Here is a 56,522-nt window from a genome sequence, read left to right as displayed (position 1 = left end):
AGTCGGGATTCATGGCGAAGGTGAACTGGTAGTACCGCGAGGGTACGTCGCACACCAGGCCCGGATAGGTGTTGTCGCGCCAGGTGCCGCCGTAGTCGGTGCCCTTCTCGTAGAGGGTGAAGTCCTCGAATCCGGCCCGCCGCAGCGCCACGGCGGCGGCGATACCGGATATCCCGGCCCCGACGATGGCAATGCGCGGAGTGGCAGAAGCCTGGTCGACAAGGTGTTTCGGCACGTAGACACTCCTCGCTGGACACCGAGTCACTCGCTGGACGCAGTGTATAGCGAATGCTACGGTGTGCGCCAGATCACGCTCGAAACTCCGAAGGAATCACCATGCGAGCACTGCAGTGGACCGGCCCCGAAACCGTGGCCGTCCGCGATATCCCCGTCCCCGAGATCGGCCCGAGCGATCTGCTGCTGCGCGTCGGCGCGGCGGGTGTCTGCCATTCGGACCTGACCCTGGTGAACTTCCCGGTCCGAATCCGCGAGGAGCCGCTCACCCTCGGCCACGAGATCGCGGGCACCATCGAGGCCGTCGGAACGGATGTCGCGGGTCGTGAGCTCGGGGAGCGCGGCGTGGTGTACCTGTTCTGGACCTGTGGCGTATGCCGGGAATGCGTGAGCGGCAACGAGAATGTGTGCCTGGCCGCCGGACGGACCGCCATGCCGCCGTGTCCGGGGCTCACCGTCGAGGGCGGGATGGCGGAATACGTTCGGGTACCGGCGACCTCGTTCGTTCCCATCGGAGATCTCGACTTCGTGCAGGCCGCACCGGTGGCCGACGCCGCACTCACCGCGTATCACGCCATCCGGGGCGCACGGGAGCAACTGCGGCCCGGCGGAACGGCGGTCGCCATCGGCATCGGCGGGCTCGGGCATGTGGCGGTGCAGATCCTGCGGGCGGTCAGCGGGGTACGGGTCGTCGCCGTCGACGTGGCGAAGGAGAAACTGGAACTGGCCGCCGACTGCGGCGCCGATATCGGCATCCTCGCCGAAGACGATGCCGCCCAGCAGATTCTCGACCTCACCGGCGGACGCGGCGCGGACGCGGTCTTCGACTTCGTCGGCGCCGACGCGACCGCCACGCTCGCGGTGCGGACCGTCGCGCCCAATGGTGCGTATCGGATGGTCGGCATCGGCGACGGCGCACCGGAGATCACCACCGGACCGGCTGGCGGCCCCGGCTGGCCCTGGGGCGCCTCGGTGCGCAAGTCCCTCGGCGGCACCCGCCGCGACCTCTACGACTGCGTCGCACTCGCGCAGGCGGGCAAGCTCCGCATGGAGGTCGAGCGCTTCGACCTCACCGACGGTTCGGAGGCGCTGCGGCGCTTGGACGCCGGGCAGATTCGAGGCCGTGCGGTCCTGGTGCCGTAGCGACCCGCGGTCGGCTCCCGACTCGTGACGCCGCACGTGTGCCGGGCGGGGGATCGGCTCCCGACTCGCGGGAACGGGTGCATGCCGGGTGAGCCGACGGGTAGTCCGGTCGCGTGAGTTCGCGCAACCTCTGTGTCGGGTCGGGAGCACGGGTCGGCAATCGCGGCCCGTGCCGTAGACCAGCTCATGTTGCCTCGGCGGTTGCTGCACTGGTACGTACCAGCCAGTGCTACCGTTCCGTGTGACGCCGACAACTCTTGTCTCGCCCCGAGACCGGAAGCAGCGATCGGGGCATGACCGGCAGTTGTGCCCTCAGGTCGCGGTGAAGGCGAACGACACAGGCATCGGGCGGACATTCGCCCGGTGCCGAACTGCATTGTTGCCGAGAAGCCAGACATAGGAGAGACCATGGCGCTATCGGGCCCTGATCGGAACACGACCGGGCAGGGGGCGGGCCGCGGCAGCGGACTGTTCCGCACCAAATCGGTCGAACAATCCATCCGTGACACCGATGAACCCGATGCCAAACTCCGCAAGGACCTGACCGCCTGGGACCTCACCATCTTCGGCGTGGCCGTGGTGGTGGGCGCGGGTATCTTCACCCTCACCGCGCGCACCGCGGGCAACCTCGCCGGACCCTCTGTCTCGCTGGCCTTCGTGCTCGCCGCCGTCGCCTGTGGCCTGGCCGCGCTCTGTTACGCCGAGTTCGCCTCCACCGTGCCGGTGGCGGGTAGCGCCTACACCTTCTCCTACGCCACCTTCGGCGAACTCGCCGCCTGGATCATCGGCTGGGACCTCATCCTGGAATTCGCGCTGGCCGCCGCGGTGGTCGCCAAGGGCTGGTCGCAATACCTCGGCGTGGTGCTGGGCGGCCACACCCCCGTGGTCGATCTCGGGCCGGTCACCTTCGACTGGGGCGCGGTACTGCTCATCGCCATCCTGGGCATTCTGCTGGCGCGCGGCACCAAGCTGTCCTCGCGAGTGTCGGCGGTGGCCGTCGCCATCAAACTTGCCGTCATCGCGCTGGTGATCGTGGTGGGCGCGACCTACTTCGACAAGGCCAACCTCACCCCCTACATTCCGCCGTCGCAGGACGGTGAGGCCGCCAACGAGGGCCTGCGCCAGTCGCTGTTCTCCTTCGTCACCGGCGCGGGCCACAGCACCTTCGGTTGGTACGGCCTGCTCGCCGCCGCCTCCATCGTGTTCTTCGCCTTCATCGGCTTCGACGTGGTCGCCACCGCCGCCGAGGAGACCAAGGACCCGCAGCGCAATGTCCCGCGCGGCATCCTGGGCTCGCTGGTCATCGTGACCGTGCTGTACGTGGGCGTCTCGCTGGTGCTCACCGGCATGGTGCCCTACACCGAACTGGAGGGGAACTCCACGCTGGCCACCGCCTTCGCGGTGCACGGCGTCGACTGGGCCAAGAACCTCATCTCCATCGGCGCGCTGGCCGGTCTGACCACGGTCGTCATGGTCATGTACCTGGGGCAGACCCGCGTGCTGTTCGCCATGGCGCGCGACGGGCTGCTGCCGCGTCAGCTGGCGCACACCGGAACGCAGGGCACGCCGGTGCGGCTGACCGCCATCGTCGGCGTGGTGTGCGCGGTGCTGGCCGGCTTCGTCGACTTCGGCACGCTCGAGGAAATGGTGAACATCGGCACGCTGTTCGCGTTCGTACTGGTGTCGCTGGGTGTGATCGTGCTGCGCCGCAGTCGACCGGACCTGCCGCGCGGCTTCAAGGTGCCGCTGGTGCCGCTGCTGCCGATCCTGTCGGTGCTGGCCTGCGCCTGGCTCATGTTCAACCTGTCGGTGGAGACCTGGCTGCGGTTCGTGGTCTGGATGGCGATCGGGTTCGTCGTGTACTTCCTCTACGGTCGTCGCCACTCCCTGCTTGGGAAGACTGCTACCGAGAAGTAGCTAACTTTCGGTTCCGGCTCCGAGGTCGCGGTGGTGGTGTGTCGTCATGACGCCACCACCGCGAGTGATGTTCAATGGCTCTGATAATCGAGATAAGCGTCACATGCCACACCAGCATCACCTCAGCATCCGAGAGGAACCGATTGTGAGCATGCTTCTCGCCGCCGTACACGACACGTATACGACGGTCATCGCGCAGGTCGGCAACCCGACGCCGGAAACGCCGCCGGTCGCCGACAAACTCATGAAGCTGGTCCGCTATTTCAACTGGTTCGTGCTGCTGTCGGGCGTCACCGCCATCACCTACGGCGGTGGCCGATTCGCCTGGGAGAAGTGGAGCGGTGGCGGACTCGAATCTCCGAAGATGGTGGCCGGGGCCATGATCGGCGGCGCCACCGCCACCAGTGCGGGCACCATCATGAACTCGGTCATCGGGACCTAGCGCCCGGGCGAGTACAACCCCTCAGGGCGGGCGGGTCGACATCGACCCGCCCGCCTCGTGTTATTCGGGTGCACCGCCATTACCTCGGCCGAGGCTGGTGGCGTGTGCTGGTGGTATGTGGGCTGGTGCGTCGGCCGTGGGACCGCAGACCATCTACTGCCCCAGCATGCCCCGCATCTGGTCGATCTCGGTCCGCTGGGCCGCGATGATCGCTTGGGCCAGCTGCTTGGCGTCGGCATTGACGCCCTGGGCGAGCTCGGTCTCCGCCATGGCGATCGCGCCTTGGTGGTGCTCGATCATCATGGTCATCCACTTCTCGTCGAACGCCGCGCCGCTGGCCAGCTCCAGGGCCGTCATCTGCTCCGGCGACATCATGCCCTGCATACCGCCGTGTCCCGCGTGTCCGCCGTCCTCGCTGGGGGCGGACTTGCCGAAGCTCACCAGCAGGGTGGAGATCTGCCGCATCTCCGGTGCCTGCGCCTGCTCCACGGCCTGCGCGAGTGCGATGAGCTCCTGATTCTGCGTGCGGCCCGGCACCAGCTTCGCCATCTCCACGGCTTGGGCGTGGTGCGGGTACATCATCTGGAGGAACTCCACATCGGCGGCATTGAAATCGCTGCGCGTGGCGGCCGCGGCCGAGGTGGTGGCACCGCCGTCCACCGCCTGGACCGTCGCGGCGTCGTTCCCGCCGCACCCGGCGGCGACGAGGGCGACCGACGAGAGGCCGGTGAGGATGGCGAGCTTCACCCGGGTCGATTCGAACATGTCTGTACTCCTTGGTAATTGGCGTGTGAATGTGATGAAGGCAGGCGTGATCGCGCCGCCGCGCCCGTGCGACGCGGAGACGGCGCTGCCCATCAGATTCGGAGAATCGCCAATTCGGCCAGAGTGAGGACCGTCCACGGCGGCGGACGGGAGCGTTTTGCACGCCACCAGCGCGGGCGTGGACCGGCGAGTCCGGGGCGTGTCCAGCCCACCCAGTACAGGGCCGCCAGCGCCAGCGCCAGCGCGAGCGCCGTCAGTACGAAGACGCAGCCGTGCGATCCGGTATTGTTCGGCGTGCAGTCACCATCCGAGCAGGTCGGTGCATGCGCGGAAGGGTCGGCGCTGTGGACGGTGAGTCGCGGGGCTTCCGGCCCGGTTGCCCCGTGGTGGCCGCTGCCGCTGGGTGCGAAGGCTCCCGAGTGCATGATGACTACCCCGGCCAGCAGGACGAACAGGGCCAGCGCGCGGGCGTACCCGGCGGTGCGCGGCGTTTGCTGTTCGTCCACGCGGCCAGTGTAGCGGCGCGATCTCGGATCTACCGCATACCCCCTGTTGGTATTTTGGGTGGGCGATTCGAGGCCGCGTAGCCGTGCCGATTCCGGCCGGGGCGGAGGCCGGTGGCCGGAACGCGCGGTGCGCTCCGACTCGGGTTCGTCGGCCATAGGCGGTAGCGTGGCGCGCGTGTCACAGCGCGAACTGGTCATTCTCGGAACCGCGAGCCAGGTGCCGACCAAGCAGCGCAACCACAACGGCTACCTGCTGAGGTGGGACGGCGAGGGGTTGCTGTTCGATCCGGGGGAGGGGACGCAGCGGCAGATGATCTACGCGGGGCTGTCGGCGACCGACATCACCCGTATCGGCATCACACACTTCCACGGGGATCACAGCTTGGGGCTGGCGGGGGTGGTGCAGCGCATCAGCCTGGACCGGGTGCCGCACGCCGTCGATGTGTACTACCCGGCCTCCGGCGAACGGTTCTATCAACGACTGTGCGATTCCACCGCCTACCGCCACCATGCCGAACTCCGCCCGCGTCCCATTGCCGCCGCGGGCGAATTACCCGCCCCCGACGCCGGTTTCACACTGCGCACGGAACCGCTGTCGCATCCGGTCGAAGCCTTCGGCTACCGCATCGACGAGCCCGACGGGCGGCGCATCGTCCCCGATCTGCTGCGCGAATACGGCCTGGCCGGACCCATCGTCGGCGAGTTGCAGCATGCCGGGAGCATCGAGATCGACGGCCGCACAATCGGTCTCGACCAGGTGAGCGAACCGCGTCCGGGCCAGAGCTTCGCCTTCGTCATGGACACCCGCCTGTGCGACGGCGTGTACGCCCTCGCCGAAGGGGCGGACATGCTGGTCATCGAGGCCACCTTCCTCGACGCGGAGATCGACCTCGCCGAGGAGTACGGCCACCTCACCGCCGGTCAAGCGGGCAAGGTGGCCGCCGCCGCGGGCGTGCGCACCCTGGTGCTCACCCACTTCTCCCAGCGCTACGGCGCCCTCGACGACCACCTCGACCAGGCGCGCGCCCACTTCGACGGCGAGATCGTGGTGGCGGAAGATCTGGCGCGGATTCCGGTGCCGCCGAGACGATAACGCGCTCGCGACCGGGGCCTCGCCGGTCAGGTTTCCATCCAGCCCCGTGCCCGCGCTCATCTGGGGACGCGTGGTCGAAACTTCGCCGTGTCGGCGGTAAGGCGTGCGGCATGATGAATCGCATGGACGCACACGACGAGCTGATCGAGCTGGCGGACCGCTTCTGGGATGCGTTCCTGGAATCCGCACCGAGTGAGGCAACCCTGTTGGGGGACAGGCGCTTCGACGATCGCATCGAGGATCTCTCCGCGGCGGCCGATGCCCGGCTGCTCGGCACCTGGCAGGCCCTGCTGGGTGAGGTGGACGCCCTGGATCCGGGACGGCTGTCCGATACCGACCGCATCACCCGCAGCCTGCTGCGCACCGAACTCACCTCCGCCATCGACCAGCTGGGTTGGCGGCCCGCGGAGATGGCCTCCGATCAGATGACGGGCGTGCACGCGGCCATGCTCACCATGGCTCCGCAGCTCAACGCGCCGCGACCGGAGAACGCGGCGGGGCTGCTCGAGCGCTACCGGCAGTTCGGTGATCTGATGGCGCAGGCGGTGCAGCGCTTCCGCGACGGTGTGGCCGCCGGACGCACCCCCGCCCGCATCACCATCGAACGCTCGCTCAATCAGCTCGACGGCTACTTGGCCTCCGATCTCGCCGCCGACCCCTTCGTCACCTTCCCGGGCCCGCCCGACTGGGACGGCGAATCCGCGTGGCGCGCAGAGCTCGCCGAGGTGGCACGCGATGTCATCCGCCCCGCGTTCGCCGCCTACCGCGCGGCGCTCGCCACCGAGCTGCTGCCGGTGGCGCGCCCCGACGACCGCCCCGGCCTGTCCTGGCTCGGCGACGACGGAGCCGATATCTACGCCCGCCTGCTGCGCCACCACACCACCCTGCCCGACCTGGGCGCGGACGAGATCCACGAACTCGGCCTGGCCGAATTGGCCACGCTGCGCACCGAATACGGCGAGGTCGGCGCGCGGCTGTTCGGCACCGACGACCTCGGCGAGATCTTCACCAGGCTGCGGGAGGATCCGGAGCTGCGCTACCGCGACGGCGACGAGATCATGGCCGACGCCCGGCGCTGCCTGGCCGCGGCCGGTGCGGTGATGGGGGACTGGTTCGGCAGGCTGCCCCGGCAGTCCTGCGATATCCTCCCCGTCCCCGAATTCCTGGCCGCGGATGCGCCCGCCGCGTACTACTTCCCGCCCGCCGCCGACGGCTCCCGCAATGGCGCGTACTACGTCAACCAGTACGACGCCAAGGGGCGCAACCGCTACGAGACCGCCTCGGTCGCCTATCACGAGGCCATTCCTGGCCACCATCTCCAGCTCACCATCGCCAATGAGCTCGAGGGGCTGCCGCGCTTCCAGCGCCAGTCCTTCTCCAATACCGCCTTCGTGGAGGGCTGGGCGCTCTACACCGAACGCCTGGCCGACGAGATGGGGCTCTATCCGGACGATCTCGGCCGGATCGGCATGCTGGCCGGTGACTCCTGGCGGTCCTGCCGCCTGGTGGTCGACACCGGACTGCACGCCAAGGGCTGGACGCGGCAGCAGGCCATCGACTTCATGGTGGCGAACGCGCCGGTGGGGGTGGAGGAGATCCGTATCGAGGTGGACCGCTATATCGCCATGCCGGGGCAGGCGGTCGCGTACAAGGTCGGACAGCTGGAGATCATGCGCCAGCGCGAGCAGGTGCGGCAGCGGCTCGGGGCCGCGTTCGACATCAAGGCGTTCCACGATGTGGTGCTCGGTTCGGGCTCGGTGAGCCTGCCGGTGCTGCGGGAGTTGGCCGCGACGCTGTAGCCGGAAAACCCGGTGAGGGAATAGCGGCCCCTCGAATATGTTCGACCCAGTTGATAAGTCGAGCTAATGAGAAGAGGATGCCGATGACAGCCACCGAGGTGCGTCCCGACATCGGCTTCCGGTCCGAACGGGGGCCGCTGCTCGCCTCCCTCATGCTGGCGACCTCGCTGGTGGCGCTGGATTCCACCATCATCGCCACCGCCGTGCTCACCATCACCGATCAACTCGGCGGGTTCGCGCAGTTCCCGTGGCTGTTCTCCATCTACCTGCTGGCGCAGGCGGTGACCGTGCCGATCTACGGCAAGCTCGCGGATATGCTCGGCCGCAAACCGGTCATGCTGTTCGGCATCGCGGTCTTCGCGCTCGGGTCGCTGCTGTGCGGGTTGGCCACCAGCATGGTGGCGCTCATCGCCTTCCGGGCCGTGCAGGGCATCGGCGCGGGCGCGGTGGCGCCCATGTCCATGACCATCGCCGGGGATGTGTACACCGTCGCCGAACGCGCCAAGGTGCAGGGCTATCTGGCCAGTGTGTGGGCCGCCTCGTCGGTGCTCGGGCCGGTACTGGGCGGTGTCTTCGCCGAGTACGTGAGCTGGCGCTGGATCTTCCTGATCAATCTGCCGCTCGCCGCACTGGCGGCGTGGATGCTGGCACGCCACTTCACCGAGAGGGCGACCCGGCAGACGCATCGCATCGACTATCTGGGCGCGGCCCTGCTCACGGTGGGTGCGGGCGCGCTCATACTCGCCCTGCTCGAGGGCGGGCACGCCTGGGCCTGGAGTGCGCCGACGAGTCTGGCGCTCTTCGGCGGCGGGGCGCTGGCGCTCGTGCTGTTCGGCCTGGTCGAGCGTCGGGCCGCCAATCCGATTCTGCCGCTATGGGTTTTCACCCGGCGCGTGGTGGTGGCGAGCAGTACGGTGTCGCTGCTGATCGGCGCGGTGATACTCGGATTGACCTCGTATGTGCCGACTTTCGCACAGGGTGTGCTCGGTACGGGCGCACTGGCGGCGGGGCTCACCGTCGGTGCGCTCACCATGGGCTGGCCGCTGGCGGCCTCGCAGGCCGGAAAGGTGTACCTGCGCATCGGCTTCCGGCGCACCGCCCTCATCGGCAGCACGCTCGGCTCGGTCGGGGCGGCGACCCTGCTGCTCGTCGACGCCGATTCCGGTCTGCTCCGGGTGGCGGTCGGGTGCTTCATCGTCGGCACCGGCATGGGCCTGGTGGCGACGCCGACCCTGATCGCCGCGCAGTCCGCCGTCGACTGGACCGAGCGCGGGGTGGTGACCGCGACCAATATGTTCGCCCGTTCGCTCGGGAGTGCCGTCGGCGTGGCGGTGTTCGGCGCGCTGGTGAACTCCCGGGTCGGCGGCAGCGATCATCCCGCGCCGGAGGCGCTGTCCCCGGCCATCCACCTGGTATTCCTCGCCGTCGCCGGGATGGCGGTGGTCATGGTCGCCGCCTCGGCCATGATGCCGAGAGTGCGCGAAGCCTCAGCAACCCAGTGATTCGCAGTTTCACTGCGGTAGTTGCGAGTGGTTTGCGAGGTATTGCCGGGTGGCGCAGGCGATCTCGTAACGAGATAGCACAATGAACCGGCCGAATGGGACAGCGTGGCAATGATCTAGCACACTGTAGGTGTGGTTGAGGTCGAGGACGTGTTGAGCCGGTTGCGGCGGTATCCGGATGTGGAGGCGGAGAACCTCTACGCGGTGGACGCCGCCGATCGGTTGATGCTGGATGTGGCGGCGGAATCCCTCGCGGCAGCGGGGGACGGGCGGGTCGCCGTGATCGACGACGGCTATGGTGCGCTCACCCTCGGGGCCATCGCCGCGCACGACCTACGTGGCGTGCGGGTGCATCAGGATCTGCTCACCGGGGAGCAGGCTCTGGCCCACAATGCCCGCGTGGTCGGACTCGCCGACCGCTACGCGGCCCACGAACTCGGTCGCCGCCTGCTCGCGGATGTGCGGGTGGTATTGCTGCGCCTGCCGCGCGCCCTGTCCGGGCTGGCCGAGATCGCCGATGCCATCGCCCGCTACGCCGATCCGGAGGTGGAGGTGTTCGCGGGCGGCCGCGACAAGTACCTCACGCCCGCCATGAACGACGTGCTGGGCGAGTACTTCGGCTCGGTGCGGGCCAGCCGTGGGCGGCAGAAGTCCCGGATCCTCACCGCCACCGAACCCAAACCCGTTGGTGAGCCGCCGTTCCCGGTGTGCAATAGGCTCGACGACCGCGATCTCGAGGTGGTCGCGCACGGGGCGGCGTTCTCCGGCCCGCGCCTCGATATCGGGACTCGATACCTGCTGGAGTTCCTGAAGCGCATGAAGCCCGATGCCCGCGAGGCCATCGACCTCGGTTGCGGCACCGGCATTCTCGCGGTGGCGCTGGCCAAAGCCCGTCCGGGACTGCGGGTCACGGCCACCGACCAGTCCGCCGCGGCGGTCGCCTCCAGTCGCGCCACCGCAGCGCTCAACGCGGTCGCCGACCGGGTCACCGTGCTGCGTGACGACGCCATGTCCAACGCGCCCGACAACAGCGCCGATCTGGTGCTCTGCAATCCGCCCTTCCACGTGGGTGCGGCCGTGCACACCGGCTCGGCCATCAAGATGTTCCAGCAGACCGGGCGGGTGCTGCGGCCGGGCGGTGAGCTGTGGACGGTCTACAACTCGCATCTCAACTATCGCGGGGTGATGGAGCGCATGGTCGGCAAGACCGAGGTGATCGGGCGTAACCGGAAGTTCACCGTCACGCGGTCGGTGCGCGGCCTGCACGACAGCGGCCGGTAAATCGACCGAACAGTCCCCGGAGCACAATGGGACGCATGGCCCGAATCGATCTTCGAATCTTCACCGAACCGCAGCAGGGCGCGTCCTACGACACCCTCCTCACCGTGGCCAAGGCCACCGAGGACCTGGGCTACGACGCCTTCTTCCGCTCCGACCACTACCTGAAGATGGGCGACGCCGACGGGTTGCCCGGCCCCACCGACGCCTGGACCACCCTCGCCGGACTGGCCCGCGAGACCTCCCGCATCCGGCTCGGCACCCTCATGACCTCGGCCACCTTCCGCCACCCGGGCGTGCTCGCCATCCAGGTCGCCCAGGTGGACGCCATGTCCGGCGGCCGCGTCGAATTCGGTTTCGGCGCAGGCTGGTTCGCCGAGGAGCACACCGCCTACGGCATCCCGTTCCCGGCCGACAAGTTCCCGCGCTTCGAGGAACAGTTGGCCGTGCTCACCGGCCTGTGGGGCACCCCGGCGGGGGAGACCTTCAGCTTCACCGGCGAGCATTACACGCTGGTCGACTCGCCTGCCCTGCCCAAGCCGGTTCAGCCCAAGATCCCCGTCATCATCGGCGGCCACGGCGCCAAGCGCACCCCGCGCCTCACCGCCCGCTACGCCGACGAATTCAACATGCCCTTCTCCTCGATCGCCGACACCGCCGCCCAATTCGAGCGGGTGCGCGCCGCCGCCAAGGACGCCGGACGCGACCCGGACGAGCTGGTCTACTCGAACGCCCTCATCGCCTGCGTAGGCCGCGACGACGCCGAGGTGTCCCGCCGCGCCGCCGCCATCGGCCGCGAGGTGGACGAGTTGAAGGCCAACGGCCTGGCGGGCAGCCCCGACGAGGTGGTCGACAAACTCGGCCGCTACGCCGACGAAGCGGGCACCAGCCGGGTATACCTCCAGATCCTGGATCTGGAGGACCTGGACCATCTGGAACTGATCGCGGACAAGGTCACGAGCCAGCTGTAGTCGGCTCTCTCACGGTTGGTTGGTGGCGTGCGGCTGCGCTGACGGTAGACGCGACCGCCAACGGGCAGCCCCGCTGCACGCGGCGTGACACCATCACGCCCGCCGGTGCCTGCGATCGTTTGCTGACGCGCGCGGCAATCGCTGCCGGGATTCGGTGGGGTCTGGACCGTCGGGAGCGGATCGCGGATATGGTCATGAGCCATGTCGGTCGTTGCGGGCTCTTCCGTGAGTCGGTCAACAGACCGACCACGCGGTAAAGTCCGATTTGTCTGAAACGCGGTGGGTGTCGGGAACTGACAGCCGCCGTCGGACGTTGGAGACTGTAGAACGAGGCCACGAGTGTCGTGAGCCACGACTCCAGAAAGGGACGCGCCTTGCGCACCACAAGCAATCCGGTCTTCCGGAACCTGACGCCGCAACAGCAGCAGGGCGGCGGCTACGCCGGATTTGGTTCGGCGGCCGCTGGAGCCGGACAGTTCGCACAGCAGCAGCCGTACGGGTACGGCCAGCCTCCGGGTGGCTACCCGCCGCAGGGCTACCAGCAGATGCCGGTGCCGACCACTCGGCCCATGACCATCGACGACGTGGTCACCAAGACCGGTATCACGCTGGGTGTGGTCACCCTCGGCGCGATCCTGTCGTACGGCCTCACCTCGTACAACCACAACCTCGCGCCGCTGTTCGTGATCGTCGGCGGCCTGGTGGGTCTGGGCCTGGTGCTGGTCGCCAGCTTCGGGCGCAAGCAGGACAACCCGGCCATCGTGCTGAGCTACGCGGCGTTCGAGGGTCTGTTCCTCGGTGCGCTGTCGTACATGTTCACCGGCGTCGAATTCGGCGGCGTGGGCGGTGCGGGCATGATCGCGCAGGCCGTGCTCGGCACCTTCGGCGTGTTCTTCGGCATGCTGGTCGTGTACAAGACCGGGGCCATCCGGGTCACCCCGCGCTTCACCCGCATGATCGTCGGCGCCATGATCGGCATCCTGGTGCTGGTGCTGGGTAACTTCATCGCCGCGTTCTTCACCCCCGGCGGCTTCGGCCTGCGGGACGGCGGCCCCATCGCCATCATCTTCAGCCTGGTGGTCATCGCCATCGCCGCGTTCAGCTTCCTGCTGGACTTCGACGCCGCCGACCAGCTCATCCGCGCCAACGCCCCGGCGAAGGCGGCCTGGGGTGTCGCTCTCGGCCTGACCGTCACCCTGGTGTGGCTGTACATCGAGATCCTGCGTCTGCTGTCGTACTTCCAGAACGACTAGCGGAGACACGAGAACAGGGCGGGCACCGGAAATCCGGTGCCCGCCCTGTCGTTTGTCCGGACTCTCCCCGCACGGGCGGGAGCACGCGGATCTCCTCGCCGAGCTAGGCGTTCGCCAGTCCGTCCGGGTGTGCGGCGGTCGCCCGCGCGCCGTGTACGCCCGCGCGGCGGCCGGAGAAGACGCAGTCCGCGATCGACAGGCCGCTGACATAGCCGTTCGAGCAGACTCCGACGGCGGTGCGGCCCGCCGCGAACAGGCCCGGGATGGGTTCGCCGGTCTCGGTGAGCACGGCACCGGTGGTCTCGTCCACACGGACGCCGCCGAGGGTGAGCATGGGCGTCGGGTAGGTGAGCGCGGAGCGGACCGAGATGTCCAGGAGCGTGAACGGGCCGCGCTGGAGCGGGCGGCGGATATCGGCGGGCTTGCCCATCGGATCGGGACGGTCGGCGGCGATGGCGGCATTGTGCGCGTCCACGGTGCGCCGCAGCCCGGCCGGGTCGATACCGGCACGGGCGGCGATCTCCTCGAGTGAGCCCCCGGTGATGCGGCCGAACCGCAGCAGCCGTTCGGACTGCATACGCTGGAACCACACCGACTGCGTGGCGAGCTGCCCGCGGGCCTCGGCGAGCAGGTCGGCGTCGAGCACCAGCCACGCCCGCTGACCGGGCCGGGTGACGATGGCGCCGCCGAGCGCCGCGCCATAGCGGGACTCGTCGATCATGCGCTCACCATGGACGTCCACCGCGAGCGCGCTGAAGAAGGCGCTGGACGGCGCGATGAACCGCCAGGTCGAGATGGTGCCCATCTTGTCGGTGGCGGCACCGAGTTCCTGCGCCATGCGGATACCGCTGCCGTCGTCGCCCGCCGTGCCCAGCGGGAGGCCCGAGGCCCACGGATACTCGGGTGCGTGCCGCCGCACCATCTCGCCGTCGGCGATGAAACCACCGGTGGTCATGATGACGGCGGAATCGGCGCGCAGCCGCGTCACGGTGCCGTAGCGCTGTTCGATGCGGTCGAGACGGCGCTGCACCATGCGTCGCAAACCCGGGTGGTACACACCGGGTTTCGCCGAGATCCGCGCCAGCGCCGCGAACTGTCGCCGCACCGCGCCGGGTGCGTGCGCGAGCGTTACGGCCTCGACACCGACGACCCGCCCGTCTTCGACGACGAGTCGCGTTGCCCGGGTGGCGGTCCGGACCCGCACACCGTGCGCCGCGGCGGAGGCGGCCAGCGGCGCGAACACCTTCTTGCCTGAGACGCCCGGCCCGTGGGCGCGATGCCCGCGCTGCGCCGGGGTCGCCAATTCCCGGAAACCACCGGCGATTTCGCTACCCGAGTAGTACAGGTAATGGTTGTCGGTCGGATACGAGGTCTTGTACGGGCACAGCGATGCCTCGAAGGGCACACCGTGCTCGGTCAGCCAGTCGATCATCGCCGGTGACTCCTCGCAGAACCGGCGCAGCGTCGCCTCGCCCACCGCGTCGCCGACCTCGGCACGCAGGTACGCGTACATGGCATCGACATCATCCGCGACCCCGGCCGCCCGCTGCACCCACGTCCCACCCCCGGCGTAGATGATGCCCCCGGACAGCGCGGTCGCACCCCCACCCCCGAACCGATCGATCGCCACCACCCCCGCCCCGGCCTCCCGCGCCGCGAGCGCCGCCGCGACCCCCGCCCCGCCGTACCCGACGACCAGCACATCCGCCGCCTCGTCCCAGGTCCGCACCATTGCTGTCACCCTCCCACGCCGGTCCCCCGGCCGCTCGGAACACGTGGGGCAGACTATAACGCGTTCTAGTTTGGGGTGCGCTTCGGGCGCGAGAGCCGAGACTACGGCGGATACTCGTCCTCTCCCTGGAACAGCGGAAGGCCCGCCCGACGGTCGGTCGGGCGGGCCTTCCGGCGTTCGATCGGGTACGGCTCAGCTGAGGCGTTCGATGATCATCGCCATGCCCTGGCCGCCGCCCACGCACATGGTCTCCAGGCCGAACTGCTTGTCCTGGGTCTGGAGGTTGTTGATCAGGGTGGCGGTGATGCGGGCGCCGGTCATGCCGAAGGGGTGGCCGAGGGCGATGGCGCCGCCGGAGATGTTCAGCTTGTCCAGGTCCATGTTCAGTTCGCGGGCCGAACCGAGCACCTGCACCGCGAACGCCTCGTTGATCTCGTACAGGTCCAGATCGTCGATGGTCATGTTGGCGGTCTTCAGGGTCTTGCGCACCGCCTCGATCGGGCCGAGGCCCATGATCTCCGGCGACAGGCCCGAGACGCCGGTCGCCACGATGCGGGCCAGCGGGGTCAGGCCGAGCTCGCGGGCTTTGGTGTCGCTCATGACCACCAGCGCCGCCGCACCGTCGTTGAGCGGACAGGCGTTACCGGCGGTAATGGTGCCGTCGGGGCGGAAGACCGGCTTCAGCTGCGAGATCTTCTCGTAGGTGGTGCCGGGGCGGGGACCGTCGTCGGTCGAGACCACGGTGCCGTCGGGCAGCGTCACCGGAGTGATCTCACGCTCGAAGAAGCCGGACTTGATGGCCTCCTCGGCACGGTTCTGCGACCGCACACCCCAGTGGTCCTGCTCCTCGCGGGAGATGCCGGTGAACTGGGCGACGTTCTCGGCGGTTTGACCCATGGCGATGTAGACGTCGGGCAGGATGTCGTTCTCACGCGGATCGGTCCACACCTCGGCCCCGCCCTCGGCACGCTTGGCGGTGCGCGCCTCGGCGTCGGCGAACAGCGGGTTGTGGGTGTCGGGCCAGCCGTCGGCGGTGCCCTTCGGGAAGCGCGACACCGTCTCCACACCGGCGGAGATGAACACATCGCCCTCACCGGCCTTGATGGCGTGGAAGGCCATCCGGGTGGTCTGCAGCGAGGAGGAGCAGTAGCGGTTGAGGGTGACGCCGGGCAGGGTGTCGTAACCCAGCTGCACGGCGACCGAGCGGGCCATATTGAAGCCGCCCTCACCGGCGGGCTGACCGCAGCCCAGGATCAGATCGTCGATATCGGTCGGCGCGAGGGCGGGCACCTTGTCCAGGGCCGCGCGCACCATCTGCGCCGTGAGGTCGTCGGGGCGCATGCTCACCAGCGAACCCTTGCCTGCGCGGCCGATAGGCGAACGGGCGAACGAAACGATGACGGCCTCTGGCATGAGGACTCCTTACTCGCAGGGGTGGAACCGCATTCGAATCTACGACGGCCGTGTGAGCGGGGAAACATCCGGTATGCCGGTATCCCGTTCAGTGACGGTGGGATTTCTCACTGCTCGGCGGGCTCGGCGGGCGGCGGGGGCGGTGCGGGAACGACGAAACTGCCGTGCTGCGGCACATTCGGCATATCCGTGTAGATCGTCACGTCGACCCGTCCCGGCCCGGTGTCCTGGAACTGCGCGTACTGGATGCTGCCGTAGATCCCGGCCACCACGGTGACGCGGTACTCGCCCGCCGCGCCCGTGTTCACATTCCGCCAGGCGACCGTGGTGACCGTCTCGCACAGCGGTGCGGCCGAATACGTGCCCGGCCCCAGACCGCCGATGGGCAGCGCCTGCACATTGATGATCGCCCGGCCCGGATACTCCGGCGCGGTCTCCGCCCAGCTGCGGATCGCGCCCCCGCAGTATCCGTTCCGCATCAGGCTCGGCACCTGCGGGAATTCGACGGCCGCAGCGGCTGCGGGCGTGGCCGCGAACACCGTTGCGGCACAGGCGAGACTTCCGAACACCGCGGCACTGCGAACGCTCGTCGGCGACGTCATAGCTGCCCAGGGTAGTGTGGCGCGCCCCGCCATCGGCCGATGTGCGCGCAGGCCCCGATCTCCTTTCTGCAACGATGGAGGGCATGCGCATTGCTGACCATGTCGTCGATCTGATCGGAAACACCCCGCTGGTCCGGCTGAACTCCGTGGTGGGTCCGAACTCGGGACTGGTGGCCGCGAAGGTCGAGTACCTCAATCCCGGCGGCAGTTCCAAGGACCGCATCGCCGTCAAGATGATCGACGCCGCCGAGCAGGCCGGGCTGCTACGGCCGGGCGGCACGATCGTCGAACCCACCTCCGGTAATACCGGCGTGGGTCTGGCGCTGGTCGCGCAGCAGCGCGGCTACAAGTGCGTGTTCGTCTGCCCGGACAAGGTGAGCGAGGACAAGCGCAACGTCCTGCGTGCCTACGGCGCCGAGGTCGTGGTGTGCCCGACCGCCGTCGCGCCCGAGGACCCGCAGAGCTACTACAACGTCTCCGACCGCCTGGTGCGCGAGATCCCGGGCGCGTGGAAGCCGGACCAGTACTCGAATCCGGGCGGCCCGGACTCGCACTACGAGACCACCGGCCCGGAGATCTGGCGCGACACCGAGGGCAAGGTCACCCACTTCGTGGCGGGCGTCGGCACCGGCGGCACCATCACCGGCACCGGCCGGTACCTCAAGGAGGTCTCCGGCGGCAAGGTGCAGATCATCGGCGCGGATCCGGAGGGTTCGGTGTACTCCGGCGGCACCGGCCGCCCCTACCTGGTCGAGGGGGTGGGCGAGGACTTCTGGCCCAGCGCCTACGACCCGGCCGTCCCGGACGAGATCATCGCCGTCTCCGACGCCGACTCCTTCGATATGACCCGTCGCCTGGCCCGCGAGGAGGGGCTGCTGGTCGGCGGCTCCTGCGGTATGGCCGTGGTGGCGGCGCTGCGGGTCGCCGAGCGCGATCCGGACGCGGTGGTCGTGGTGCTGCTGCCCGACGGCGGCCGCGGCTACCTGTCCAAGATCTTCAACGACGACTGGATGAGCTCGTACGGCTTCCTGCGCTCGCGGCTGGACGGTTCCGCCGCCACCGAACCGCTCGTCGGCGACGTGCTGCGCGGTAAGTCCGGTGCGCTGCCCGATCTGGTGCACACCCACCCGCAGGAGACGTTGCGCGACGCCATCGAGATCCTGCGCGAATACGGTGTCTCGCAGATGCCGGTGGTCGGCGCGGAACCGCCCGTCATGGCGGGGGAGGTTGCGGGCAGTGTGTCCGAACGCGATCTGCTGTCCGCGGTGTTCGAGGGTCGTGCCCACCTCACCGATTCGGTCAAACAGCATATGAGCCCCGCGTTCCCGCTGATCGGTTCGGGTGAACCGGTGTCCGCCGCCACCAAGGCGCTGGAGGAGACCGACGCCCTCATGGTGGTCGAGGACGGCAAGCCGGTCGGCGTGATCACCCGCCACGATCTGCTCGGCTTCCTGAGCACGGGAGCCCTCGGGCACTGAGCCCGCGGCACGTTCGCCGAAGCCCGTCCGACCGGGAGGTCGGGCGGGCTTCTTCGTGTCGCAAAGGAATAGCTGTGCGGCGAAACGAATCTCGTCGCCACAATGCCCGCGCACAATGAAGCGATCGAGCTAAATGATCGAAACCCCGAGGTGGAGGTCACATTTCAGGATATCGGCCGGGGCTGTGACGGGGGTGCGACTCGAATCACCGTGGCGTGTCACAGGCGATAACTACTGTGTTACTGCTTGTTCATACTCGGCGAGAACGATCAGCACGCATGAGCCGGTGGCAGGTGGTTTCGTGGGCGGCCCTTCTGGGCATGGTGCTCGGTCTCGCCGAGCTGCTGGAACGCGTCCGGTTCCCCGCGCCGCAGATGATCGTCGCGATCGTCATCGGAGCCGGGTTGGCGTTGCTGGGTCGGCTGCCCGCGCCGCTGCCGCGGGAGGTGTCACTCGGGGTGCAGGCCATGCTGGGTGTGCTCATGGGCAGCTATCTCGAAGTCTCACTGCTGGTTTCGATCGGATGGGATCTACTGCCGGTGTTGGCGGTGACCGCCGCGACGGTGCTGGTGAGCATCCTCATCGCGCTGGTGTTCGCGCGAGTTGCCAAGGTGGAGTTGCCGACCGCGACGCTGGGCCTGCTGGCGGGCGGGTCGGCGGCGGTGGTGTCGGTGGCCGACGAGCTGGAGGCCGACCCGCGCCGGGTGGCGTTCATGCAGTATCTGCGGGTCGCCCTGGTTGCGTTGACCGCGCCCGCGCTGGCGGCGTTCCTGGACGACGGCGAGCGCGGCAGCTACGGGGCGGCGGTGCTGGGCGGCGCGGTCACCGATCCCGATCTGCCGTCCTGGATGATCGTCGGCCGCGGCGATCAGGTCGCCGGACTGTCCATCGCGATCATGTTGTGCCTCATCGGTCTTCGGCTCGGACGTTGGCTGCGGCTGCCGAGCCCGGCGCTCATCGGCCCTATGCTCGTCACCGCCGTGCTCACCGCGCTCGGCATCAGCCACGGCTACGCGCCCACCAACCTGTTGAAGGAACTGCTGTTCGTCCTCATCGGCTTCGAGGTCGGCACCCGCTTCACCCGCGCCGTGGTAGTCGAGATGGCGCGCATGATTCCCGGCATGACGGCCGCCATCGTGGCGCTGTCCGGACTGGTCGCGGCGTTGGCGTTCGGATTGGCGTGGGTGGTCGACCTGGAGCTGTCCGACCTCTACCTGGCCACCACCCCGGGCGGCATCAACGCCGTCCTGGCCACCGGAGAGGGGATGGACGCGAATATGCCCCTCATCACCAGCGTGCAGAGCGTACGCCTGCTGCTCATGGTGCTGCTGCTCCCGCTGATCATGCGCGTGCTGCGCCGCCGCGCCGATCCGGAACCCGAGCGGGCGGTGGTGCTGCCCGAGCCGGTCCGGATGGCCGCGTGAACGCGGACCGTGGCCCACGCCCGGCTGTCGCGCGCGACCCAGCGATTCCGCGCTGCTTGCGGCCCGCTTGCCGGTGAGACCGTGCCGGGCACCGGTGTGGCGTGCTCGCGCACACGGTGAGTTACCGCGTGCTCGCGGGGCGAACCGCGGCTGCCGACCCCTGCCATCGGCGCGGTATCGGCGCGGTGCGGCCCGGCCCGCCTGCGGCTCGGCGGAGGCGACTACGACCGGCTCGGAATCGAGACGTTGCCCCCGCGCGACCGTGGCCCGGCGTCGTCCGAACCGTTAGCCAAACGATCGCGACACGCCGAGAATCCGGCGATTCGGGCTCATGTCCAGCGCGATGCGATAACTTTCTAAGTGAGCTGCATCACTTTCAGTTTGGAACAGGATGACCAGGTCAGGGCTGGAATTCGAGCAGGTGAGCGAGACTTACACTCGCGTGGTTCACCTGTAGTTCAACTGTGGTTCAGGCAGTGTTCATGTAGCGCAATCAGGCTGTGACCTTGTCAGAAACAGACCACAAGTCTGATCGACGCGAGGAGTTCCAACGCCTATGCGGAAAACGAATATGACGCCGGCGCCGGGAGGCGCCACGGCCGCAGCGGCCGCCCGCGTCCCGCACTGAACGCCTCGCGCACGCTGCACAGGAATTGATTCCTCTTCGCCCGCAACGGGTTTGAACGCAGCTCCCACAACAGACCGATAGCGCGTCCGACGAGCGCCGCCCCGGCGCTCGCCTGGTGTGGCGCGCTGTCTTCCAGGCCAAGCGACGGCCGAGACCGAATAGGAATCCAACTTCGCCATGCCCACCAACACCCTGACCGCTCTGCGCTGCCCGCATAAACGTAGCAAGGTGGTTGCCGCCGCCCGCACCGCGAGTGCCGCCGTGCTCGCCGTGGGCGTCTTCGGCGCCATCGCCACCGCAGGCGGCAACGCCAGCTCCTCCGAGATCCAGAAGGTCTCGCTCGCCGAGACCCTCGCGGCCACCGCGGAGCCCGCCGCTCCGGCCGAAAAGGCCGCCGAAGCGCCCGCTCCCGCGCCGATGCCCGCCCCTGAACTTCCGGCCCCGGCTCCCGAGCCCGCGCCGGCCCCCGCCCCGGTGTACGAGAACAATCTCGACGGCTGGATCCGCGAAGCGCTGGACATCATGCGCGCGCACGGCATCCCGGGCAGCTACGAGGGCATCTACCGCAACATCATCCGGGAGTCGAGCGGCAATCCGCAGGCCATCAACCTGTACGACTCCAATGCGGCCATGGGCATCCCGTCCAAGGGCCTGCTGCAGGTGATCGACCCCACCTTCGCCGCCTACCACGTCCCCGGCACCCCGTACGACGTGTGGGATCCGGTCGCGAACATCGTGGCGGCCTGCAACTACGCCGCCGCCCGCTACGGATCGATGGACAACGTCTTCGGCGCGTACTGACAACTCGCCGTCGCGGCCTCCGAACACCCTAATTGGCAACTTTTTCGCAAACTGCCATTTAGGGTGTTCGTTCAGGGGTATAACCCCCCTTGGAGCGAAGTTCTGGCAACCCGGCTGGAACAGATAGCGAAGGGATGGGGTTTGATGAACTCCTCGAGTCTGGCTATCGATATCCAGGGTGGGCTTTCCGACGCCTGGAGTTCCGTCGCCACGTTCGTGCCCAAACTCGCCGGCTTCCTGGTCATCCTGGTCGTCGGCTGGCTGGTGGCCAAGGTGGTCGCCAAACTGGTGTCACGAATACTGCACCGGATCGGTTTCGACCGGATGGTGGAGCGCGGCGGCATCAATCGGATGCTCGAGAACAGCAACTACGACGCGGTCGACATCCTCGCCAAACTGGCGTACTACGCGATCCTGCTGATCACGCTGCAACTCGGCTTCGGCGCCTTCGGGCCGAACCCGGTCAGCGATATGCTCAACGGCATCGTGGCCTGGCTGCCGCGGGCCTTCGTCGCCATCGTCATCGTGTGCATCGCCGGCGCGATCGCGAGCGCGGTCAAGGATCTGGTCTCCAATATGCTCAGCGGGCTCGAGTACGGGCGCATGCTGGGCCGGGTCGCGGCCGTCTTCATCTGGGGCATCGGCATCATCGCCGCCCTGAACCAGATCGGGGTCGGCACCTCGGTGACCATGCCGATTCTCATTACCGTGCTCGCCACCATCGGCGGCGTGCTGGTGGTCGGCTTCGGCGGTGGTCTGGTGCGGCCCATGCAGCAGCGCTGGGATCGCTGGCTGAACACCATCGAGGGCGAGATGCCCGAACTCAAGGGGCACGCCCAGGCGTACCAGCGCGGCCGGGAGGACGCCGCCCGGCAGCGGGAGGCCGCGCGCCAGCGGTCCACGTCCGGTCAGCAGATGCCGCCCGGTAAGTGGGCCGACCAGCCGGTCGGTGCGTCGGGCTACGGTGCGCAGCCGGGATACGGTGGGGCGCAACCGAGTTCGGGTGGATCCGAACAGCGCGGCTACGGCGGGCAGTCCGGCCAGGGCGGCGGGCAGTCCGGGTACGGCGGTGAGCGGATGGATTACAGCGGCGGACAGTACGGCGGCGGTGATGCGTCCGGCTGGCACCGCCAGGATCCGCCGATGGGCGGCCGGGGGCGCTACTCCGGCCCGGCCGGTGGCGATACCGGCTGGGACGATCCTTCCGTCGACCGCTGACGACACTGCCCGAACAGGCTCTGCCAGTCGGCTGGCAAGGTCGGCGCGCACAGCTCGATATACATCGGCCGCGCACCTTTCGTGCGCGGCCGATGTGCTGTGCGGAAGGAATCGAACGATCCGGACGAGGGTGCGGGCAGCGGCAGCCCACCGGGTGGGTGTGGGAAGGGGCGATCGATTCGGCCGTGCGGGGCGTTCGCCGGTGTGGGAAAGGCGGTAGCGGCGGGTTCAGGCGCTGTGGGCCAGCTGGCAGACGGCCGCCAGTCGCAGGTGCAGCCAGTCGGCCGCGATCCAGTCGTGCGGCGCGGCGGGGGCTCCGCCCAGTTCGCGGAAGTTGTCCAGCAGACCGCGCGCATAGCCCGCCAGCAGGACGCTCACCGGCACGTTGCCGGAATTCTCCACACCCAGGTCGATGATGTCGCGGACGGCGGCGGCGTGCTGGTCGACCAGCGCCGAGACCGCCGGGTAGGCGGAAGCTGCCAGGGTCGCCGGAGCTCCGTGCGTCCGGTGCAGGCTTTTCAGAGTCTTGCGCGCCGACACTTCGAGCAACGCGGAGCCGAGCAAAAACACCCGCTCATGCTAGCAATCGGCGGGCATTCGCCACTGTGAGTTTCCGCGCACCGACCGATTCCGCACGAAGGTGCCGGAGGCGCGTTTCGACGACAGTTCTCGCGATGGGCGGCTGTGTCGGGGTGTCCGGTCGCGTCAGCGGAAGGCTTTGGACCCCGTGAGCGCCTCGCCGAGCACCAGTTGATGCACCTCCGCCGTGCCCTCGTAGGTGAGCACCGACTCCAGGTTGTTGGCGTGCCGCAGCACCGGATACTCCAGGGTGATGCCGTTCGCGCCGAGGATGGTGCGGCATTCGCGGGCGATGGCGATGGCGACCCGGGTGCTGTTGAGCTTGCCCGCGCTGATCTGCTCGGGGCGGATCTCGTGGCGGTCCTTGAGACGGCCCAGGTGCAGGGCGAGCAGTTGGCCGGTGCCGAGCTCGACGGCCATATCCGCCAGCTTGGCCTGGGTGAGCTGGTAGGCGGCCAGCGGTTTGTCGAAGACCTCCCGGGTGCGCGCGTAATCGATTGCGGCGGAAAGACAGTCGCGGGCCGCGCCGAGCGCGCCGAAGACGATGCCGAACCGCGCCTCGCTCAGGCAGCCGAGCGGCCCGGCCAGGCCGCGCGCTTCCGGCAGCAGTGCGTCGGCGGGCAGGCGGACGCCGTCCAGGGACAGTTCCGCGGTGATCGAGGCACGCAGCGACAGCTTGCGATGCATCTCGCGGGCGCTGAAACCCGGTGTGTCCGTGGGGACTACGAATCCGCGGACGACCTGCCGGTCTCCCTCCTGCGTCTGCGCCCAGACGATCGCCACGTCGGCCACCGAGCCATTGGTGATCCACATCTTGGCGCCGTCGAGAATCCAGTCGTCCCCGTCGCGCCGGGCCCGGGTCCGCATACCGCCCGGGTTGGACCCGAAATCCGGTTCGGTCAATCCGAAGCAGCCGATGAGCTGACCGGACGCCATCCCCGGCAGCCACCGCTGCTTCTGCTCCTCCGACCCGTACTTGTGGATGGCGGTCATGGCCAGCGACCCCTGCACCGAAACCATGCTCCGCACACCGGAATCCACGGCCTCCAGCTCCATGCACGCCAGCCCGTACGCCGTCGCGGAGGTGCCCGCGCACCCGTACCCGTCCAGGTGCATGCCGAGCAGCCCCAGCTTCCCGAGCTCGGGCGCGATCTCCCGAACCGGGAATGTGCCCGCCTCGAACCAGTCCGCCACATTCGGCCGCAGCCGCTCCGCCGCGAAAGCCCGCACGGTATCCCGAATGTCGGTCTCCTCGGCGGACAGCAGAGACTCGATCGCGAACAGCTCGTCTACGGTGACCATTGCGCCAGCCTATGAGGGTGAGCCCGGTGCCACAACGCCCCCGATCACAACCCCCGATAGATGTCGCGTCGCCAGCCGACCGCCACCGCGAGCACCTGTCTGCGCGGGCGGGCTGCGGTGTCGAACGGTGATCAGGCGCGTGGGCCGAAGAGTTCGAGGAGGTGGGTTTGGCCGAACATCTCGGCGGCTTCGCGGGCGGTGGGGGCGCCGGCGTCGGGGCTGGCTCCGGCGGCGAGGAGGTCGCGGATGAGGTCGGCGTCGCCCTTGAAGACCGCGCCCGCGAGCGGGGTTTGGCCGGCGTCGTTGGTCTTGTCGGGGTCGGCGCCGCGGTCCAGCAGGACCTTCGTGGCGTCGCGGTGGCCGTGGTAGGCGGCGAGCATGAGCAGGCCGTCGCCGCGGGCGTTGGTGAGGTCGAGGGGGACGCCCGCGTCCAGGTAGGCGGCGAGGGTGGCGGCATCGCCCTGGCGAGCCAGATCGAAGATCTTGGTGGCCAGCTCGATGACGTCGGCGTCGGGCTGCGGGGTGTCGGCGTTCGCATCGCTCATGAGCCCAGTACTACCACCACCGGCCGATCGCGGCGGCGGATCGTCCCCGAGACGACCCGCGGCCGTCGCGCGGCGTGCACCCACCGCGAATTCGGGGCGATCGGCACGCGCAATAGACTCGGCTCATGAGCGATCAGCTGGGTTTCTCCACACGGGCCGTGCACGCCGGGTTCGACCCCGACCCTCAGACCGGTGCGGTGAACGTGCCCATCTACGCGAGTTCCACCTTCGCGCAGGACGGAGTGGGCGGAATGCGCGGCGGCTACGAGTACGCGCGCACCGGCAACCCGACCCGGACAGCTCTCGAAGCCAATCTGGCGGCGCTGGAGTCCGGCAGCTACGGGCGGGCGTTCGCCTCCGGCATGGCCGCCACCGACTGCGCGCTGCGCGCCACCCTGCGGCCCGGCGATCACCTGGTGATCCCGAACGACGCCTACGGCGGCACCTTCCGGCTGATCGACAAGGTGTTCACCGAATGGGGCATCGAGTACTCGGTCGCCGCGGTGAGCGACGCCGATGAGGTGGCGCGGGCCATGCGCCCCAACACCAAGCTGGTGTGGATCGAGACCCCGACCAATCCGCTGCTGAACATCGGCGATATCGCGGCCATCGCCGAGGTCGCGCACCAGGGCGGCGCGAAGCTGGTGGTGGACAACACCTTCGCCTCGCCCTATCTGCAGCAGCCGCTGCTGCTGGGCGCGGATATCGTGATCCACTCGACCACCAAATACCTGGGCGGGCACTCCGATGTGGTCGGCGGTGCGCTCATCACCGACGACCAGGAGTTGGACGCCAAGTTCGCGTTCCTGCAGAACGGCGCGGGCGCGGTTCCCGGCCCCACCGACGCCTTCCTGACGCTGCGCGGCATCAAGACGCTGGCCCTGCGCATGGACCGGCATTGCGACAATGCCGAGACGCTGGCCGAATTCCTCGCCAACCATCCGAAGATCGCCCAGGTCATCTATCCGGGGCTGCCGGAGCACCCGGGGCACACCGTGGCGCAGAAGCAGATGCGGCGCTTCGGCGGCATGATCTCGGTGCGCCTGCACGGGGGCAAGGACGCGGCACTCGACTTCTGCGCCCGCACCAAGATCTTCACCCTGGCCGAATCGCTGGGCGGCGTGGAATCGCTCATCGAACATCCGGGCGCGATGACGCACGCGTCGACGGCGGGCTCGGCCCTCGAGGTTCCGGCGGACCTGGTCCGGCTGTCGGTGGGCATCGAGGATGTGAGCGATCTGCTCTCCGATATCGAGCAGGCGCTGGCCTGACCGGATCCATGTACACGAAACGGCCGCATCGGAGGAGATCCGATGCGGCCGTTCGCGTTCGACGAGCGGGGCACCTCCCGGGCCGGCCACGCCATGCGGCATGGCGACCCACCCCGGGGTCATCGCGGTATTCGGTTCGCCGAGCCGTGCTGTCCGCGCCCACTATCGAGTGCGGCCCCCGGTCTGTGAGGACCGGGGGCCGCGATGCCCGATGCGGTCTTTCCTCAGCTGTGGTAGGGCTCGGCGCTGACCAGCGTCACCTTCATGGTGTTGCCGTTGGGCAGCGTGTACTCGCGCGTCTCGCCCACCTTGGCGTCGATCAGAGCGCCGCCCAGCGGCGAATTCGGCGAGTAGGTTTCCAGGTCGGCGCGGCCCAAACCCTCTTCGCGGGTCGCGATCAGGAACGTCTCGGTATCGGTCTCGTCACCGTCGTAGTAGACCTTGACGACGGAACCCGGCAGGGCGACACCCGACTTGCTCGGCGGCACACCCACCTTGGCGTTGTTGAGCAGTTCCTGCAGCTGGCGGATGCGCGCCTCCTGCTGGCCCTGCTCTTCACGCGCGGCGTGGTAGCCGCCGTTCTCCTTGAGGTCGCCTTCTTCACGGCGTTCGTTGATTTCGGCCGCGATGACCGGACGGTTGGCGATGAGCGCGTCGAGTTCGCCCTTGAGCCTCTCGTGCGACTCCGGGGTCAGCCAGGTCACGTTCGTCTCAGTCATCTCGATCACTCCCTAGTAGTTGTTCCCGGCATGCCGGGATTCCCTGATACCCGTCGCCGAAACCGCCTCGAGCGGGCACAGCGACAGTGAGCGGCTAGAGCGATCTCTGGGGGAGGTACCCGACAGCGCTGGCCGCCAATGCAGCAAACACGGCTCCGAGGTCCGGAACCGTGTGTCGGATCATTTTAGCACGATTCGGAAATGCGCAGGTAGAAGCGCCAAAGCGGGTCGCTTACCGGACTTTTCAGCCAGCGTGCAGGTAGGCGGGTACCTTGTCGCTACAACCGTAGACGCTGGCCGCGCCCGTACGGGCCGAGGTGCGGATGACGGTATCGATCCGGACGGTTTTGTCCGTTGAGCCCGCGATCAGCACCTCGCGACGGCCGACCTCGACCTGGTCGGGGTCCAATGCCCGAACGTAGCACACGACCGGTTTGTTCGGCTCCGCACGCGTGACCTTGAAGTCGAGGGTCACGGTGGAGTCGTCGATGACGTCGTAGCCGATGCGCTCGGCCTCGATGTCCTGTGGTCCGTACTGGCGATAGCCCAGGTAGGCGACTACGAGACCGGCGACGACGACCAGAACGCCGAGCAGGATCAGGACCGATCGGGGGGCCTTGCGCGGTGCTGTTCCATACCGGTCGGCCGGTCTCTGGATCACCACTGCGCGCTCCCGGGGGGTAGGTCGGAACAAATAACAATCGGATGGAACTATAGGGAATGAAGATCTGACACCCCCTGCCTGGACTACCCGGCGGAGAGCATTGAGGTGAAGACTGTGATCGGTGAGGTGAACGAGAAGTGAGCGGACTTCGCCTCATGGCGGTGCATGCCCATCCCGACGACGAATCCAGCAAGGGCGCGGCGACCACGGCCCGCTACGCCGCGGAAGGGCACGAGGTCCTCGTCGTCACCCTCACCGGCGGTGAGCGCGGCGACATCCTGAACCCCGCCATGAACATCCCCGGCATTCTCGACCGGATTTCCGACGTGCGCCGCGAGGAGATGGCGGAGGCGGCCAAGGCGCTCGGCGTCCGGCAGACCTGGCTGGGATTCGTGGACTCCGGGCTGCCCGAGGGCGACCCGCTGCCGCCGCTGCCCGAGGGCTGCTTCGCGCTGGTGCCCCTCGACGAGGCCACCGAGGCGCTGGTGAAGGTGGTGCGCGAATTCAAGCCGCACGTCATCACCACCTATGACGAGATGGGCGGCTACCCGCACCCGGACCACATCATGTGCCACAAGGTGTCGGCGGCCGCGTTCGACGCCGCGGGCGATCCCGAGCGCTTCCCCGACGCGGGCGAGCCGTGGACGCCGCTGAAGCTGTACTACAACCACGGCTTCAGCCTGGCCCGGCTGGAACTGTTCGCCGAGGAGTACGAGCGCATCGGCGAACCGTTCCCCATGCAGGACTGGATGGACCGCATGCGCAAGTACGCCGCCGAGCGCGGCGATATCATGGCTCGTGTCACCACCCAGGTCGAATGCGCCAAGTACTTCCCGCAGCGCGACGACGCCCTGCGCGCACACGCCACGCAGATCGACCCGAACGGCGCGTTCTTCGCGATTCCACTGGAGATGCAGCAGCGGCTGTGGCCCACCGAGGAGTTCGAACTCGCCCAGACCCGGGTGCGCACCGCCATCCCGGAGACCGACCTGTTCGCCGGAATCGAAGACGCCGACGAGGAAGCCCCCCGATGATCACAGCCCTGCTCGCCCAGACCCCCGGCACCCCGACCGGTCCGGAGTTCGGCAAGGCGTCCCCGCTGGGGCTGGTCATCGTCCTGGTGCTGCTGGCAGGCACGGTGCTGCTCATCTGGAGCATGAACAAGCACATCAAGAACCTGCCCGCCACCTTCTCCCCGGAGCACCCGGAACCGGATCAGGCGGCGGACGAGGGCACCGACCCCGGAGCCGTGCGGGCCGAGGCGGAGCCGGTCGAGCAGGGCGGGAAGAACGAATCATCGGGCGCTTCCTGAGCCTCGCCCGAACCGATCGGAGCCCGCGCCGGACATCCGGCGCGGGCTCCGATCGTGAGCGAGGGAAGTTTGGTCGCCCTGAGAGCCTGGTACCTGTGCACTCGGGCGCGGTGGACCACTGTAGCGGCGGCGACTCGGCCGCCGCATCCGAATTTTCGGCGTCCGGCACATCCGCGCCGTTCCCGGCGAATTCGGTCTCCCGGTTCGGGGCCGAGTGATGCCGCCGTGCAACGGCCATCAACTCTGACGCCACTTCGCATCGGGCAGGAAGTGCACGTCGAAACGCTGTTGTTCCGGCAGCAGGCTCGCGAAATCGGCCCGACCGTGTTGGATTCGGCCGAGTTGGCGGAAGTACTCGAACCGGTCGACGCCGGGGCCGAGGACGATGAGCACGTCGGCCGTCGAGTCGGGTACCGCGCCGAAGGCGTGCGGCATGCCCGGCGGCACGATGATCAGGCTGCCCGCCGTCACGGTCGTGGATCGACCGTCGAGGTAGAACTCCATGGTGCCGTCGAGGATGTAGAACAGCTCCGCGGACCGGGTATGACGGTGCGGTGCGGCGCCGTCCGCGCCCAGACCGAGGGTGAGGCGGTTGACGCTCAGCGCACCCGCGGTGTCACCGGCTTCGGCGAGCAGATGGAAGGCTCCGCCGTGCGGCAGCGCCACGGTTTCGGCGGTCGCGTTCGGGACGATCAGGGCGGTGGTGGACGACATGGCTTGCTCCTTCGTTCGGTGCCGATACCAGTGCACCTCGGGAAGAAAGCGCGAACCAGAAGCGGTTACCGCACACAGTGATCACGAATCCAGATCGGTCGGAGGCGCGGTGGAACTGCGGCAGCTCGAATACTTCGTGGCCGTGGCCGAGGAGGGCGGCTTCGGGCGGGCGGCGCAGCGGCTGAGCATCGTGCAGTCGGCGGTGAGCCAGCAGATCGCGCGGCTGGAACGCGAATTCGGGGTGCGCCTGTTCGACCGGTCGACCCGGCACGTGCGGCTCACCGGGCCGGGGGAGCGGCTGCTGCTGGAGGCGCGCGCGGTACTGGCCGCCGCGCACCGCATGCGCGGGGCCGCGATCGAGATCGTGGCGGGGACCGACGGTGTGCTGCGGTTGGGTACCGTCCACGCACCCGGCGATCGGGTCTACCGCGCCCTGAACGAATTGGCCTCGATCGCGCCCCGTCTGCGGGTTCGCCCCCGACGGCTGCCTCCGGCCGAGCGACTGGCCGCGGTGCGGTCGGGGGAGTTGGATGCCGTGCTGGTGCGCGCCCTGCGCGGGGCACCCGCTCTCGAGGTGCTGGAGGTCTGGGACGATCCGCTGTACGTGGCGCTTCCCGCCGCCCACCCGCTCGCCGCGCGTCCCGAGCTGCGACTCGATCAGTTGGGGCGCATTCCGCTGCGACTGGCCGACCGCACCGCCAATCCCGCGTTCCACGACCTGATCACCGAGTCGTGCCGAGCGGCCGGTATCGCCCCGCCCGCCGGACCGCCGTTCACCACCTTGCAGCAGACACTCGCCGAAATCGCTTCCGGCACACCGTCGTGGACGGTTTTCTACGCGGTCTCCACCCTGCCGCGCATGCCCGGAGTGGCGATCGTTCCCCTGGCCGAAGTATCGGTGGCCACGGCGCTCGCGGTGCCGCCCGGTCCGCCCGGCCCCGTCGTCCGGCATCTGCTCGAGGCATTGCGGCGCACCCCGGTCGATGCGAGCTGAACCGGATCTCGGGAAGCACGCTCGCCAGCGGTCCTAGCAGTGCGCGTGACGAGCGGGTTGTCTCGCCGTCGCCCGGATCGGTCGCGGCGTCCATCGCTGACCGAGGCGGGCGCATCGCTGTCACGGCCTGAGGTGAGGGGCGTCGGCCGCTTCGGCGCGTGCCGAAGCGGCCGGTGGAACCGGCTCACCACTGGCCGGGCACGTACTCCCCGCCCGGCAGCCCCGCGATGACATTGAGGCGGTTCCAGGCGTTGATGGTGGCGATGAGGGTGATCAGTGCGGCGATCTGGTCGTCGTCGTAGTGCTTGCGGACCTCGGACCAGGTCTGCTCGGAGATGCCGCGGCCGTTGTCGGCCAGCCGGGTGCCTTCCTCGGTGAGTGCGAGGGCGGCGCGTTCGGCCTCGGTGAAGACCGTCGACTCGCGCCAGGCGGCGATCATGGCCAGGCGCAGCGGCGTCTCGCCCGCATGCGCGGCGTCCTTGGTGTGCATGTCCAGGCACATCCCGCAGCCGTTGATCTGGGAGGCGCGGATCTTCACCAGTTCCTGGGTGGGCTTGGGCAGGGTGGAATCGTCGGTCACGCGGGCCGCGGTCACCAGGCGCTTGGTGAACTTGGCGGCGACTTCGTTCTCGTACAGGGCGAACCGGGTCATCGTCTTCTCTTTCCTGTTCGGGTTCGTGGTGCTTCGACAGGTTGACGACGCGGTCGGCTGGGGTGTGACATCGCTCGGCGATACAGTTCGGGAAAGTGGATCGGGAGGAGCCGGGATGACGAAGCCGCCACTGCTGTTGCTGCACGGTGTGACCATGTCGGGGCGGGCGTGGAAGGAATTGTCGCCCAGCCTCTCCGAACGCCACGAGGTGCTCGCGCCGACCCTGCGGGGGCATCGGGGTGGCGTGCCGCTGGAGCGGCGGCCGGTGCGGGTTCGCGATCTGGTCGACGATATGGAGCGGCTGCTCGATGAGAAAGGTTGGGAGACAGCGCATCTGGCCGGGAACTCGCTCGGCGGGTGGATCGCGGTGGAACTCGCCCGGCGTGGTCGGGCGCGCACCGTCTGTGCGCTGTCGCCCGCCGGATTCTGGACGGCCGGTGTAGCGGAGCAGACGCACGGCACCACGACACTGCGGTGGCTCGCCCGATTGGCCTCGGTCACGCACCGTCTCGCGCCGGTGGGCCTCGCCGTTCCACCGGTGCGCAAACTGTTGCTACGCGAGGTGGCACAGCACGGCGAGCGACTGTCCCGCGCGGACGCCACCGCCATCGTGGACGATCTGGTCGGCTGTGCGGCGACCATGGACATCCTCGCTTCCACCGAGGAAATCGCGCTGCTGGACCCGGTGCCGTGCCCGATGACGATCGCCTGGTCGGAACATGACCGCATTCTGCCGCTCGACGTCAATGGCGCTATTGCGCGGGAACGGGTGCCCGGTGCGCGGTTCGAGGTGCTCACCGGCGTCGGTCACGTCCCGATGATCGACGATCCGGCCCGGGTGGTCCGCGTCATCGAGAACGCCACCGGCGTGCGTGAGGTGTCCGGAGAGCCGGTCGAGTAGCGCGGTCAGGATCGGCGGCTCCCCGTGTAGACCCAGCCTCCTGCGGGCAGCCGTACTTCGCCGTCGATCTCGTACGGGCGCAGGGCGGTGACGAGGGCATCCCGGATCCGGCGCAGCGTCGTCGGTTCGGCGGACGAGACGAAGCCGCGCAACTGGGCTCGGAGCAGAAAGTCGGTGGCGTCCACCGCATCTCGCCCCAGCGGGGCGTGATAGGCCACCGGGGTGGCGGCGCGATCCACGAATCCGGCGCGGTCGAGGATCGCGTCGACGACGGAGGGGTCGGCGAAGTCCGTCACCGCGGACAGCTGCTCGCCGAAGTCGGCTGCGGGCAGATGCGCGATGAGCGTCGCGAGAATCGGATTGTCTCGTTCGTCCAGTTCTCGGTGGCAGAGAAAGGTGATTCGGCCGCCCGGCACCAGCGCACGACCGATATTGTCGAAGGCGGCTACCGGATCCTCGAAGAACATGGTCCCGGCCCGGCTGATCGCCACCTCGAATGCCGCTGTGGCGAAGGGGAATACCTGAGCGTCGCCCTGTTCGAAAGTGATGTTGTCGATACCCTCGTCGACCGCCGTCCGGCGGGCGCTGTCCAGCATGGGGGCCGAGATGTCGAGACCCATCGCGTGGCCGCGCACGGCGAGCCGGGCGGCGATCCTCGTGGTCTGCCCGGTGCCGCACCCGATATCGAGGACCCGATCGGTGGGCAGGATGCGGGCGGCGTCGAAAAGGGCCGCGTTGACGGGTGCGGCCATGGCGTCGTACCGGGCCTGATGTGCCGCCCAGTGCGCGCCGTCGGCGCCGTTCCATAGTCGGTGCTGTTCGATATTGGCGATTTCCATGCCGCAACCATCCCGGGCGGCGCTGTCAAACCGCGCTCATCGGTCTGCCAGGCTTGTTCGGGTGCGATCGGGTCCCGGTAACGCGTCGTCTCGTCCCGCCGACGGTATTGATACAGGCCGACCGGTCGGCCCGTCGTGTCCGGCGTGATCGACGACCGTGGTAGACACCGCCGGTAGCAGTGCACGACAGCTCGTAGACAACCGCCCGACGTCGAGTGGAGTACGAATCATGAAACGCACGATCCGGTACCTGACCGCCGCCACCTTCCTGGGCGCGGGTGTGGCCGTCGCCGCCGCGCCCGCCAATGCCGAACACCCGGGCAGCCCCTGCCAGCTCGGCTGGTCGAATGTGGAGCCGCGCTCCTGTGAGCAGAACAGCTTCAACCTCGCCCCCACCTGGACCCTCGGCAACGGCATCTGCGCGGGCATGTTCACCACCGGCGGCACCGCCTTCGACGGCCCCCTGTACGAGTACTCCGAAGCACCCGGCGCCACGCATTCGGTAGTCCTGCGCATCACCCAGGGCTTCTCGCCCGTCGGCTACTGGGGTCCGCAGTTCCTCGCCTGCGATGTCACCGCGGTGGTCGACTGGCACAACATCGACACCGGCCAGTCCGGCAGCGTCAGTCAGTTCGTCCCCGCGGGGCAGCGCTCCGCCCCGGCCATCCTGGTGGCGCACACCGGGCCGGGTCGGGTGCAGCTCACCGTGCGCACCGACCGCCCGTCCATTCCGGCGACAGCGGAGGTGTTCGTGCCGTAGGCCGTCACCCGAACGCGCGGTCGAGGCCGAATCCGCCGGGACCGCCGCACCCGGCGCGACTCACCACGACTCGATCAGCGCGGTGTCATGATCGCGCCGCTGCCACTGCTCGGTGAGGCGGGCCAGCCGGTGCGGGGCCGCGATGCCGTACACGCCAGCGATCTTGCCGTCGTGAACCTCCAGGACCGTGACGCCCAGCACCCGGCCGTCGAGTACGAAGAGCATGGCCGGGCTGTCGTTCACCACGGCGGCGTGGATCGAGGGCGAGCCGCCCGCGATCTTTCGCTTGGCCGCCGACGGTGTGAAGCCGGCTCGCAGCGCGGCGGCGAGCCGCCGCGGGGTCCCGTACCGGATCAACTTCTCCGCCAGCCCCATAACGCCGTCGGAGACGCCGGTCGCGTCGGCGGTCAGCAGTGCGACCAGGCGTTCGGTCCGGCCCGAGGAGGCGGCATCGACGAACGCCTCGACAATGCGCCGCGCGGAGGCCGGGTCGGTGGCGGTGGGCATGCGCCGGGAGGTGACGCGGCGCCGGGCGCGGTGAGCGTGCTGCTGGCTGGCGGATTCGGTGATGTCGAGTATCTCGGCGATCTCGGCGTGGCTGTAGGAGAAGGCTTCTCGCAGCACGTACACGGCCCGTTCGACCGGCGAGAGCCGCTCCATGACCGTCAGCACCGCCAAGCTCACCGATTCCCGCTGCACGGCGGTATCGGCCGGGCCCAGCATCGGGTCGCCGTCGAGCAGCGGCTCGGGCAGCCACGCGCCGACCGTGCGCTCGCGCCGAACAGCGGCCGAACGCAGTCGGTCCAGCGCCAGATTGGTGACGACCTTGGTCAGCCAGGCCTCGGGCACCTCGATGCGGGTCCGGTCGGCGGCCTGCCACCGCAGGAAGGCGTCCTGCACCGCGTCCTCGGCATCGGCGGCCGAGCCGAGTAGCCGGTAGGCCAGCGAGGCCAGCCGAGGGCGGCTGGCCTCGAAACGTTCCACGGTGGCGGTGTCCATGGGGCCGACTGTAGGTGACGGCCACGCGGGGCGGGCCCACTCCGATGGCCGCTGATCGCGTGCCCGGGGCTGACGTCGGCGGGAGGGTCCGCCCGCCGAGGTCCACACTTCGCCTACCGGTTCGGGCCGTCTCGGACATCTGACCGCTACGGTGCGACCGGTTGCCATGCGTGTTCACCGGCGGTCGCCAAGCGGTAGTCGTGATTCAGCTTTCCGAAGGTCGGACGGCTGGTGGCCCAGGCGCTGACCGCCACGATCGCCGCCTTGACCAACGCGGCGGGCCGCCCACACAGTGCTCCGGGCTTGGCGTTGGCGTCCTTGTCGACCAACTGGAAGATCCCGTCCCTGCGGCCGAGGCTGATGTGGTTGCCGACATACGACAGCGCGGTGGCCTTGACCTCGCGCCCGGTCAGATCCCCGACGATCGCCGACGCCGCCTGCGTGCCGGTGTAGCCCGCCGACGCGCACGACATCGGCAACGGCCGACCGTTGTCACCGAGGATGAAGACGCTGTCTCCGGCGGCATACACGTTCGGGTGCGAGATGGACCGCATCTGCCGGTCGACGGTGATCCGACCGTTGGGCTCGGTCGCGAGATCGCTGGCGGCGGCGATGGGGTGGACGGCGAAGCCGGCGGTCCACACGGTCGCGTCGGAGGCGAATACGGTGCCGTCGGCGGCGACGGCCCGCGCCGCCTCCACTCGCTCGATGGCGGTGTGCTCGTGGTTCGTGATCCCGAACCGGTCGAAGGCACGCAGCAGGTGAGCGCGCGCCTTCGGACCCAGCCAGCCGCCCAGTTCGCCTCGGGTGGCGAGGCTGACCCGCAGCTCCGGGTGGGCTTCGGCGATCTCGGTCGCGGACTCGATCGCGGTCAGGTTGCCGCCGACCACCAGCACCTGACCGCCCTCGCCCAGTTCGTCCAGGCGGGCACGCAGGGCGAGCGCGGCCGGCCGGGCGGCCACATGGAAGGCGTGCTCGGCGACGCCCGGCACGCCGTGATCGGCGACGGTGCTGCCGAGTGTGTAGAGCAGCGTGTCGTACTCGAGCCGGTCCACGCCGTCGCCGTCGGCGACCGTGACCGCCCGCCGGTCGACGTCGATGCCGGTCACTCGCGCCACCCGCACCCGAATGCCGGTGCCCGCGAACACTTCCGCGAGCGGACGGTGAGGAAGATCGTGCCCGGCGGCGAGCTGGTGCAGCCGCAGCCGCTCGACGAAATCGGGTTCGGCGTTGACCACGGTGATCTCGAAGTCGTCGGCGTGCAGTTGGCGGGCCAGGTATCCGGCGGAGTAGGCCCCGGCGTACCCGGCTCCGAGAACGACGATGCGGTGGGTCATGATTCGCTCCTGTCTGGTTCGCGTACTGCCTGAACGAGACAGGCACCGAATCCCTGACAGGGTGCGGTTGTGACGTGGGCCACCATCTCCCCGTTCGGTGGCTCAGCGGGTCAGCCAGCTCGCGCAGCGACGTATCAGGAACGGCATCACCACCCCGGTCATCGCGGCCCCGGCGGCCGGCAGGATGATCGCCGGCCGCACCCGCGCACGTGGCGGTGCTGCGGGCCGCTATCGACCATCTCACCGATCGAGCACTCCGGAAAGTGCGGCGACGGCTCGGGAATTAGGGCACTCATCCGATAGTGCGGTCCCGGTGCGCGCCATACGGTGAAGGCGCCGCGTGATAGTCGAAACCGGTTCCGGGAGCACGCTTTCGGACCGCCTAACTGGAGGTATCTACCGACCATGAGACGCACTCGTGAGTTTCACCCCGCCCCTTGTCTCCGGGGCGGCGGCACGCGGACCGCCGCGCTCCGCATCGCAGCGGTGCTGGGCGGCGCGGCATTGGCGCTCGCCGGCTGCACCACCGACTCCACCGGTAGTGCACCGGCTCCAGGCGAGGCCACCGCAGTGACGACCACCACCGGCGCGCTCACGACAAACCCCGGGAACGGGGCCACGACGCCGCCGGGAGACGGCGGCACGAAGGCACCGGAACCCACGCGGGCCGACAGCCCCGCGCCCGATCCCGCTCCGGTCGACAGCCCCGTATCGGAACCCACGCGGGCCGACACCGCCGCGCCGACCACGGAGTCCGGTGCCTTCTGGGATCCCTGTTCGCTCCCCGAATCCGATCTCGTCGCGGTGGGATTGGACCCCGCTACCGAGGTGCGAATGACCGAATCGATGTTCGCGGCCTGCGAGTGGCTGTCCACCGATCGAACCTTCGAACTGATCCTGACGCACTCGGGCGATTCGATGGACTACGTCCTCACGCCCGGAAACTACAAGGACCTCCGCCGCAGCGAGTACTACGGTCGCGAGTTCGCCGTATTCCGCGCGGCATCCGACAGCGACAACATCGGCTGCCTGCTCGTCACCCCCGCCGAATCCGGCAGCTTCGTGTTCACCCTGCGGAACTCCCAGCCAGATGGGGAGGACGCGTGCCTCGCCATCCAGCGAGTCGGCGGCGGACTGCTCAATTCCCTGCCCTGACTCCTCCGGCCACACATCCACTGCGGCCTGCCTGCGCCGACTCCCGCTCCCGACCGGTATCGGTGCGGCGACGCTGGTCGATGCGGGTTCGTGTGCGATATCGAGAAACGCTGTTCGATCCGGCAGGCGCAGGTTGCAGGGTGGTGTTGCTACACCCCCGATAGCCGCACACTGGTTGGGTCCGGCGTCGGGCGGCAGGCTCGAACGCATGACCTCCTATGTTGCTCACAGCAATGGCCGCTCCGCGACCGCCCAGGACTTGACTCCGCTTGCCTTCGCCGGGTACGCCCACTTCACCGCTATGCAAGTGCGGGACGGCCGCATTCGCGGGCTCGACCTGCATCTGGAGCGGCTGCGGAATGCGTCGGCGCGGATGTTCGGCCGCGCATTGCCGGACGAGCAGATCCGGGCGTATCTGCGGACCGCGCTCGCGGACGGTCCGGCCGACCTGTCGTTGACCGTGACGGTGTACTCACCGGCAGGCGAATTCACTGTCGCCGGAACCGATATCGAGCCCGAGGTGCTGATTCGGACCGGACCTGCCTCGTCGGGTCCGGACGGTCCGCTCGCGCTCGCGGCGATCGAGCACGAGCGGGTCCTGCCCACCGTGAAGCACGTCGGCGAGGTGGCCAAGACGTATTACCTGCGTGAGGCCGTCGAGAAGGGTTTCGACGATGCCGCGTTCCTCGACCGCCATGGTCGGTTCAGTGAGGCATCCATCTGGAATCTGGCCTTCTGGGACGGGACCGCGGTGGTGTGGCCGATGGCGGATATGTTGCACGGCACCACGATGGGAATAGTGCGCAGGCAGCTCGAGCGGCTCGGAGTTGCCCAACGTGACCAGGAAATCCGCCTATCGGACCTTTCGGCGCTGTCCGGTGCGGTGGTCATGAACTCGTGGACGCCGGGCATCACGGTACACCGAATCGACTCGGTCTCCTTTTCCGAGACAGCAGAGTTCGTCGAGCTGCTGCACCGAGCCTATGACGCCGAACCACTCCTCGTGCCATGAGAAATGGTGACGACCGCCTGCGGGGCCAGCCGTTCCTCGGTCTCGGCGTCACTGGTGAACCGACCGGTCCTGTGTGTGTCCAGTCGAGGCGGCCTTGCTCTGCCGTGCCATTGCTGTGGTGGGGGTCGACGCATGCTGACCGGATCGATCGGGACAATGGTGATGCAACTGGTCCGGCCCCGTAGGGTAGGGCATGGGTCACACTGTGTGCTTCCGGGCGTGGGAGGTTGGAACCGTGAACCGATTGGCGAGTGCGACATCGCCTTACCTGCGTCAGCACGCTGACAATCCGGTCGATTGGCGGGAGTGGGATGCCCAGGCGCTGGCGGAAGCGGCCGCGCGGGATGTGCCGATACTACTGTCCGTAGGATACGCGAGTTGCCACTGGTGCCATGTCATGGCGCACGAGTCCTTCGAGGATGCCGCCACCGCCGCGCTCATGAACGAGAACTTCGTGTGTGTGAAGGTGGATCGGGAGGAGCGGCCGGATCTGGATGCCGTGTACATGGCGGCGACCGTCGCCATGACGGGGCAGGGGGGCTGGCCGATGACGTGTTTTCTGACTCCGGCGGGGGAGCCGTTCTATTGCGGGACCTACTACCCGAAGACGCCCCGGCACGGGATGCCGTCGTTCACGCAGTTGTTGACGGCGGTATCGGGGACGTGGCGGGATCGGCGCGGGGAGGTGGACCGGGCGGCCACGCAGGTGGGGGAGGCGCTGCGGCAGCAGTCGGGCGGGCTGCCGGACGGGACGGTGGCGGTCGGGCCGGAGCTGCTCGACCACGCGGTGACGGCGGTGCTGCGGGATCTGGATCACGAGCGCGGCGGGTTCGGGAACGCGCCCAAGTTTCCGCCGTCGGCGCTCCTGGAGGGGTTGCTGCGGGCCTATGAGCGCGGTGGGAACGAGCAGACGCTGCACGCGGTGACGTTCACGGCGGAGGCCATGGCACGCGGCGGTATCTACGATCAGCTGCGCGGCGGATTCGCGCGCTATTCGGTGGACGCCGCCTGGGTGGTGCCGCATTTCGAGAAGATGCTCTACGACAACGCGCAGCTGCTGCGGGTGTACGCGCACCTGGCGCGGCGGGTGCCGGACGCGGGCGCACCGGAAGCGCTGCCACTGCGAATCACCAGGGAGACAGCGCATTTCCTGCTCGACGACCTCGGCACCACACAGGGCGGTTTCGCGTCGGCGCTGGACGCGGACACGCATCTGGAACCGGGGCAGCCCGGTATCGAGGGCGCGACCTATGTGTGGACTCCGGCGGAGCTCAACGGCGCGTTGGGGGCCATCGATGGTGCTTGGGCCGCAGAGCTTTTCGGTGTCACCACGGCGGGCACCTTCGAACACGGCACCTCGGTGCTCACCCGCTACCGTGAGCCCAGCGGCGAATACGAACGCTACGAACGCATTCGGGAGACCCTGCGCGCCGCCCGCGACCGCCGCCCGCAGCCCGAACGCGACGACAAGGTGGTGACCGCCTGGAACGGCATGGCCATCACCGCACTGGCGGAGGCGGGTGGCGCGCACAGTCGCATGGACTGGATCGCGGCCGCCGAGGCGTGCGCGCTGTTCCTGCTGGACGTGCACGTGGTCGACGACCGGGTGTTGCGAGCCTCGCTCGGCGGCGTGGCGGGTGCGGCGCCCGGGGTACTGGAGGATTACGCCTGGCTCACAACGGGTTTGCTGGCGCTGCATCAGACCATCGGCGGTCGCGGCTGGCTCGACCACGCGCAGCGCATCCTGGACGCCGCCATCGCACACTTCGCCGATCCGGACGCGCCCGGCAGCTGGTTCGATACCGCCGACGACGCCGAAACCCTGGTCGCCCGCCCACGCGATCCCCTGGACGGAGCCACCCCGTCCGGGTCTTCAGCGATGGCCGAGGCGCTGCTCACGGCCGCCGCGCTCAGCGATCCGGATCGCGCCGCGCGCTACCGCGAACTCGCCGACCGCACCCTCGAACGTGGTGCGCTCGTGCTGGCCCGGGCACCCCGCTCGGGTGGGCACTGGCTGGCCGTCGCCGAGGCCGCCGTGCGCGGACCCATCCAGGTGGCGGTCGCCGTCTCGCCCGACGACAGTCAGGGCTACTCGGCCGGATTGGCGCTCACCGCATGGGAATCCGCGCCCGGTGGCACGGTGATCGTGACCGGTGCCCCGGACAGCGCCCCGCTGCTCTCCGACCGTCACCCCGTATCCGGTCGCTCCGCCGCCTACGTCTGTCGTGGCGCGGTCTGCGACCTCCCGGTCACCTCCACCGACGACCTGCGCGACTCCCTCGCCCGCTGAACCACGGCGCGGACTCCGAATCCCGTGTGCGTCAGCGCGAGACCGCTCGATCTCCCGGCAACGACGGTGATATCGGGGGCGTCGCGGTGGGTGCCGGACGAGCGGTGCCGGCGGTATCGGCTCGTCGGCCACGGGCGCGACGCGCGAATCACGGCGATTGTGGCCCGCGAATCACGCCAGGGGAGAGCGAGATCGGGAGGGCAGATCGACCTGTGGGTGTCGGGACATCGCGGCGGGGGCGAGCGCAGAAACGGCGTGGTCGGGGCAGATCCCGGGTGGCGACGGTCGCTATCGGGGCAGGGGACTCCCGGCCCCGTCATCGACCCGCGCGTGCCAGTGCGGGGAGAGCGACCAGTACGGCCAGGATGTGCACGGCTCGAAGGATGCCCACCACAACGGATTCCGTGGTCCAGCCCATCGTGAGCTCACTGATGTGCGGCGCGGTGAGCACTGCCCGCACCGGCTCCACGAGCAGGGACAGCAGGCCCACGGTCCCGAGTCCGCCCGCGAGAACCCAACGCGCCCAGGCGGACCCGGCCGCCATCCGGAATGCCAGCACCACCACCGTCAGATAGATGGCGGCCCGTAGCCCCAACCCGGGCAGCAGCCCGCCGATATCGGCATCGGGCCGTTCGAGCAGCATGGCCGCCCGCAGCAGCGTTTCGCCGACCCCGCAGTACACGGCGATCAGCACGGAGTGCAGCGCCACCGACGCCGCACGGGTACGCGTGACCTCGGCGGTCCGGGGGAGTGGGCTCTCGATCATGCCGTCCACTGTGCGCGCGACCGGCCGCGCACCGGATCACCCGGGAGTATCGAATGTGGCTCATCCGCCGGTATGAGCTCCCGCCCCCGCGGGCGGTCGGGGAAGGTTGTCCGCACCGGCGATTCCGGTCAACGGCGAACACGCGCCCGTCGCCGCCGGTACTGTGCCCGGCCGCTTCGATGCGGTACCCGGCACCGGCTCCGATACGGTGTGCGTGCGCCGCTCGCGGGTTCGGCGACATAATCTTTTGCCCCGCCGCCGACTCTGGCCCTACAGTCCGAAACATGTCCCTCTCAATCTGTCCAGCACGCGACCGACGAGCACCCGGTGCTCGAGGCGATGACTGTGCATGACTGACAGCCGTCGATCGGGGGTGTTCGCGCCGCCCAATCGAGCGGACACCACCCGTGCCCTGAACGACCGCTACCTCCCGCGTCCCCGCCGCGCCACGGCCACCCGGCCCCCATCCAGCCGTCCGGGAGCCCGCCGCTGACCCGAGTTCCCGCGGTCGCTGTGCGACTGAAGTCTCAACCGGAGTCGGCAGCTGGGCCGCCGCCTGCTCCGCGACCCCCTTTGGTCCGTCACCAGGTCGGTATCCCGCCGCACTGCCGTCAGTGGCGGCGGGAACCGGTATGGCGGGCCGGTCCCGGCAGCAGCGCGGACGCTCGGTGTCAGCCCGTCTCGGCGGCGGGTTCGGCGAGTTCGTTGGTGTCGGGCCGGGTTTCGGGCGGCGTCGGCTCCGTGACCCGCCGGGCGGCCAGGTCCGTCCAGCAGTCGGTCGGGGTCTTGCGGCCGCGCAGCAGGATGGTTTCGTGCAGTGTCCACCGCGAGCGTTCGTAGTCGGCGGCGGCGTCGATGACGGCGCGGCTGGCCAGGATGCGCCGTGGGGCCCGTTTGGCCTCGGTGGTGAGGCGGGCCGCCTCGTTCACCGCGTCGCCGATGACGGTGAACTCGAGGCGGGTGTCGGCTCCGATATCGCCCGCGAACACCAGGCCGCGCGCCACGCCGATGCCGATGTCGAGTTCTCCGGCGGCCGCCACCTCGTCGCGAATGCGGCGGGCCGCGCGCAGGGCGGGGGTGGCGTTGTCCGACAGCGAGATCGGCGCGCCGAAGATGCACAGCGCGGCGTCGCCCTCGAACTTGTTGACCAGCCCGTGGTTGTCCTCGGTCGCCGCGACCACCGTGGACAGCAGCCGGTTGAGCTTGGCCACGAAGGCGTCCGGCGGGAGTTCGGTGGACAGCGCCACGGACCCGGTCACATCCACGAACAGCGCCGTCACCACGCGCATATCGCCGGTGAGGTCGGCGCCCCCGGCGAGTGCTCGCTCGGCCACCTCCGCGCCGACGTGGCGGCCGAAGACGGTGCGCATGCGTTCGCGCTCGCTCAGGTTCGCGGCCAGCTCGTTGACCGACAGTTCCAGTCGCCCGAGTTCACTGGCGCTGCCGATGGGCACCCGCACGTCGAGGTCGCCGCGGGCGATCCGGTCCAGCGCCATCCGCAGTGTGTGCATGGGGGTGGCGACCGCGCGGGCCAGCGCCGCCGTCGCCACCACACCCGCCGACAGTCCGACGACGGCGAGATAGATGCCGGTCCGAATCCGGTCGTCCGGCGACGGCACCGGATCGGCCAGCACCGTGATGAGCATGAACAGCGGGACGGCCCCCGTCACCGCGAACGTCACCAGCACCCGGACCAGCACGGTGGAACTCCAGTGCGTGGTGCCGCCCAGCACCTCCGCCACCGTGGGAATTGTCGGCCGGATGAGCCGGTCCACGACGAGATAGGTGACCGCCGCCGACTCCAGCCCGCCGAAGGTGAACATGGCCAGCACCACGGCCAGATCCGGCCCGGTGGTGGCGTTCGCGAACAGTGTGGCCGCGATGATCACGCCCGGCATCCAGATGGCCAGCGCCCGCGCCGTGATGGTGATCGGCAGCGTCAGCAGGCGGCGCGCCTCGGCCTCGGTGGGTTTGCGGCGCTGGTCCAGCCAGCCGAAGTAGTGGCTGCGATCGCGGACCGCGAGCACGATGCCGGCCAGCGCGCCGAGGGTCGGATAGATCGCCGCGGGGGCGAGAGCGGCCAGCCAGTTCGGGCCAAGACGGCCGAGGTATCCGGCGAGCCAGAGTTCGGTGAGGATGACGCCCAGGCCGCTGAGGTTGCACGCCATCACCACGGCGGCCAAGCCCCACCCGGCCCGCAACGCCCACAGGATAAGCCGACTCAACACCTTCGCCTCTCCGCGTTGTCAGCGCGCGGCCGAGAGCCGTCGGCAGCTGTGGACGCGTGCCGACGGTTGGGAGCCGAAACCATTGTGGGCGTGCCCGATGAGTTACCCCGATCCTCGCGAAATCAGTCGTCACCACTCGGCAGTGTCGCTGCTCCGGCGATCAGCGTGGTTGCTAGGTGATCATGCGTGGGCAACAGTCTAGTTGCGGTGCTCATCTCAGCGCAGCAGTACCAGCCAGACCGCGACGTAGTGGCAGAGGGCCGCGACGACCGTTGCCACGTGGAAGAACTCGTGGTGGCCGAACACCTCGGGCCACGGATCGGGCCAGCGGGTGGCGTAGAGGATCGCGCCGCCGCTGTAGGCGAGGCCGCCGATGAGCAGCAGCAGCATCGGGGCGAGGCCGACATTGTGGGTGAGGGTTCCGGCGACCGGCACGATGGCCCAGCCCAGCAGCAGGTACAGCGGCACGCCGACCCAGCGGGGAGCGGTGGGCCACAGCAGTTTCAGGGCCACCCCGGCGAGCGCGCCGATCCACACCACGGTCAGCAGGATGGTGCCGGACCGTCCGCCCACCCCGAGCAGTGCGAAGGGCGTGTAACTGCCCGCGATGAACAGGAAGATCATCGAGTGGTCGGCGCGCTTCATGTGGATGCGGGCGCGATCGGTCTTCCAGTTCACCCGGTGATAGGTGGCGCTGACCCCGAACACCCCGCAGACGGTGAGCCCGTACACCAGCGTCGACCACGCCGCCGTCGCCGACACCGTGGTGCCCGCGATCACCAGCGCGATCACCCCGACGGCCGCGATACCGACCGCCCAGGTGTGTATCCATCCCCGCATGCGCGGTTTGAGCAATACCTCGACAACGTCCGCCACCGGAGCGGGCACCGCGGTATCCGACATCAGTTACCTCCTGAGTAACCTACGGTACCGTAGGTTACCGGGTCTCGAGCGCGTCGCACATCACACCGCGGTAGGGGTCACGGCTGGCGCTGCGGTATGTCGTGCACTGTCCCGGTCAGCCCGCCGCTGCGCGGCGGGGCGTACTGTTTTCGCCGTGAAGCTTGCGAGTCAGGTGCGTGGTTTTCCCTACCGCATCTACGAGGCCCGGCTGTCGAAGCAGCTGGCTGGCAAACAACATCCGCGTCATGTGGCGGTGATGTGCGATGGCAATCGTCGCTGGGCGCGGGAGAACGGCTTCTCCGATATCAGTCACGGGCACCGGGTGGGTGCCCTCAAGATCGCCGAGCTGGTGAGCTGGTGCGGTGAGGTCGGCATCGAGATGGTCACCGTGTACCTGCTCTCGACCGAGAACCTGCGCCGCGACCGCGAGGAGCTGGAGACGCTCTTCGACGTGATCACCGATGTGGTGGAGGAACTGTCCGCGCCGGAACAGAATTCCACCGTGCGGATCGTGGGCGCGCTGGAGCAGCTGCCCGAGGATATGGCGCGGCGGCTGCGCGACGCGGCCAAGCGCACCGACGGCCGCAATGGCGTCCACGTGAACGTGGCTATCGGATACGGCGGCCGCCAGGAGATCACCGATGCGGTGCGGTCGCTCGTTCGCCAGGAGATGGCGGCGGGCGAGACCGGTGAGGATCTGGTGCAGTCCATTACCGTCGACGCCATCGGCCAGCATCTCTACACCTCCGGTCAGCCGGATCCGGATCTGGTCATCCGCACCTCCGGTGAACAGCGTCTTTCCGGATTCCTGCTCTGGCAGAGCGCGTATTCGGAGATCTGGTTCACCGAGGCGTACTGGCCGGAATTCCGGCGCACCGATTTCCTGCGCGCCCTGCGCGATTACGCGGCCCGCCACCGTCGATTCGGAGTTTGAATCGGCCCGGTCCGGGGAACGAGCGGGCCGCTGACAACGGCCAGCACACGGTTGGGTTGCAGTGCAATGGCTTTGGGGTTCGCGGGGGCCTTGCTGCCGTAGCGTCGGATGGCATGGGCGAGGTGCGCGAAGGGCCGTGGACCGCCGTGAACGCCGCGGCGGTGGTCGAGTCGGATCCATATATTTCCTACGAGGAGTTCGGCCGCAGATTTCTGGAATACGCGGCCTCCGAACACCGTATCCAGGGTGCGTTCGGGCAATTGACGGGTGAGGCGTTCGATTTCGGCCCGATCGGAGTGGGGCCGGGCCGGATAGCGAAGCTGTTCGCGACCGTGCGCCTCGGTAAGCCGAAACTCGATCGGGAGGTGCGGGACAATATCTCCTTCGCGCTGAAGATCCCGCTGGAGGTGGATCTGCTGGTCGATCTCGCCGTGGACCGCTATCCATTCCATGTGGACGGCAAGATCCACCTGCATCTGACCGTGCGCACGGCCGAACCGCTGCGCGTGATCATCGATATCGCCGAACCGCGCCCGAGCGATGTGCGGGTGAATGTGGCCAGCGCCTCCCGGCGCGGTGAACTGCTGCGCATCCTGGCCAGCGTCGATCACGAGATCCGTCGTTTCGTGGCCCGCTACCTGGCCGAGGAGATCCGCAAACCGCATATCGTGGCCGCCACCGATATCGATGTGGCGGCACGGCTGGACGCGGCCTGGAAGCTCTAGAGCTTGCGCAGTCGCAGCCGGTTGATGCTGTGGTCGGAGTCCTTGCGCAGCACCAGGGTCGCGCGCGGGCGGGTGGGCAGGATGTTCTCCACCAGGTTGGGCCGGTTGGTGTTGTTCCAGATCTCGCGGGCCGCGCCGATGGCTTCCTGATCGTTGAATCGGGCGTAGTGGTGGAACGCGGAATTCGGATCGGAGAACGAGGTCTTGCGCAGCGCGAGAAAGCGCTCGATATACCAGTTCTCGATGTCCTCGATGCGCGCGTCGACATAGATGGAGAAGTCGAACAGGTCCGACACCATGAGCCGGGGACCGGTCTGCAACACGTTCAGTCCCTCGACGATCAGGATGTCGGGCTGGCGCACGCAGTGTTTCTGATCCGGCACGATGTCGTAGGCGATATGCGAATACACCGGGGCGCATACTTCCGACGCACCGGATTTCACCTCGGTGACGAAGCGCAGCAGTTTGCGGCGGTCGTAGCTCTCCGGGAAGCCCTTGCGGTGCATGAGGCCGCGGCGGGTGAGTTCGGCGGTGGGGTAGAGGAATCCGTCGGTGGTCACGAGGTCGACGCGGGGATGGTGGTCCCAGCGGGCCAGCAGGGCCTGCAGCACGCGGGCGGTGGTGGATTTGCCGACCGCCACACTGCCCGCGACGCCGATGACGAACGGCACCTGGCGGTCGGGGTGGGTTTCGCCGAGGAAGGTGGCGGTGGCGGCGAAAAGGCGCTGCCGGGCGGCCACCTGGAGGTGAATGAGTCGCGCCAGCGGCAGGTAGACCTCGGCGACCTCTTCCAGGTCGATCTGTTCACCCAGACCGCGCAGACCGATCAGTTCTTCCTCGGTGAGCACCAAGGGGGTCGACTTGCGCAGCGTGCGCCACTGTTTCCGGTCGAATTCCACATAGGGACTCGGCTCGCTCATCCGTGCCACGAAGCCTCACCATTCCCGTGCCCGGTCCGGTGAGATCCGGTCCACACTCCACGCATAGGCGAATTCTGCTCGGGTGCAACGGGGCGCGAAAAACCGGGTGTAGCTACTCGCCAGTAGCAGAGGGTGAGATATCCCACCTGGACTACACGTTTGAAACGCCGACCCAGCGCTCCACCGGTCCCGACCGCCGCCGCGATCGCGCCGGGGCCGATAGTGTTTCCGGATATGGCAGCGCATCCCCTGGTTACCGACTATCTGCGTCTGGGCTTGGCCTTCGATCGGCTCGAGGAAGGGTTCGTCGACGCGTACACCGGCGATCCGGCCCTGCGTCGCGAGGTGGAGAACGCGCCGCGGCCGGAGCCCCGCGATCTCGCGCACCGCGCCGCGGCACTGCGCAAGGAACTGCCCGAGGCCGGGCTCACCGCCGAGCGCACCGAATTCCTGGAGGCGCACCTGCGGGCCATGGAGTGCTCGGCGCGCAAGTTCGCCGGGGACGAGATTGCGTTCGTCGAGGAGGTGCGCGCCTACTTCGACGTGGACATCGCCCCCGGGGATGTAACCGAATACCAGGAGGCGCACCGGCAGATGGACGAGGTGCTCGCGGGTGAGGGAGCACTGCTCGAGCGGGTGACCGCGCACCGGCGCGCGGACGAGATTCCGCCGGAGCGCCTGCGGGCCTGTGTGGAGGCGTTCTCGGGCGCGCTGCGGGAACTGGTGCGCCAGCGCTATCCGCTGCCCGACCACGAATTCGTGGAATACGAGGTGGTGGGCGACAAACCGTGGTCCGGCTTCAACTACTACCTCGGCAACTACAAGTCCCGGGTCGCCATCAACTCCGACCTGAAGCAGCACATGGCGAACCTGCCGCATCTCATCGCGCACGAGTCGTATCCGGGGCATCACACCGAGCACTGCCGCAAGGAAGCCGGACTGGTGGCGGCCGGGCAGGCCGAGCAGACCCTGTTCCTGGTGAACACCCCGCAGTGCCTGATGGCGGAGGGGCTGGCGGATCTGGCGCTGAAGTCCATCGTGGGTCCCGGGTGGGGCGTGTGGGCGCAGGAGATCTACGCCGATCTCGGCCTGCGCTTCGACGGTGAACGCGCCGAACGCCTGTCGAACGCTTCGGCGAAACTGCTGAACGTGCGTCAGGACGCCGCGCTGCTGCTGCACGATCGCGGCAAGGACGCCGACGAGGTGGCGGCCTTCCTCGAGCGCTGGAGCCTGGCGACGCCCGAACGCGCCCGCCAATCCCTGCGCTTCCTGTCCTCCCCGCTGTGGCGCGCCTACATCTCCACCTACGTGGAGGGCTACCGCCTGCTCGGCGGCTGGCTCGACCGTGCCCCCGACGCGGACGACCGCTCGGAACGCTTCCGCCGTCTGCTGGACGAACCCCTCACCCCGGGCGCGATACGCCGGATGCCCTGAGGCCGCGCCGGGGCGCGCTGCCGTTGTGGAGCGTGTCGGCGTTGGCGGTTGCGGGGCGGGCTGGGGCGCGTGGTGGCCGGGGAGCTGTGCGGTGGCGGGGGCGAGCGACCGCTCGGTGGCCGCCCCCTAGACTGACCGTCGTGACCCAGACCGCCGCCTCCGTCAACAGCCAGTCGCTCGCCGAGCTCGACCCGCAGGTCGCCGCCGCGATGGCCGAAGAGCTCGCCCGGGAACGCGACACCCTCGAGATGATCGCGTCCGAGAATTTCGTGCCACGCGCCGTGTTGCAGGCGCAGGGCAGCGTGCTCACCAACAAGTACGCCGAGGGATACCCGGGTCGGCGGTACTACGGCGGTTGCGAGGCCGTCGACAAGGTCGAGGAGCTGGCGCGCGAGCGGGTGAAGGCGCTGTTCGGCGCGGAATTCGCCAATGTGCAGCCGCATTCGGGTGCGCAGGCCAATGCCGCCGTGCTCATGGCGCTGATGAACCCGGGCGACAAGATGCTCGGCCTGGATCTGGCGCACGGCGGCCACCTCACCCACGGCATGCGACTGAACTTCTCCGGCAAGCTGTACGAGGTGCACGCGTACGGGGTGTCCAAGGAGGACCACCGCGTCGATATGGACGAGGTGCGCAAGATCGCCCGCGACACCCGCCCGAAGGTGATCGTGGCCGGCTGGTCGGCCTACCCCCGGCACCTCGATTTCGCCGCTTTCCGGGAGATCGCCGACGAGGTCGGCGCGTACCTGTGGGTCGACATGGCGCACTTCGCCGGTCTGGTCGCCGCGGGCCTGCACCCGTCGCCGGTGCCGCACGCCGATGTGGTGTCGTCCACCGTGCACAAGACCCTCGGCGGTCCGCGCTCGGGTCTGATCCTGGCCAAGCAGGATTACGCCAAGAAGCTGAACTCCGCGGTCTTCCCGGGGCAGCAGGGCGGTCCGCTCATGCACGCCATCGCCGCCAAGGCCGTGGCTTTCAAGATCGCGGGCGGTGCGGAGTTCCAGGAGCGTCAGCAGCGCACCCTGTCCGGCGCGAAGATCCTGGCCGAGCGGCTCACCGGCGCGGACGTCAAGGACAAGGGCATCACCGTGCTCACCGGCGGCACCGATGTGCACCTGGTGCTGGTCGATCTGCGCAATTCGGCGCTGGACGGCCAGCAGGGTGAGGATCTGCTGCACGAGGTCGGAATCACCGTGAACCGCAATGCCGTTCCGTTCGACCCGCGCCCGCCGATGGTCACCTCGGGCCTGCGCATCGGCACCGCCGCGCTGGCCACCCGCGGTTTCGGCGACACCGAGTTCACCGAGGTCGCCGATATCATCGCCACCGCCCTCGCCGGAGGCGACGTCCCCACTCTGCGCGCCCGGGTCGCCAAGCTGGCCCAGGACTTCCCGCTCTACGAGGGCCTGGAGGACTGGAAGCTACTCGGCTGATCGCGGCGGGAGAACACAGCGGCGCTGAAGCATTGGGGGGCCTGGTTGTCGCGCGCGACAACCAGGCCCTCGTCAGTCTCCGAGCAGCGGTCGGGAGCGGCGCGGAGATTCGCGTCGTCCGGATGCGAGTGCGGTGGGCAGATTCGCGTCATCCGGCTCTCGCGGGGGTGCGGCGGGTAGGTTCGCCGCCGTCCGGGTCTCGCAGGAGTGCGATCCGTGGGCGCGCGGTACCGGGGCCGGTCGGTGACTGAGCGGGCGAGCTGATCGCCGACGCGGGGACGTCATGCCGGGCGGTGCGGCGCTACCAGGGGCGCGCGGTCGGCGCTCGCGTTGTGAGCTGGGCGGCCGAGCGGATGTGGCCGAGGGATTTGGTTTCCGGGCTCCTACCAGCTCCAGAACTTGCGCGGCCCCTCCGCGAGTGCGGGCGCTTCGGCGGCCACCGTGCGGATCAGCCGCTTGGGCGACGGATTGACCCAATGCTGCTCCCGTGCTTCGGTTTTCAGGACGGCCGTCGGCACCGTCTCGTTGCCGTCGGCGACCGAGCGTACGAACGCGGCCGCGTCCGGGTCCTTCCAGATGTCGATCTCGCTGTGCACGATGCCGTGGCGGTTGAGCACCCGCCGCATCCGGGAGCAGTACGGGCAGCCCGCGCGGCGGTAAACTAGCAGCTCCGGGGCGGAATCGGCGGTCATGTCCGGAGTCTAGGTCAGGGCGTGGATGTGCGCAGCCAGTCGAGCAGAGCGGCGGTGACCTCCGCGGGCCGCTCCTCCATGACGTAGTGGTCGGCTCCGGCGATCCGGGTCAGGGTGGCGTTCGGCAGCCGTCGCGCCAGATCCGCGGCGATCGACCAGGGGCACGGGACGTCCCGGTCGCCCCAGATCACCGCCGTGGGGCAGCGAATGGGGGAGAGGTCGGCGAGCTGGGGGCGCAGCCGCACGCTGTATCCCGCGAAGAAGTCGACGAAACGCTCTCTGCCCTCGGGGGTGTCCATCCACCCCACGTACCGTTCGAGCTGCTCGGTGTCGAATGCCCCGGCCCGCACATAGCGCCGCATCAGGGAGCGATTGATGCTCCCCACCGGCGTGCGCAGCAGCACTCGGCGCAGCAGTGGTCGCCGCGCGGGCACGGTCAGGCTCGCGAACAGCAGATAGTAGGCCGGTGGGAAGGTGCGGTGGGCCCGGGAGTTGAGAATCGCCAAGCGCCGCAACCGATTCGGATCACGCACCGCGAGCCCGAGCGCCAGATGTCCGCCGTAGTCGTGGCCCGCCAGCTCCACCGGACCCGGTGTCAGTGTGTCGAGCACCCGCGCGAGGCGCTCCACCTCCCGGTCGTACGTGCAGTCGGCCCCCGGCGCGCGCTCCGATTCGCCCCATCCGAACCAGTCCGGCGCGATCACCCGCCGCACCCGCGCCAGCCGTGCGATCTGATGCCGCCAGCACACGTGACTCTGCGGATATCCGTGCAACAGCACCAGCGGCTCCCCGCTGCCCGCCTCGAGATACCGCAGTCGCGCCCCGTCCACCACGACGGATCTCAGCCGCTCTCCCGCGTCGGAGGTCATGGCGTCACGGTAGGTCCGGCCGACCCGGGCTGTCGAGCGACACCGCTGGTAGCGGGGCCGAAACGGCCTGTTCCGCAAGAGATATGGCCGGAAACGTCGTCGCCGGTGTGAACCGGGTGGGCCTCGGCCGAGCTCAGGAGTGCTTGACGAGGTAGTCCAGGTACATCGGGCGCAGCACCTCGGCGATATCGCCCTCACCCGCGTGCACGTAGTCGTCGAGCACCGGGAGCACGTACTTGATGTCCGCCTCGCTCTCCCCGAGGTTCCCGGCCGCGGCCTCGGCGGCCGGAATCGATTTCAGCAGCTCCCACAGGAATTTCACGTCGCCGTGCCGGACCGCCAGTTTCACGGCGCGGTCGTGCAGTTCCTTGGCGGAGAGCTTCTCGAGGTCCTGATCATCGGCCATGGTTCGACTGTATCGGCTCCGGAAGCGGAATCGGCGGCGTGGTGTATCGCGTCGGCCGCCCGGTCGTGCTGCCATACGGAGATGGCAGAGCAACCGCGTTTCCAGGTCAAGAGGGTGTACGACCCGCCGGAGCCGAGTGACGGCCGCCGAATACTGGTGGATCGGCTGTGGCCGCGCGGGATCAGCAAACAGGCGGCGGAGATCGACGAGTGGGCCAAGGAGGTGACGCCCTCCGCGGCGCTGCGGAAGTGGTTCCACGCCGACCCGGTGGGGCGGCGCGCGGAGTTCGAGCGCCGGTACCGCGCCGAGCTCGCCGACGATGCCGCGCGGGAGGTGCTGGCGCGGTTGCGCCACGAGGCCGCTTCGCAAACATCGACGCTGGTCACGGCTGTGAAAGAACCTGATCACAGCCACGTTCCGATTCTCCTCGCCGAATTGGGCGAATCGCCCGAATAGGGCGTCCGTTAACGGGATCTTCACCAACACGCCTGTAACTCGGTAGGCCGGAAGTCCAATTCGGCTGTAGCGTCGGGGGTGCGGGTCGCGTAGAGGTGGCCCGTACGGGAGGTCCTGGTCGTGACTGAGCAACTCAGTGCGAGGGGGCCGGCACCCGGCCCTCGGGTCGACTGACCTACAGGGCGGACCGGCCCAGCGAGAACACCCGCGCGGGGCCGCGTGGGTGACAAAGGAGCCCACCGTGACTGATGCACGCTCCGTAACCGCTCCCAGCAGGGATGCCCGCACCGCGAGCACCGGAAAGGGAGTTCGCGCCTCGCAGTCGTCCGAATCCGGACGTAAAACCTTTGTCGTGGACACCTCGGTGTTGCTGTCGGACCCTTGGGCTGTCACCCGCTTCGGTGAGCATCATGTGGTGCTGCCGATCGTGGTGATCAGCGAGCTCGAGGCCAAACGCCACCACCACGAACTGGGCTGGTTCGCCCGCGAGGCACTGCGCATGCTGGACGATCTCCGACTCCAGCACGGACGACTCGACCAGGAGATTCCGGTCGGCGTCGACGGTGGGACCTTGCAGGTCGAGCTGAACCACACCGATCCGGAGGTGCTGCCGGTCGGATTCCGCACCGATACCAACGACTCCCGGATTCTGGCCTGTGCGCTGAATCTGGCCGCCGAGGGTCATCGAGTCGTGCTGGTGTCCAAGGACATTCCGCTGCGCGTCAAGGCGAGTGCGGTCGGCTTGGCCGCCGACGAGTACCACGCCCAGGATGTGGTCACCTCCGGCTGGACCGGTATGACCGAGCTGGATGTCAGTGCGGCGGTGGTGGACAAGCTCTACGCCGACTCCGTCATCGATCTGGACGAGGCCCGGGACCTGCCGTGCCACACCGGCATTCGGCTACTCGGCACCAACGGCAGCGCACTGGCCCGGGTTACCCCGGACAAGCGGGTGCAGCTGGTGCGCGGTGATCGCGAGGCGTTCGGTCTGCACGGCCGCTCCGCCGAACAGCGCATCGCCCTGGACCTGCTGCTGGACGAGAGCGTCGGCATCGTGTCCATGGGCGGCCGCGCCGGTACCGGTAAGTCGGCGCTGGCGCTGATGGCCGGTCTGGAAGCCGTGCTGGAGCGTCGGTCGCACCGCAAGGTCGTGGTGTTCCGCCCGCTGTACGCGGTCGGCGGCCAGGATCTGGGTTACCTGCCCGGTTCGGAGAGCGAGAAGATGGGGCCGTGGGCGCAGGCCGTCTTCGACACCCTCGAGGGTCTCGCCAGCCAGGAGGTGATGGAGGAGGTGCAGTCGCGCGGCATGCTGGAGGTGCTGCCGCTCACCCACATTCGCGGTCGGTCGCTGCACGACTCCTTCGTGATCGTGGACGAGGCGCAGTCGCTGGAACGCAATGTGCTGCTCACCGTGCTCAGCCGTCTGGGCACGGGATCGCGGGTGGTGCTCACCCACGATGTGGCGCAGCGCGACAACCTCCGGGTCGGTCGGCACGACGGCGTGGCCGCCGTGATCGAGAAGCTGAAGGGGCATCCGCTGTTCGCCCACATCACACTGACCCGCAGCGAGCGTTCCCCGATCGCCGCTCTGGTCACCGAGATGCTGGAGGAGTACGGGCCCAACGCCTGATCCCCGGCTATTGCCGGGCGTGTGGTTTGCCTCACAGGTCGACGGGTATATTCCGGCAAAGTACCTGCTCGAAGCTGATTTCGGCTGACAGCGACGGTTTGCCGAACAGCTGCCGAATGTCGATCTGAGTCGCCGGAGGTGTCGTGGCAACGCGGCACCTCCGTGCGGCCCGTAGCGGGAGGATGACCATGCACCACTTCGCTCGACGCACGGCCGGATTCATGACCGCGATCGCCCTGGTGGCGCTGCCGCTCGCCGGCTGCGCCAAGGACGACAAGGATGCCAAGCCCGACACCGGGATGGCGACGACCACGGCGATGGCCACGGCCACCGAACACGCCGACGATACCCACGACAACGAGACCGACCGCAACGAGACCGACCGCGACGACACCCCGACAACGAAGATCCCCACCGCCGCCGGGGACATCGAGGTGTCCGGCTCGATTCTGGAGAAGTACAACGCCGTCGGCGGCGTGACGAGCCCGCTGGGCGAACCCACCGGTGAATCGCAGGACGCTCCCGGTGGCGGCACCATGCAGGCGTTCGAGGGCGGAGCCATCTACAGCAGCCCGGACACCGGTGCGCACATCGTCTGGGGTGAGATCCGGGACGCCTGGATGGCGAACGGCGGTCCCGGCGGCAAGCTCGGCTACCCGACCACCGACGAGATGGATATCGCGGGCGGTAAGCAGAGCGATTTCACCGGCGGCACCATCACCTGGGTGGACCGCCAGATCACGGTGACCGAGAAGTAGTGTCCCGCCGCCTCGGGTTCGGGCGTACCCGAGCCCGAGGCGTTTCTGCCGCTCGATTCGTGCCCGGGGACGGCCCGCACCGCGCGCTGTGCCGCGTTTCCCGGAAGCCTCCGGGCGGAGAGGTGCTCGGTACCGACTGGTCGGCGGGGCGCTGGAGTTTCGCGGAGCGCCGCGGGGGACCCCTCGTGCGGCGCGCGCGACACGCTTCACGGGATGGCGACACGCGGCGCGATGCTGGGTTTTGCGATAGCCGTTGTGAATACGGCGCGAAGATCCCCATGTTTGCCGCGCAGCCGCTAGATTGTGCCGGTGCAGAACGTGCTGTCCGACCGCGACCTCCTCGACGCACTCGCGCCGGAGGTGGAGACCAATCTGACCCGCCACATCGCCGCTGCCGCGGGGTGGCAGCCGCATGACTACGTGCCCTGGGACGACGGTCGCAATTTCGCCTTCCTCGGTGGGATCGACTGGGATCCCGCGCAATCCGAGCTGAGCGAGACCGCGAAACTGGCGCTCACCGTCAGCGTGCTCATCGCCGACAACCTGCCGTCCTACCACCGGGAGCTGGGCAAGCACCTGCGGCGCGGCCCGTGGTGGCGCTGGGTCGGTCGGTGGACCGCGGAGGAGAACCGGCACGAGATCCTCATCCGCAACTACCTCATGGTCACCCGCGCGGTGGATCCGGTGGAGTTGGAGCGGATGCGCATGGAGCATATGACCCGCGGCTTCCGCCGCCCGCCCATGCACCTGCTGGACGTGCTGGCGGTCTGCGCCCTCGAGGAGACCGCGTCCGCGGTGCGGCATCGCAATACCGAGGCACTCGGCGAGAACCCCCTGGTCACCGAGATCGCCCGGCGCATCGCCGTCGACGATGAACTCCAGGCGGAATTCTTCGCCAACCTGATCTCCGCCGCCCTGGACCGCTTCCCGGACCAGACCATGCGTGCCATCGCCGACCGCATCGCCGACTTCCGGGTCCCCGAGGCCACCCTCACCGACGGCCGCAGCAGCGATGAGGTTCTCGCCGCCGCGGGCATCTACGACCGCGCCAAGGAACCCGAACTCGTCTACGCCCCCCTGCTGGAGCGCTGGAACGTCTTCGGTCGCACCGACCTCGGCGACACCGGCGAACAGGCCCGCACCGAACTGGAATCCCTGCGCCTGGTCGTCGCCCGCTAGCGAGTTCCGTCGAAGCCATCGAGTGGGTGGCCGCCTCGGCCGCCCAGCTCCTGGGTACTGCCCACCGTGGCTCGTGCGGGGTGATCGGAGGCGGCGCTGATCGCCGCCATGATGCGGTCCACATCCGTACGTTCTGGTCCGGGCAGTGGTGCTCCCGCCGCATCGCGCGCCGCTGCCGCCGTGCGGAGCAGGCGGCGGGCGCGTCCGATGTGCCCGGCGAGGGCCGCGGCACCCGCGAGACCCTCTTGTGCGAGGGCTATCGCGCGGGGATCACCGATCCGCCGGGCCACCGCCAGGCCTTCCCGATGGTAGGCGTGAGCCTGCTCGGGATCGCCGCGCAGTTCGGCGATGAACCCGAGTTCGGCGAGGCTGTGGGCGATACCGGGCGCGTAGTCGACTTCGCGGTTCCAGTCCAGGGACGCTCGGGTGTATTTCTCGGCCTCGTCGAGGCGTCCTTCGCGTCTCGCGCCGATGCCGAGGCCGACCGCCGCGAAGATCCGGCCGGGTTCGTGACCCTGGCTCACCGAGAGTTCGAGGGCGCGTTCGTGCAGTACTCGCGCTTGGGTCAGGTCGCCCGCGAGCAGGGCGAGCCGACCCAGCCCCGACATCATATCGGCCGCCCGCGGCCACAGTCCGAGTTCCTCGGCCCGGTGCAGTCCGTCGCGGCGCAGACGCGTGGACTCGGCGTAGTCACCGATGATCTCGGCGTGTCGGCCGAGCAGTTCATCGGCGCGCAGCTGGCCCCATCGATCGCCCAGCACCGCGAAAAGGCGGGCACTTTCGGTCGCGTCGCGGGCCATGGCCGCCAAGTCGCCGCGGAGCATGGCGTGATGGGCGGCGCTGCTGAGCGCGGCGGCGATACCCCACTGGTCCCCGGACGTGTGGAAGCCCGCCAGAGACCGCTGAGCCAGCATGGCGCTCACCGATTGGTCGCCGCCGCCGAGC

At 68.8% G+C, this 56,522-nt stretch carries 54 protein-coding genes (2 of these 54 running past the window's edge); 30 read left to right on the top strand and 24 right to left on the bottom strand.

Annotation, left to right across the window (positions count from 1 at the left end; genetic code table 11):
• Positions 1–235, bottom strand: partial view of a flavin-containing monooxygenase gene (locus ON31_RS24325; protein WP_051037690.1) — the beginning only. The gene continues 1,253 nt to the left of window position 1, outside the view; 235 of the gene's 1,488 nt are visible here — the first part of the coding sequence; it begins with the start codon at positions 233–235; its stop codon lies off the left edge, out of view.
• Between the two features lie 101 nt (positions 236–336).
• Here ON31_RS24325 and ON31_RS24320 point away from each other — a divergent pair, with 101 nt between their 5' ends.
• The 3 genes from ON31_RS24320 (at position 337) to ON31_RS24310 (ending at position 3,736) form a co-directional block, all read left to right on the top strand.
• Positions 337–1,377, top strand: a complete 1,041-nt coding sequence (locus ON31_RS24320) for an NAD(P)-dependent alcohol dehydrogenase (RefSeq protein ID WP_039817057.1) — start codon at positions 337–339, stop codon at positions 1,375–1,377.
• Positions 1,378–1,785: 408 nt separating this feature from the next.
• The gene (locus tag ON31_RS24315; protein ID WP_029931315.1) at positions 1,786–3,294 is read left to right on the top strand and encodes an APC family permease; all 1,509 of its coding nucleotides are present in this window, start codon (positions 1,786–1,788) and stop codon (positions 3,292–3,294) included.
• A gap of 151 nt (positions 3,295–3,445) precedes the next feature.
• Positions 3,446–3,736 carry a hypothetical protein gene (locus ON31_RS24310; RefSeq protein ID WP_029931316.1) on the top strand — a complete coding sequence of 97 codons (291 nt, stop codon included), beginning with the start codon at positions 3,446–3,448 and terminating at the stop codon, positions 3,734–3,736.
• 153 nt (positions 3,737–3,889) lie between these two features.
• Here the strand turns inward: ON31_RS24310 and ON31_RS24305 are convergent, their stop codons facing one another.
• Positions 3,890–4,501: a DUF305 domain-containing protein gene (locus tag ON31_RS24305; protein ID WP_051037689.1), complete on the bottom strand. Its 612-nt coding sequence runs from the start codon at positions 4,499–4,501 to the stop codon at positions 3,890–3,892.
• Positions 4,502–4,593: 92 nt separating this feature from the next.
• Entirely contained in the window at positions 4,594–5,007 is a 414-nt protein-coding gene (locus ON31_RS24300) for a DUF6153 family protein (protein WP_051037688.1), read from the bottom strand.
• A gap of 175 nt (positions 5,008–5,182) precedes the next feature.
• Here ON31_RS24300 and ON31_RS24295 point away from each other — a divergent pair, with 175 nt between their 5' ends.
• From ON31_RS24295 to ON31_RS24270, 6 genes are all read left to right on the top strand, one after another.
• A complete protein-coding gene (locus ON31_RS24295; RefSeq protein ID WP_039817200.1) occupies positions 5,183–6,100 on the top strand; it encodes a ribonuclease Z in 918 nt (305 codons plus the stop codon).
• Positions 6,101–6,222: 122 nt separating this feature from the next.
• Positions 6,223–7,899: a DUF885 domain-containing protein gene (locus tag ON31_RS24290; protein ID WP_255222238.1), complete on the top strand. Its 1,677-nt coding sequence runs from the start codon at positions 6,223–6,225 to the stop codon at positions 7,897–7,899.
• An 83-nt stretch (positions 7,900–7,982) separates the two neighbouring features.
• On the top strand, positions 7,983–9,401 hold the full coding sequence (locus tag ON31_RS24285) for an MDR family MFS transporter (RefSeq protein WP_029931321.1): 1,419 nt from the start codon (positions 7,983–7,985) through the stop codon (positions 9,399–9,401).
• Positions 9,402–9,533: 132 nt separating this feature from the next.
• Complete coding sequence (locus ON31_RS24280) at positions 9,534–10,682, top strand: class I SAM-dependent methyltransferase (RefSeq protein ID WP_039817055.1); 1,149 nt, start codon at positions 9,534–9,536, stop codon at positions 10,680–10,682.
• 44 nt (positions 10,683–10,726) lie between these two features.
• On the top strand, positions 10,727–11,650 hold the full coding sequence (locus ON31_RS24275; RefSeq protein WP_039817199.1) for an LLM class F420-dependent oxidoreductase: 924 nt from the start codon (positions 10,727–10,729) through the stop codon (positions 11,648–11,650).
• A gap of 374 nt (positions 11,651–12,024) precedes the next feature.
• Entirely contained in the window at positions 12,025–12,903 is an 879-nt protein-coding gene (locus ON31_RS24270; protein ID WP_039817054.1) for a Bax inhibitor-1/YccA family protein, read from the top strand.
• 103 nt (positions 12,904–13,006) lie between these two features.
• On the opposite strand, the gene ON31_RS24265 is transcribed toward ON31_RS24270, so the two are convergent.
• The 3 genes from ON31_RS24265 to ON31_RS24255 form a co-directional block, all read right to left on the bottom strand.
• Positions 13,007–14,635 carry an FAD-binding protein gene (locus ON31_RS24265; RefSeq protein ID WP_039817053.1) on the bottom strand — a complete coding sequence of 543 codons (1,629 nt, stop codon included), beginning with the start codon at positions 14,633–14,635 and terminating at the stop codon, positions 13,007–13,009.
• Between the two features lie 192 nt (positions 14,636–14,827).
• Complete coding sequence (locus ON31_RS24260) at positions 14,828–16,048, bottom strand: acetyl-CoA C-acetyltransferase (RefSeq protein ID WP_039817052.1); 1,221 nt, start codon at positions 16,046–16,048, stop codon at positions 14,828–14,830.
• 107 nt (positions 16,049–16,155) lie between these two features.
• Positions 16,156–16,650, bottom strand: a complete 495-nt coding sequence (locus ON31_RS24255; protein WP_039817051.1) for a hypothetical protein — start codon at positions 16,648–16,650, stop codon at positions 16,156–16,158.
• Between the two features lie 83 nt (positions 16,651–16,733).
• Here ON31_RS24255 and ON31_RS24250 point away from each other — a divergent pair, with 83 nt between their 5' ends.
• From ON31_RS24250 to ON31_RS24235, 4 genes are all read left to right on the top strand, one after another.
• Complete coding sequence (locus tag ON31_RS24250; RefSeq protein WP_039817198.1) at positions 16,734–18,128, top strand: cystathionine beta-synthase; 1,395 nt, start codon at positions 16,734–16,736, stop codon at positions 18,126–18,128.
• 278 nt (positions 18,129–18,406) lie between these two features.
• Complete coding sequence (locus ON31_RS24245; RefSeq protein WP_081592694.1) at positions 18,407–19,552, top strand: AbrB family transcriptional regulator; 1,146 nt, start codon at positions 18,407–18,409, stop codon at positions 19,550–19,552.
• An 805-nt stretch (positions 19,553–20,357) separates the two neighbouring features.
• Positions 20,358–20,981, top strand: a complete 624-nt coding sequence (locus tag ON31_RS24240) for a transglycosylase SLT domain-containing protein (protein ID WP_039817050.1) — start codon at positions 20,358–20,360, stop codon at positions 20,979–20,981.
• Positions 20,982–21,125: 144 nt separating this feature from the next.
• Entirely contained in the window at positions 21,126–22,199 is a 1,074-nt protein-coding gene (locus ON31_RS24235) for a mechanosensitive ion channel family protein (RefSeq protein ID WP_081592693.1), read from the top strand.
• A 228-nt stretch (positions 22,200–22,427) separates the two neighbouring features.
• On the opposite strand, the gene ON31_RS24230 is transcribed toward ON31_RS24235, so the two are convergent.
• From ON31_RS24230 to ON31_RS24220, 3 genes are all read right to left on the bottom strand, one after another.
• The gene (locus tag ON31_RS24230; RefSeq protein ID WP_029931332.1) at positions 22,428–22,769 is read right to left on the bottom strand and encodes a DUF6401 family natural product biosynthesis protein; all 342 of its coding nucleotides are present in this window, start codon (positions 22,767–22,769) and stop codon (positions 22,428–22,430) included.
• 135 nt (positions 22,770–22,904) lie between these two features.
• A complete protein-coding gene (locus ON31_RS24225; protein ID WP_039817049.1) occupies positions 22,905–24,080 on the bottom strand; it encodes an acyl-CoA dehydrogenase family protein in 1,176 nt (391 codons plus the stop codon).
• Positions 24,081–24,211: 131 nt separating this feature from the next.
• Entirely contained in the window at positions 24,212–24,625 is a 414-nt protein-coding gene (locus ON31_RS24220) for an ankyrin repeat domain-containing protein (RefSeq protein ID WP_039817048.1), read from the bottom strand.
• 125 nt (positions 24,626–24,750) lie between these two features.
• On the opposite strand from ON31_RS24220, the gene ON31_RS24215 reads away from it, so the two are divergent.
• A complete protein-coding gene (locus tag ON31_RS24215) occupies positions 24,751–25,896 on the top strand; it encodes a cystathionine gamma-synthase (RefSeq protein WP_029931335.1) in 1,146 nt (381 codons plus the stop codon).
• 224 nt (positions 25,897–26,120) lie between these two features.
• Here ON31_RS24215 and greA read toward each other — a convergent pair whose 3' ends face one another.
• Together greA and ON31_RS24205 are read right to left on the bottom strand one after the other, a co-directional pair.
• Entirely contained in the window at positions 26,121–26,615 is a 495-nt protein-coding gene (gene greA / locus ON31_RS24210) for a transcription elongation factor GreA (RefSeq protein WP_029931336.1), read from the bottom strand.
• 244 nt (positions 26,616–26,859) lie between these two features.
• Positions 26,860–27,279 carry a DUF4307 domain-containing protein gene (locus ON31_RS24205; RefSeq protein WP_235204515.1) on the bottom strand — a complete coding sequence of 140 codons (420 nt, stop codon included), beginning with the start codon at positions 27,277–27,279 and terminating at the stop codon, positions 26,860–26,862.
• Positions 27,280–27,434: 155 nt separating this feature from the next.
• Between ON31_RS24205 and mca the strand changes: the two genes are divergently transcribed.
• Entirely contained in the window at positions 27,435–28,313 is an 879-nt protein-coding gene (gene mca / locus ON31_RS24200; protein WP_029931338.1) for a mycothiol conjugate amidase Mca, read from the top strand.
• Positions 28,310–28,591 carry a hypothetical protein gene (locus ON31_RS24195; protein ID WP_039817047.1) on the top strand — a complete coding sequence of 94 codons (282 nt, stop codon included), beginning with the start codon at positions 28,310–28,312 and terminating at the stop codon, positions 28,589–28,591. The genes mca and ON31_RS24195 overlap by 4 nt, the downstream gene beginning before the upstream one ends.
• Positions 28,592–28,828: 237 nt before the next feature.
• Here ON31_RS24195 and ON31_RS24190 read toward each other — a convergent pair whose 3' ends face one another.
• Positions 28,829–29,305 carry a cupin domain-containing protein gene (locus ON31_RS24190; protein ID WP_039817046.1) on the bottom strand — a complete coding sequence of 159 codons (477 nt, stop codon included), beginning with the start codon at positions 29,303–29,305 and terminating at the stop codon, positions 28,829–28,831.
• Positions 29,306–29,414: 109 nt separating this feature from the next.
• Here ON31_RS24190 and ON31_RS24185 point away from each other — a divergent pair, with 109 nt between their 5' ends.
• The gene (locus tag ON31_RS24185) at positions 29,415–30,299 is read left to right on the top strand and encodes a LysR family transcriptional regulator (protein WP_039817045.1); all 885 of its coding nucleotides are present in this window, start codon (positions 29,415–29,417) and stop codon (positions 30,297–30,299) included.
• Positions 30,300–30,483: 184 nt separating this feature from the next.
• Here ON31_RS24185 and ON31_RS24180 read toward each other — a convergent pair whose 3' ends face one another.
• Positions 30,484–30,951, bottom strand: coding sequence for a carboxymuconolactone decarboxylase family protein (locus ON31_RS24180; protein WP_029931340.1), 468 nt, complete (start codon positions 30,949–30,951; stop codon positions 30,484–30,486).
• A 115-nt stretch (positions 30,952–31,066) separates the two neighbouring features.
• Here ON31_RS24180 and ON31_RS24175 point away from each other — a divergent pair, with 115 nt between their 5' ends.
• Positions 31,067–31,852, top strand: a complete 786-nt coding sequence (locus tag ON31_RS24175; RefSeq protein WP_051037685.1) for an alpha/beta fold hydrolase — start codon at positions 31,067–31,069, stop codon at positions 31,850–31,852.
• Between the two features lie 5 nt (positions 31,853–31,857).
• On the opposite strand, the gene ON31_RS24170 is transcribed toward ON31_RS24175, so the two are convergent.
• A complete protein-coding gene (locus ON31_RS24170; protein ID WP_039817044.1) occupies positions 31,858–32,691 on the bottom strand; it encodes a class I SAM-dependent methyltransferase in 834 nt (277 codons plus the stop codon).
• Positions 32,692–32,920: 229 nt separating this feature from the next.
• Here ON31_RS24170 and ON31_RS38160 point away from each other — a divergent pair, with 229 nt between their 5' ends.
• The gene (locus ON31_RS38160; RefSeq protein ID WP_228810703.1) at positions 32,921–33,451 is read left to right on the top strand and encodes a hypothetical protein; all 531 of its coding nucleotides are present in this window, start codon (positions 32,921–32,923) and stop codon (positions 33,449–33,451) included.
• A gap of 60 nt (positions 33,452–33,511) precedes the next feature.
• Here ON31_RS38160 and ON31_RS24160 read toward each other — a convergent pair whose 3' ends face one another.
• Positions 33,512–34,450 (bottom strand): sigma-70 family RNA polymerase sigma factor, encoded by a 939-nt coding sequence (locus ON31_RS24160; RefSeq protein ID WP_039817043.1) that lies wholly within the window; start codon positions 34,448–34,450, stop codon positions 33,512–33,514.
• 146 nt (positions 34,451–34,596) lie between these two features.
• Positions 34,597–35,787, bottom strand: coding sequence for an NAD(P)/FAD-dependent oxidoreductase (locus tag ON31_RS24155; RefSeq protein WP_039817042.1), 1,191 nt, complete (start codon positions 35,785–35,787; stop codon positions 34,597–34,599).
• Positions 35,788–36,192: 405 nt separating this feature from the next.
• Here ON31_RS24155 and ON31_RS24150 point away from each other — a divergent pair, with 405 nt between their 5' ends.
• The 3 genes from ON31_RS24150 (at position 36,193) to ON31_RS24140 (ending at position 40,244) form a co-directional block, all read left to right on the top strand.
• Positions 36,193–36,942: a DUF3558 family protein gene (locus ON31_RS24150; protein WP_081592692.1), complete on the top strand. Its 750-nt coding sequence runs from the start codon at positions 36,193–36,195 to the stop codon at positions 36,940–36,942.
• Between the two features lie 208 nt (positions 36,943–37,150).
• A complete protein-coding gene (locus tag ON31_RS24145) occupies positions 37,151–37,954 on the top strand; it encodes an aminotransferase class IV family protein (protein WP_039817040.1) in 804 nt (267 codons plus the stop codon).
• Between the two features lie 193 nt (positions 37,955–38,147).
• On the top strand, positions 38,148–40,244 hold the full coding sequence (locus ON31_RS24140) for a thioredoxin domain-containing protein (RefSeq protein WP_051037684.1): 2,097 nt from the start codon (positions 38,148–38,150) through the stop codon (positions 40,242–40,244).
• A 316-nt stretch (positions 40,245–40,560) separates the two neighbouring features.
• Here the strand turns inward: ON31_RS24140 and ON31_RS24135 are convergent, their stop codons facing one another.
• The 3 genes from ON31_RS24135 to trhA form a co-directional block, all read right to left on the bottom strand.
• Positions 40,561–41,010, bottom strand: a complete 450-nt coding sequence (locus ON31_RS24135) for a hypothetical protein (protein ID WP_039817037.1) — start codon at positions 41,008–41,010, stop codon at positions 40,561–40,563.
• 671 nt (positions 41,011–41,681) lie between these two features.
• Positions 41,682–43,238 (bottom strand): adenylate/guanylate cyclase domain-containing protein, encoded by a 1,557-nt coding sequence (locus ON31_RS24130; protein WP_063821560.1) that lies wholly within the window; start codon positions 43,236–43,238, stop codon positions 41,682–41,684.
• A gap of 216 nt (positions 43,239–43,454) precedes the next feature.
• Positions 43,455–44,141 (bottom strand): PAQR family membrane homeostasis protein TrhA, encoded by a 687-nt coding sequence (gene trhA / locus ON31_RS24125; RefSeq protein WP_051037682.1) that lies wholly within the window; start codon positions 44,139–44,141, stop codon positions 43,455–43,457.
• A 154-nt stretch (positions 44,142–44,295) separates the two neighbouring features.
• On the opposite strand from trhA, the gene ON31_RS24120 reads away from it, so the two are divergent.
• Both ON31_RS24120 and ON31_RS24115 read left to right on the top strand, forming a co-directional pair.
• On the top strand, positions 44,296–45,075 hold the full coding sequence (locus tag ON31_RS24120) for an isoprenyl transferase (RefSeq protein WP_029931353.1): 780 nt from the start codon (positions 44,296–44,298) through the stop codon (positions 45,073–45,075).
• A 113-nt stretch (positions 45,076–45,188) separates the two neighbouring features.
• Complete coding sequence (locus ON31_RS24115) at positions 45,189–45,800, top strand: hypothetical protein (protein WP_051037681.1); 612 nt, start codon at positions 45,189–45,191, stop codon at positions 45,798–45,800.
• On the opposite strand, the gene coaA is transcribed toward ON31_RS24115, so the two are convergent.
• Positions 45,797–46,729, bottom strand: coding sequence for a type I pantothenate kinase (coaA, locus tag ON31_RS24110; RefSeq protein ID WP_029931355.1), 933 nt, complete (start codon positions 46,727–46,729; stop codon positions 45,797–45,799). The two genes, ON31_RS24115 and coaA, sit on opposite strands and share 4 nt — an antisense overlap.
• Positions 46,730–46,954: 225 nt before the next feature.
• On the opposite strand from coaA, the gene ON31_RS24105 reads away from it, so the two are divergent.
• Positions 46,955–48,154, top strand: a complete 1,200-nt coding sequence (locus ON31_RS24105; RefSeq protein WP_039817036.1) for a hypothetical protein — start codon at positions 46,955–46,957, stop codon at positions 48,152–48,154.
• Between the two features lie 140 nt (positions 48,155–48,294).
• Positions 48,295–49,587 (top strand): serine hydroxymethyltransferase, encoded by a 1,293-nt coding sequence (gene glyA / locus ON31_RS24100; protein ID WP_039817035.1) that lies wholly within the window; start codon positions 48,295–48,297, stop codon positions 49,585–49,587.
• 383 nt (positions 49,588–49,970) lie between these two features.
• On the opposite strand, the gene ON31_RS24095 is transcribed toward glyA, so the two are convergent.
• The 3 genes from ON31_RS24095 to ON31_RS24085 all read right to left on the bottom strand — a co-directional run bounded on the left by ON31_RS24095 (position 49,971) and on the right by ON31_RS24085 (position 51,554).
• Positions 49,971–50,279, bottom strand: coding sequence for a glutaredoxin family protein (locus ON31_RS24095; RefSeq protein WP_029931358.1), 309 nt, complete (start codon positions 50,277–50,279; stop codon positions 49,971–49,973).
• Between the two features lie 14 nt (positions 50,280–50,293).
• Entirely contained in the window at positions 50,294–51,148 is an 855-nt protein-coding gene (locus ON31_RS24090) for an alpha/beta fold hydrolase (protein ID WP_039817034.1), read from the bottom strand.
• Between the two features lie 133 nt (positions 51,149–51,281).
• The gene (locus ON31_RS24085) at positions 51,282–51,554 is read right to left on the bottom strand and encodes a hypothetical protein (RefSeq protein ID WP_029931360.1); all 273 of its coding nucleotides are present in this window, start codon (positions 51,552–51,554) and stop codon (positions 51,282–51,284) included.
• An 81-nt stretch (positions 51,555–51,635) separates the two neighbouring features.
• Here ON31_RS24085 and ON31_RS24080 point away from each other — a divergent pair, with 81 nt between their 5' ends.
• From ON31_RS24080 to ON31_RS24065, 4 genes are all read left to right on the top strand, one after another.
• The gene (locus ON31_RS24080) at positions 51,636–52,010 is read left to right on the top strand and encodes a DUF488 domain-containing protein (protein ID WP_039817033.1); all 375 of its coding nucleotides are present in this window, start codon (positions 51,636–51,638) and stop codon (positions 52,008–52,010) included.
• Positions 52,011–52,362: 352 nt separating this feature from the next.
• Entirely contained in the window at positions 52,363–53,640 is a 1,278-nt protein-coding gene (gene phoH2, locus ON31_RS24075) for an RNA 5'-3' helicase PhoH2 (protein WP_039817031.1), read from the top strand.
• 188 nt (positions 53,641–53,828) lie between these two features.
• A complete protein-coding gene (locus ON31_RS24070; RefSeq protein WP_039817188.1) occupies positions 53,829–54,398 on the top strand; it encodes an LGFP repeat-containing protein in 570 nt (189 codons plus the stop codon).
• 309 nt (positions 54,399–54,707) lie between these two features.
• Positions 54,708–55,577, top strand: coding sequence for an acyl-ACP desaturase (locus ON31_RS24065; RefSeq protein WP_169335036.1), 870 nt, complete (start codon positions 54,708–54,710; stop codon positions 55,575–55,577).
• On the opposite strand, the gene ON31_RS24060 is transcribed toward ON31_RS24065, so the two are convergent.
• Positions 55,574–56,522 carry the end of an ATP-binding protein gene (locus ON31_RS24060; protein WP_063821559.1) on the bottom strand. The gene runs 2,261 nt beyond the window's last position, so the window shows 949 of its 3,210 coding nt (coding positions 2,262–3,210); its start codon lies beyond the right edge, outside the window; its stop codon occupies positions 55,574–55,576. The genes ON31_RS24065 and ON31_RS24060 overlap by 4 nt on opposite strands.

It is taken from the genome of Nocardia otitidiscaviarum NBRC 14405 (genome assembly GCF_000308635.1).
Lineage (GTDB): Bacteria > Actinomycetota > Actinomycetes > Mycobacteriales > Mycobacteriaceae > Nocardia > Nocardia otitidiscaviarum.
Note: the sequence above shows the minus strand (reverse complement) of the source record. Positions and strands in the feature narration are given on the sequence as shown.

Bases quoted from the DNA above. Each gene is read 5' to 3' on its own strand.
- ON31_RS24250 (WP_039817198.1), top strand. From the start codon at position 16,734: ATGCGCATTGCTGACCATGTCGTCGATCTGATCGGAAACACCCCGCTG.
- ON31_RS24140 (WP_051037684.1), top strand. From the start codon at position 38,148: ATGGGTCACACTGTGTGCTTCCGGGCGTGGGAGGTTGGAACCGTGAAC.
- ON31_RS24215 (WP_029931335.1), top strand. From the start codon at position 24,751: ATGAGCGATCAGCTGGGTTTCTCCACACGGGCCGTGCACGCCGGGTTC.
- greA (WP_029931336.1), bottom strand. From the start codon at position 26,615: ATGACTGAGACGAACGTGACCTGGCTGACCCCGGAGTCGCACGAGAGG.
- mca (WP_029931338.1), top strand. From the start codon at position 27,435: ATGGCGGTGCATGCCCATCCCGACGACGAATCCAGCAAGGGCGCGGCG.
- ON31_RS24070 (WP_039817188.1), top strand. From the start codon at position 53,829: ATGCACCACTTCGCTCGACGCACGGCCGGATTCATGACCGCGATCGCC.
- ON31_RS24235 (WP_081592693.1), top strand. From the start codon at position 21,126: ATGAACTCCTCGAGTCTGGCTATCGATATCCAGGGTGGGCTTTCCGAC.
- ON31_RS24245 (WP_081592694.1), top strand. From the start codon at position 18,407: ATGAGCCGGTGGCAGGTGGTTTCGTGGGCGGCCCTTCTGGGCATGGTG.
- ON31_RS24175 (WP_051037685.1), top strand. From the start codon at position 31,067: ATGACGAAGCCGCCACTGCTGTTGCTGCACGGTGTGACCATGTCGGGG.
- ON31_RS24315 (WP_029931315.1), top strand. From the start codon at position 1,786: ATGGCGCTATCGGGCCCTGATCGGAACACGACCGGGCAGGGGGCGGGC.
- ON31_RS24180 (WP_029931340.1), bottom strand. From the start codon at position 30,951: ATGACCCGGTTCGCCCTGTACGAGAACGAAGTCGCCGCCAAGTTCACC.
- ON31_RS24220 (WP_039817048.1), bottom strand. From the start codon at position 24,625: ATGAGCGATGCGAACGCCGACACCCCGCAGCCCGACGCCGACGTCATC.
- ON31_RS24255 (WP_039817051.1), bottom strand. From the start codon at position 16,650: ATGACGTCGCCGACGAGCGTTCGCAGTGCCGCGGTGTTCGGAAGTCTC.
- ON31_RS24265 (WP_039817053.1), bottom strand. From the start codon at position 14,635: ATGGTGCGGACCTGGGACGAGGCGGCGGATGTGCTGGTCGTCGGGTAC.
- ON31_RS24285 (WP_029931321.1), top strand. From the start codon at position 7,983: ATGACAGCCACCGAGGTGCGTCCCGACATCGGCTTCCGGTCCGAACGG.
- ON31_RS24260 (WP_039817052.1), bottom strand. From the start codon at position 16,048: ATGCCAGAGGCCGTCATCGTTTCGTTCGCCCGTTCGCCTATCGGCCGC.
- ON31_RS24320 (WP_039817057.1), top strand. From the start codon at position 337: ATGCGAGCACTGCAGTGGACCGGCCCCGAAACCGTGGCCGTCCGCGAT.
- ON31_RS24160 (WP_039817043.1), bottom strand. From the start codon at position 34,450: ATGGACACCGCCACCGTGGAACGTTTCGAGGCCAGCCGCCCTCGGCTG.
- ON31_RS24310 (WP_029931316.1), top strand. From the start codon at position 3,446: ATGCTTCTCGCCGCCGTACACGACACGTATACGACGGTCATCGCGCAG.
- ON31_RS24145 (WP_039817040.1), top strand. From the start codon at position 37,151: ATGACCTCCTATGTTGCTCACAGCAATGGCCGCTCCGCGACCGCCCAG.
- ON31_RS24290 (WP_255222238.1), top strand. From the start codon at position 6,223: ATGGACGCACACGACGAGCTGATCGAGCTGGCGGACCGCTTCTGGGAT.
- ON31_RS24080 (WP_039817033.1), top strand. From the start codon at position 51,636: ATGGCAGAGCAACCGCGTTTCCAGGTCAAGAGGGTGTACGACCCGCCG.
- ON31_RS24095 (WP_029931358.1), bottom strand. From the start codon at position 50,279: ATGACCGCCGATTCCGCCCCGGAGCTGCTAGTTTACCGCCGCGCGGGC.
- ON31_RS24240 (WP_039817050.1), top strand. From the start codon at position 20,358: ATGCCCACCAACACCCTGACCGCTCTGCGCTGCCCGCATAAACGTAGC.
- ON31_RS24085 (WP_029931360.1), bottom strand. From the start codon at position 51,554: ATGGCCGATGATCAGGACCTCGAGAAGCTCTCCGCCAAGGAACTGCAC.
- trhA (WP_051037682.1), bottom strand. From the start codon at position 44,141: ATGTCGGATACCGCGGTGCCCGCTCCGGTGGCGGACGTTGTCGAGGTA.
- ON31_RS24115 (WP_051037681.1), top strand. From the start codon at position 45,189: ATGGGCGAGGTGCGCGAAGGGCCGTGGACCGCCGTGAACGCCGCGGCG.
- ON31_RS24190 (WP_039817046.1), bottom strand. From the start codon at position 29,305: ATGTCGTCCACCACCGCCCTGATCGTCCCGAACGCGACCGCCGAAACC.
- ON31_RS24170 (WP_039817044.1), bottom strand. From the start codon at position 32,691: ATGGAAATCGCCAATATCGAACAGCACCGACTATGGAACGGCGCCGAC.
- ON31_RS24225 (WP_039817049.1), bottom strand. From the start codon at position 24,080: ATGGTCACCGTAGACGAGCTGTTCGCGATCGAGTCTCTGCTGTCCGCC.
- ON31_RS24150 (WP_081592692.1), top strand. From the start codon at position 36,193: ATGAGACGCACTCGTGAGTTTCACCCCGCCCCTTGTCTCCGGGGCGGC.
- ON31_RS24135 (WP_039817037.1), bottom strand. From the start codon at position 41,010: ATGATCGAGAGCCCACTCCCCCGGACCGCCGAGGTCACGCGTACCCGT.
- ON31_RS24105 (WP_039817036.1), top strand. From the start codon at position 46,955: ATGGCAGCGCATCCCCTGGTTACCGACTATCTGCGTCTGGGCTTGGCC.
- ON31_RS24195 (WP_039817047.1), top strand. From the start codon at position 28,310: ATGATCACAGCCCTGCTCGCCCAGACCCCCGGCACCCCGACCGGTCCG.
- ON31_RS24155 (WP_039817042.1), bottom strand. From the start codon at position 35,787: ATGACCCACCGCATCGTCGTTCTCGGAGCCGGGTACGCCGGGGCCTAC.
- ON31_RS24090 (WP_039817034.1), bottom strand. From the start codon at position 51,148: ATGACCTCCGACGCGGGAGAGCGGCTGAGATCCGTCGTGGTGGACGGG.
- ON31_RS38160 (WP_228810703.1), top strand. From the start codon at position 32,921: ATGAAACGCACGATCCGGTACCTGACCGCCGCCACCTTCCTGGGCGCG.
- ON31_RS24305 (WP_051037689.1), bottom strand. From the start codon at position 4,501: ATGTTCGAATCGACCCGGGTGAAGCTCGCCATCCTCACCGGCCTCTCG.